This window comes from Pseudomonas sp. RA_15y_Pfl1_P11, assembly GCF_963970975.1.
GTDB classification, from domain to species: domain Bacteria; phylum Pseudomonadota; class Gammaproteobacteria; order Pseudomonadales; family Pseudomonadaceae; genus Aquipseudomonas; species Aquipseudomonas tritici.
The window spans coordinates 1-56967 of the sequence record NZ_CAXAOY010000003.1; the positions used below are offsets into that span (position 1 = coordinate 1).

Here is a 56967-nt window from a genome sequence, read left to right on the forward strand (position 1 = left end):
GGAAAAAGCTGTACCCGCCGCCAGACCTGCCCTATCCCGACATCATCGAATGGTCCAAACCACTGCCACCGGAGCAATGGGCCAAGCGCTCCCCTGAGTTGGAAGAAGCCATCGCAAAACGTGAAGCGGAACTGGCCGTGCAACCCAAGGACCGCGCATGAGTACGCCACCGGCAGGCACCACGAAAAAACGGCTGTTTTTGCGCAATGACTATTTAGCGCCGTTGCCCATTCCCACCGGTGAAAAACCCTCGGATGTGCTCAACACTATTTGGCGAAAGAACGAGGTGTATCTCGATATCGGCAACTACAGCATCGGCTCGGCAGTGATGGTGATCTGGCCAGGGGTGATGTTGTTTTTATTAATGAGTTACATCACTCCTGACCCTCTAATGTGGGGCGGCGCGTTAATCATCATGGGCATCCCTATCTTCTTTGTGATTCAGGGACTGTTTCGCGATGTGCCATTGCCGGTGCGCTTTAATCGGCAACGCCGTGAGGTGTGCGTGCCACGAGAGGATGGCGAGTACTGGATTGTCCCCTGGGAAAGCGTGACGGCGGCGGCCACGCAGCAGTCGTCGGTGAGTCAGGCGGGTAAAGCTACTATGGGCTTATTGATCATTGGCTTTGAGAATCCTGACCCGCAGGCCAAGGACGATAACAAGCATTTTTACTTTGGCTTCAATTGTGGCGGTGGTACCACGGCCATGGCGTTGTGGGAGTGCACACGTAGCTACATGGAAATAGGGCCGGACGCCGTACCTGATAGCCGAGTAGGCATTGCCCCATATGAGAAAACGCAAATCGGATCGCTCGTCATCGATCTGCGTAAGGGCGACCTGATAGGTGTTGTATGGGGGATATTCTGCATTACGATTTTGGGAACCTATTTCGCGGAAAAATTGCAGAACTTTAAATTGTCTTACCCGCCTGATCTGCTTTACCCCGACATCATCGAATGGTCCAGGCCGCTACCACCCGAGCAATGGGCCAAGCGATCACCGGAGTTGGAGGACGCCATCGCAAAACGTGAAGCGGAACTGGCCTTGTAACCTAAGGACCGCGCATGAGTACAGCACAGGCAGGGCTAAAGAACAGGGTTGATCAAGTGAACTTCTACCCTTCTTTGCCGGACAGCACTTTCCTATATTTAAGATGGCGGTGATCGAAGAAGGCGACTGAAAGGTCGCCTTTTTATTACCGGGGTATAGCGCAGTCCGGTAGCGCGCCTGCTTTGGGAGCAGGATGTCAGGAGTTCGAATCCCCTTACCCCGACCATATTAAAAATCCTCGTGTCGAAAGATGCGGGGATTTTTTTTTGCGCGCATATCCTGACTCCGCGCAAAGTAAATGTGGGAGCGGGCTCCCACGTTTACCAGATCCCATCCGGGGTCGTGTTGTTAGTGCAATTTCAGGCGTGGCTCGGTGCCTCGGCCGATTTTGCTGCCCAGCATCAGCATCGCCGTACGGAAGAAACCGTACAGCGCCATCTGGTGCATCCGGTACAGCGACACGTAAAACATCCGCGCCAACCAGCCTTCCAGCATCACGCTGCCAGTGAGGTTACCCATCAAGTTGCCCACCGCCGAGAACCGCGATAGCGAAATCAGCGATCCATAGTCGGTGTACTTGTACGACGGCAGGTCCTTGCCTTCAATGCGCAGCTTCAGCGATTTTGCCAGCAGCGACGCCTGTTGGTGAGCCGCCTGGGCCCTTGGCGGTACGTTGCGGTCGGTGCCCGCTTGTGGGCAAGCAGCGCAGTCACCAAAGGCGAAGATGTTTTCGTCGCGTGTGGTTTGCAGCGTCGGCAACACTTGCAGCTGATTGATACGGTTGGTTTCCAGGCCGTCGATATCCTTGAGGAAACCTGGTGCGCGAATGCCAGCGGCCCACACCTTGAGGCTGGCTGGAATCACTTGGCCGCTGCTGGTGATCAGGGCGTCGGCCGTCACTTCACTGACCGCCGAGTTAGTCAGCACCGTCACTCCGAGCTTTTCCAGGGTTTTATGCACAGGCCCGCCGATACGCTCCGGCAGGGCAGGCAACACCCGTGGCCCGGCTTCGATCAGGGTGATGTGCATGTTTTCCGGCTTGATGCGGTCCAGGCCATAGGCGGCCAACTCATGGGCGGCGTTATGCAGCTCTGCGGCCAGTTCGACGCCGGTCGCACCGGCGCCGACGATGGCGACGCTGATTTTTTCCACCACATCGGTCTGCCCGGCATGGGCGCGCAGGTAATGGTTGAGCAATTGCTGGTGGAAGCGCTCGGCCTGCTTGCGGGTGTCGAGGAACAGGCAGTGTCGCGCTGCGCCTTCGGTGCCGAAGTCATTGGTGGTGCTGCCGACCGCGATCACCAGGCTGTCATAGCCGAGCACGCGTGCGGGCACCAGCTCACGGCCTTCTTCATCAAGCGTGGCGGCGAGCTGGATCTTCTTTTGTTCACGGTCAAGCCCGCTCATGCGCCCTAGTTGGAACTCGAAGTGGTTCCATTTGGCCTGGGCGACATAATTGAGTTCGTCCTCCGAAGAGTTCAGCGAACCTGCGGCCACTTCGTGCAGCAAGGGCTTCCAGATATGGGTCAGGTTGGCGTCCACCAGCGTGATGCTGGCGGTTCCACGCTTGCCCAGAGTCTTACCCAGGCGGGTAGCCAACTCCAGGCCGCCGGCGCCGCCGCCGACGATAATAATACGATGGGTCATGGGGATATCTCGCAAGGCTAAAAGAAATCTGAGCGGTTACCCCCGCGAGCGCCAGGCAGCTCATAGCGTCAGGTAACTCAAAAGGCGACTCAACAGGCCGAGGCCGATCACCACTACAAGCACCACACAGAGGAGCAGCCATGGCCGGAAAGGCTTGCGCTCGACTCGGTGTTGGGAGAGTTGCAGATACTCTTCGACATGCTGTTGGTCATCGGGGTTCAGGCGGCTGGTCATAAAGGCCTCGTCAGGTAGACGTTGCAAAAGGGCGCCACGTTACAGTCCGGGGGCTCAGAGGCTGATGCCCACGTCGAACACTATGCTGCGGCCCAGGTTGTTGCGCAAGAAATCCGGCGCGTCCGGGTGTGCGAACAGCACCCGTGCAAAGGTCGGCCCCACCAGTGACAGCGAGCGCCAGCCCTGGCGTAGGTATTCCGTCGGTGGCGGGAAGTGGCTGTTAAGGTCGAGCACTTCGCGCTTGAGACTGGAGAAAGCGACGATATCCAGCTCCCCCAGGTCCATGCCGCGCTCTTTATAGTTGTGGGCCTTTTTGCGCAGCGTGGGCGCCAGGCGCATTAAAAACTCATGGGCCGGAATGCGTCGCGGCTTGGCTTCACGTCGTACCAGTTGGCTCAGGGAGAAAGCGCTGCGGCGGCGCAGCAACTCGTCACGCCATTCGTCGTTCAGGCGACGGCCTTCATCCAGTACAAAAAACACTTCGAAACTGGCGTCGCGAAACAGCACGTCCGGCGGTTCTTGCCCCGCGGCGTGAAACTCTTCAGTCCGGTAGGGCACGTTCAAGCCTTGCAGCAGGCGCTGGCACACCCAACGCTCACGCTCCCACTTGCGGGCATTGGACAGGAAAGCGTTGGCTTGTTCGGCCGCCACGGTGAGCAGACGCAAGTAATCTGAGTCATCCATAGCTAGCAGCTTAGCGCTCAAATCATGACCGCAGGAAGTCCCGCTGTAAAAGCTCGGTGTAGACTGGCCACTCGATCGTCAAATCGAACTTTAGGAGTGCGTAGTGAAGTTTTTAGTGTTGCTGATGCTCAGCCTTTTTCCCGTGTGGTCCCAGGCCATTGAAGTGGGTGAGCGCCTGGCGCCCTGGACGTTGCTGGATCAATTCGACCAGCCCTACACCCTGAATGACCAGGCGCAGATCTTGCTGGTGGCGCGCAGCATGGACGCCGCCAAATGGGTGGATGCGGCATTGCGAGGGCAGCCCAAGGGGTATCTGGAGGCAAGGCGCGGGGTGTTTGTCGCCGATATCCAGCGCATGCCCCGACTGATCGCCAAACTGTTCGCAGTGCCGGCCATGCAGTCCTATAACTACCGGGTCATGCTGGACCGTGACGCGCGCATCGCGCCGCGTTATCCGGGCCCTGTGGATAAGGTGCTGTGGCTGCAACTGGATAACGGCAAGCTGGTCGCGCAACGCGAATACAGCTCTGGCGCTGAGCTGCGCCAAGCCCTGGAGCAGGTGAAGCCGTGATCAGTGCGGCCGTGTTGGCGCCGCAAACCCTTGGCATCGGCTGGCTGTTGTACGCGCCGGTGGTGCTGTGGGCAATCTTGCGTTCGCCATGGGTCGAGTTGTTTGCCGACCGCAGACGTCAGCATTTGCTGTTTGGCACGGTGTTCGCGTTGTTCATGCTGTGGCTGGTACGGCGGGATTTCGATACCGGTGTGTCTTACCACTTTATCGGCATGACTGCCGTCACCCTGCTGCTGGATTGGCCACTGGCGATCGTCGGCGGCTTTGCTGCCCAGGTGAGCCTGATGTTGTTGGGGCGCCAGGACCTGGCCGCCCTTGGTGTCAACGGCTTGCTGCTTATCGGGCTGCCAGTGCTGGTTACCGAGGGCTGCGCATTGCTGGTCGAGCGTGCGCAGCCGCGCAATCCCTTTGTGTATATTTTCTGCTCCGGCTTTTTTGCCGCCGCACTGTCGGCGTTGCTCTGCCTGTTGTTCGGGCTTGGGCTGTTGTGGTTCGACGGTCTTTTTGCCATGCCGGAATGGCTGGAGGATTTCGTCGGTTATCTGTGGTTGATCATCTTTCCAGAGGCCTTTATCAACGGCATGGTCATCAGCGCGTTGGTGGTGTTTTGCCCGGAATGGCTGGAGACCTTCAACCGTACTCGCTACCTCTCGGCGCCCTGGAAGGACGACGACTCACAGCGTTGACCCAGATCAAATCCCGCCTAGCCGAGCAGGCCCATGCTCTGCGAAATTGTCCTAGGCAAGGCGGGAGCACGATCATGAGTGTGTACGAGTGGGCACGGCAGGAGTTGCGCAGAAGCCAGGATGCGGCACAGGAAATCGGTTTTGACCCAGGCTTGACCCTGCGTGCCATGCTCAGTGCGGTGGTGCAGCAGAGCAAGGGGGTGCGCAGCTTTGAAGACCTGGCCGACGAGCTGCAATACCTTGCAGAGAACCTCGACGACCAGCAGGAATATGCCTTTATGCGCCCTTAATGGCGCGGCGGCAGGTCTTCGGAAAACAGCTCGTCTTCTGCATCCGGAGCCACCGGGATTTTGTGTTCCTCGGCCGCCCAGGCGCCGAGGTCGATGAGCTTGCAACGGTCCGAGCAGAACGGCCGGTTGAGGTTGGTCGCTTTCCATTCCACGGGTGCGCCGCAGGTTGGGCAATCGACGGTCAAGGGTTGGCTCATGTTCGGCCTCCACGCAAAGTAAGGTAAAAGTGGTGCAGTCGCTCGACCTCGCTGTGCAGCCAGGCGAGGTCCTTGTCGTTGACCAGTATGTCATCGGCATGGTTCAGGCGGTCTTCACGGCTTGACTGCGCCTTGAGGATTGCCTGTACCTGTTGTTCGGTGATGCCGTCGCGCTGCAGGGTACGCTGAATCTGCAGCGATTGCGGCACGTCGATCACCAGGATGCGTTGGGTCATGCTGTTCTGGCCTGACTCAACCAGCAGCGGCGATACCAGGATTGCGTAAGGCGACTGCGCGCGCGCCAGGTGGTTGCGAATCTCCTCGCCAATCAACGGGTGTAGCAAGGCTTCGAGCCAGCGGCGCTCTTCGGGTACTTCAAAGATCAGCTTGCGCAATGCAGCGCGGTCCAACTGGCCGTCAGGCTGCAGCACGCCGGCACCAAAGTGCTCGGCGATGCGCGCCAGTGCCGGCCGGCCAGGCTCGACCACCCAGCGGGCGGCGTGGTCGGCGTCCACCAGGTCAATACCCAGGTTAATAAAGTGTTGGGCGGCGGCGCTTTTGCCGCTGCCGATGCCGCCGGTGAGGCCGAGAATCCAGGGTGCTGCAACAGAAGTGGTCATCTGAAACCGACAGACTGCAAATAGAAGTCGGTTATTTGACCACCCCAGAGCAATGCAATCCAGCCGGCAATTGCCAGATACGGACCAAACGGCATGGGCGCCGATGCCTGGGTCTTGCGCAGACGCATCAGGATCAAGCCTACGCACACCCCAAGCAGGGACGACATCAACAGCGTCATCGGCAGGATCTGCCAGCCACCCCAGGCGCCGAGCAGCGCCAGTAACTTGAAGTCGCCGTGCCCCATGCCGTCCTTGCCAGTGACCAACTTGAACAGCCAGAACACGCTCCATAGGCTCATATACCCGATCACCGCGCCCAACAGGGCGTCCGGCAATGTCGTCAACAGGCCCAACCCGTTGACGATCAGACCCAGCCATAACAACGGCATGACCAGTACATCGGGCAACAGTTGATGGTCTGCATCGATCAGGCTCATCGCCAACAATCCCCAACTCAGCACCATCACCGCTCCCGCCTGCCAGCCAAAGCCGAAATGCCAGGCCACCCAGGCCGAGATCAGCCCGCACGCCAGTTCTGTAAGTGGATAGCGGGCGCTGATCGCGCCCTGGCACTGGGCGCAACGGCCTCTGAGAAGCAGATAACTGAGTAGCGGGATGTTTTCCCAGGGACGTATCGGATGATTGCAGTGCGGACAGCAGGAATTGGGATGCATCAAATTGTAAGTCGGCCCGGCAGGCTCAGCGGGCAAACCGAGCACTTCATGGGCTTGGGCGCGCCATTCACGCTCGAGCATTTTCGGCAGGCGCCACACCACCACATTGAGAAAACTGCCAATCACCAGCCCCAATACCAATGCCATCACGACAAAAGCCAATGGGTGTTCACCCAGCAGCAGGCTCAAAAGGCGCTCCCCAACTGGAAGACCGGCAGGTACATGGCGATCACCAGCGCGCCAACGATACCCCCCAATACCACCATGATCAGCGGTTCCATAAGGTTGGTGAGGTTGTCGACCAAGTTGTCCACATCGGCCTCGTAATGGCTGGCGACCTTTTCCAGCATGCAGTCCAGTGTGCCCGACTCTTCGCCGATGGCCGTCATCTGGATCGCCATTGCGGGAAACAGTCCGCTGGCGACCATGGATTGATTCAGTTGCATGCCAGTGGATACATCGTGTCGCATATGTTCGATTGCCTGTTTGAACGGTCCTGAACCTGCAGCACCAGCCACCGATTCCAGTGCCTGCACCAACGGAACGCCGGCGGCAAAGGTGGTGGAAAGCGTGCGGGCATAGCGAGCCACGGCTGATTTGCTCAGCAGTTTGCCTGCCAGAGGCATTTTCAACAAACCGGTGTCCAGCCATAGACGAAAAGCAGGCAAGGCACGATAGGCGTGGCGCAATCCCAGAGCTCCCGCAAGAGCGCCCAGCGCCATGATCCACCAGGCTTTCTGGATGAACTCGGACAGAGCGATAACCTGCAAGGTAAAACCGGGCAGCTTGCCGTCGACCCCGGCAAACAGGTTCTGGAACTGCGGTACGACGTGGATCAATAGAACGCCGGTGACAACGCTGGCCACCACCAGCACGGCGATCGGGTAGGTCATGGCCTTTTTGATCCTGGCCTTTAATTGCTCGTTCTTTTCCCGATGTATTGCCACGCGCTCCAGCAGTGTTTCCAGTGCCCCGGCCTGTTCACCGGCCGCCACCAGGTTGCAATACAGCTCATCGAAATAGCGCGGTTGTTTGCGCAACGCTTCGGCCAGGCTGGAGCCGGCGGCGATCGCCTGTTTCAACCCTTGCACCTGCTCACGCACAGCTCGGTTGTCGAAGCCTTCGCCGATGATGTCGAAGGCTTGCAGAAGAGGAATGCCGGCCTTCAGCAGTGTGGCCAGCTGGCGAGTGAGTAGGGTGATGTCCGTCGATTTGACCGACGGTGCCAAGCTGGGCAACACGGCAGATTGCTTGCGCACCAAGCCTGGGCTGATGCCTTGCCGGCGCAACTGAGCCTTGACCAAGGCGGGGTTGTGCCCTGCGGTTTGCCCGGACACCTTACGTCCTTTACGGTTGATGCCTTCCCAGGCGTACAGCGTTGAAGCGTTATCCATGACAGGGTTCCGCAGAGAGGTCGTCGAAGATTTATAGCTTAGTCAGGTGACGGATTCGGGCAGGCTGGCAGCGCAGTATAAAATGTCAGAATGTGCGTCCAGTGCGCGATTGAGCGCTTGCGGATGAGTACACTGGCGCCGCTGCACAACACGGGGCGCAGGAAGCGCCTTGTCATGAGTTCTATTCTGGAGAATGAAAGTGATGCGTCAGAAAGGTTTTACTTTGATCGAGTTGTTGATCGTCGTGGCAATCATCGGCATCTTGGCCACCATCGGCCTGCCCATGTACACCACCCACCAGGCCAAGGCCAAGTTCACCGCCGGGTTGGCTGAAATCACCGCGTTGAAGCCTGGGTATGAAGACACCCTCAACCAAGGCACCGTACCCACGCTGGCGTTGATCGGTGGCGTCAGCCCAACCGCCAATTGCAAGATCGATGTGGCAGGGGATGTGGCGACGGGCGCGGGTTCCATCAGTTGCGAAATACTCGACGCTCCCGCGCCAGTACTGGGCAAAACCATCAGCCTGACGCGCAACGCCACCACTGGTTGGAAATGCACCACCACCGCTGACGCGAAATATATCGCCAAGGGCTGCGGCGCCGACGGTGCATAACTGCTAAACCCTCCACAGGGAAGTTGAGGTGGCCGATGTATTTATCCGTACAGCAGCGTGGCAGTATTTTTCTGGTAGCAGTGGTGTGTCTGCTGGTTGTCGGAATTTGTGCACCGTTCAGTGGGCATGACTTACAGCGGGCGATGCAGATTGCCATCGGGGCTTGTGCGGTGCTGTATGGGCTGTTGGTCGCCCCCGTTGAACGGTTGGTAGACCGGCCTACCGCCCTGGGCCTGGCGCTGATTATTGGGCTGGGCCTGGTGTCATCGACGCTGGCCCACCAGACGCTCTGGGCACTGGCCGAAGTGGCTTTATTTGTCAGCTGCGGTGCGATTGCCGTGGCATTTGCCTTGCTGCGTCGCCAGGGCGGTGAGCCTTTGGATCGCGCCTTGATCCTGGTGGTGGTGCTGCTGTGCCTGATCAAGTCGATTCAATACGTGTATGCGGGCGCACTCGCGTTCGCCAGCGCCGAGCGGACGCTGGACCCTGACTTGCTGCTCTCTGGCTTTTCCAACAAGCGATTCTACGGCCAGTTCCAGACGTTCACCCTGCCATTGCTGGCGCTTCCCTTGTTGATCCCGACTCTCTCGCGCTCGCTCAAAGTTGCGGTGTTTGCGTTGCTGTGCGTGTGGTGGCTGATCGCAATGGGTGGCGGCACACGCGGCACCTGGCTTGGCATGGGCGCGGCGGGTGTGGTATTGGCGGTGTTGGGGCCATGGGGTCGGCGCTGGCTGGGGTGGCAGCTGGCCGCAGTGCTTGGCGGGCTGTTGCTGTACTGGCTGGTGTTTACGGTGTTAGCGGATTACCTGGGGATCGAACTCGCCAGTAGCGCCAGCGATCGCCTCACCCTCTCGTTGTCGGGACGCGGGCCGATCTGGTGGCAGGGATGGCACATGCTCACCGAGCGGCCAGGGCTGGGTTTCGGGCCTATGCATTTTGCCGATATCACCAACAGGATTGCCGCTCACCCCCACCAGGCCATCCTGCAATGGGCCAGTGAATGGGGTGTGCCATCGGCTCTGTGCGTCGCGGTGTTGGCGTGGCGAGGCGGCTGGGCCACATTCGGTATATTGCGTGAGCGCGCGCTGAGCGCCGAGCGTGCGGACCTGCTGCGGCTATGCCTGTTTGCATCGGTGGTTGGCGCGTTGGTGCAGTCCATGGTCGATGGCGTGATTGTGATGCCCAACTCCCAGGTTTGGCTGGCGCTGGTGGTGGGCTGGTTGATGGCGCTGCATGTGTGGCGAACGCCGCCGACCGCTGAGCTGCCATTGGCCCGGAGTGCTTGGAAAACGCTCAGTGTGCTGGCCGTTGGTCTGTTGATTTTTATTGTCGCGCGCGATGTACCTCACATCAAGCAAGCGCAGCAGCAGTACCTGGACGGCCATGACACCTTCCTGCAACCGCGCTTCTGGGCCCAAGGTGTGATTGCCCGTTGACGCCGGTAAGTTGCCGGACTTCCGATGCAGTGCTAGCTTTAGCCCACCGCCCGTGTAGCTCAGCCGGTAGAGCAGCGCACTCGTAACGCGAAGGTCGCAGGTTCGATTCCTGTCTCGGGCAAAAAGGCAACAAAGGCAGCAAAGGCAGCACGTTTTCAGTTGATCCCAGAATGGTTCTGAAGGCCAGACGAGCCGGCATTCGCGCCCGCTCATTTGTATCTGCGCAAACCTTGATGACCCAGATGCATCCCCATTCCTCGATCTAAGAGAACACACATGACCACGACTGAAATGACCCAGGAAGCTCGGCACGAAGAAGCACTCAAGAAATACCTTGAGGACACGCCGCAGCTTAAAGAAGAAATCAAGGACCTGAGCGCCGATGATCAGCGCGATCAGATTCAGTGGGCATTCGAGGACGAGGCCGAGAGCCAAGGCCTTCAGCCTTGGGAGCTGACCCTCAAGTACACCTCGACACCGGAAGAATTCGAAGCGGCACGGCTGGTCTTGCACAAAGAGGCGGCCGAGGTGCTGGGTGTCGATTGGGAAGAGTACTGCGAGATGAATAACTTGGTGGTCTGAGCGTGTAGTGAGCGGGCTTGCCCCGCGCGGGGCAAGCCCGCTCACTACACAAGCATTTCTGAGTGTTTTAGATACTCAGCCGCATCGACAAATCCACCGCCTTCACATCCTTGGTCATGGCGCCGATTGAGATGTAGTCCACCCCGGTCTCTGCGATAGGCAGCAGGGTGCTTTCGTTGATCCCGCCGCTGGCCTCCAGCTTCGCCTTTCCGCCGTTCAGGCGCACGGCTTCACGCATATCGTCCAGGCTCAACTCATCGAGCATGATGATATCCGCGCCCGCTGCCAGGGCTTCGCGCAGTTCATGCAGGCTTTCCACTTCGACTTCCACCGGCTTGCCGGGTGCGATCTTGTGGGCGGCCGTGATCGCCTGGGCAATGCCCCCGCAGGCGGCGATATGATTTTCCTTGATCAGGAACGCGTCATATAAACCGATACGGTGGTTGTGGCAGCCGCCGCAGGTTACCGCGTACTTCTGCGCCAGGCGTAGGCCCGGCAGCGTTTTGCGGGTATCGAGCAGCTTGACCTGGGTACTGGCGACAAAATCTGCCAGGAATTGGGCGCGGGTCGCGACCCCGGACAGCAACTGCAGAAAATTCAACGCGCTACGTTCGCCGCTGAGCAGCGAGCGTGCCGGACCTTCCAGGTGGAACAGCGCTTGGTTGGGGCTGACGCGTTCACCGTCGGCGACCTGCCAGTGCACGGCGACCCGCGGGTCCAACTGACGGAATACCGAGTCGACCCAAGCCGTACCCGCGATAACAGCGGCGTCGCGCGTGATGATGGTGGCGGTGGCCAGTCGTTCGGCCGGGATCAACTGCGCAGTGATGTCGCCGCTGCCGATGTCTTCCAGCAGTGCGCGGCGCACGTTGGCTTCGATTTCGGCGGTGAGTTCGGCAAGACGGAGATTCGGCATAACAGGCTCCACAAACAAAGTGCCCCGATTATAGGGGCAGTGCGCGTTTGAACCCAGGCTCACCCCTCATTTACCGTGCGATGGCAGAGTTTACTGGCGCAACCCACCTCATTTGCAAGATAATCTTGCGCCTTGCAATTGGCGTCATAGCTTTGACGTTTAGACAAATACCGCCGTTTCAGGAGGCCAGGATGCACAATGACGGAAAGGTGGTGCCAATCAAAAAGGCACACGCCACGCCATCGCCGCTCGCCCGACTTCCGGTGGTGTTGCTGCAGGTCCGCGACAAGGCGGTGCAACAGTTGCAGCAAGGGCTGCAGGAACTGTTCGATAACGCCGATGACACGTTGTTCGAAATGGCCGACAGGTCGCGCAACATGCTTGACCACCATATTTTCTTTGAAGCCATGCGCGACCTGCGCCTTAAGCGCAAGAATTTTGAGCGCGTGTTCCTGGAGCAGCTATTTGAAGCCTTCGCCAGCCTGGGCCAGGCGGGGCAGGCAGAGCTGCAACGGTTGCCGGTGGTTTCCTATGACGCGCCGTCTGGTTCATCCAAGGATGCCCTGGAAAAAGTCGTGGCGCTTGAAGCCATGCTCGGCCGGGTGCGACACCGTGACGGCCTGGCCCTTGGCCAACTCACTGCGCGATTGAGCGCATTACTGGGCAATCGCCTGGATGAGCGTGAGAACCCGCTGGGGCCCGCGCTGCTGTGTGAGTTTTTCCTGCAGGCGGGACGCAGCCTCGGTGTGGAGATTCGCGTCAAACTGATCATGCTCAAGCTCTTTGAAAAATACGTGCTCAGTGACGCCGGCCAGTTGTATGGCGAAGCCAATCAATTGCTGGTCGCGACCGGCGTATTGCCGGAACTCAAGGCCGTACCGTCCCCTCGGCTTGAGGCGCGTGCGGCCCGCGAACACGCGCGCGAAGAGGCTTCGCCGGCCGCCGATCAGCCCGTCGACGAAAATGGCCAGGAAGCTTTCGCCGCGCTCCAGAAATTACTCGCAGTGGTACGTGGCAGCGTGGCGCCAACGCTTGAGGCCAGTGCCGAACCGTTGCCTATTTCCACCCGTGACCTGTTACGCCTGCTGTCCCACTTGCAGCAGTACGTGCCGGAGCCTGAGGCCGAGGACGATTTCGACCTGTGTAACCAGCTTGAACAGTTGCTCACCCGTGTCAGCGTCAAGAGTGGTAAGTCGCGGGTCGTAGAGGATGCGGACGAAGACGTAATCAACCTGGTCGCGCTGTTATTCGAATTTATCCTCAACGACCTCACCGTGCCCGGTGCCTTCAAGGCTGTGATCGGTCGCCTGCAGATCCCGATGCTGAAAGTCGCGTTGCTCGACAAGAGCTTTTTCAGCCGCGCCGGTCACCCGGCACGACGCTTGCTCAATGAAATCGCGGCCGCCGTCATGGGCAGCAGTCCGTGTGAAGACGACCAGCGCGACCACCTTTATCTGCGCATCGAGCAGGTCGTGCAGCGTTTGCTCAATGAGTTCGTCGAAGACCCGGCGATTTTTCCCCAATTGCTCGCAGAGTTCAGCGCGTTTACCGCCGATGAACGGCGACGCAGCGACCTGCTTGAACAGCACACCCGCGATGCCGAAGCTGAACACGTGCGCACCGAAGCCGTACGCCAGCGCGTGGCCGATGTGCTTAATCGACGGTTGTTGGGCAAGGTCCTGCCGCGTCCGGTGGTGCAGTTCCTGCAGCAGGCATGGAGCCAGGTGTTGTTGCTGGCCAGTCTCAAGCATGGTGAGCAGTCGGTGCAATGGCAAGCGGCGTTGCGCACCATGGATGAGCTGATCTGGAGTGTCAGCCTGCAGCAAGACACCGAAGCCGGGCGCCATTTGCTGGAGCAACTGCCTGGCTTGCTCAAGGCCTTGCGCGATGGGTTGACCAGTGCCGCGTTCGACCCGTTCAGCACCCGTGAATTCTTTCTGCGCTTGCAGGCCTTGCACGTCCAGGCGCCCGAAGGCTTGGAAGATCTGATCGAAGTGCGCGAGCCGTTTGTCCTCAGCGCGACGTCGCCCGCCCCGGTCATCGACCTGCCGGGCAACGACCCGGACTTGCTCAGGGCTCAAGAACTAAAGGTGGGTAGCTGGGTGGTGTTCCACACGGACGCGACCGCCGCACTGCGGTGCAAGCTGACGGCGATCATGGCACCGGCCAACACGTATATTTTCACCAGCCGCACGGGGCTCAAGGTGCTGGAGAAGAGTACCGGCCAGTTGGCGCTGGCGTTCAAGCGTGGCACGCTGCATTCCTTGGACGACGGCCCCCTGTTCGAGCGCGCGCTGGCCGCGGTGTTGAATAAACTGCGTCAACTCAATCGCGGCAAGTGATCGCAACCAGAGGGTCGAACGCGGCATACTGGTCATACGTTGTCTCGTTCAAGGAACCTGTATGCAGTTGGACCCCACCAGCGGTTGGTGCCAGGGCATTCGTCATTGCCCTTCGCCCAACTTCAACGAGCGCCCCGCAGGCGAAATCTCACTGTTGGTGGTGCATAACATCAGCTTGCCACCGGCGCAGTTCGCCACCGGTAAAGTGCAGGAGTTTTTCCAGAACCGCCTGGATGTCACGGAACATCCCTACTTTGAAGGGATTGCCGACCTACGGGTGTCTGCGCATTTTCTGATTGAGCGCGATGGCACGGTGACGCAGTTTGTCTCCTGCCTCGACCGCGCCTGGCATGCCGGGGTTTCGTATTTCGAGGGCCGGGAAACCTGTAATGACTTTTCCCTGGGGGTAGAGCTGGAAGGCACGGATAATCAGCCCTTCACCGACGCACAATATGGGTCGCTGATCGACCTGACCCGCCAATTGCTGGCGGCCTACCCAGGCATCACCCCCCAGCGCATTTGTGGTCACAGCGATATCGCGCCGGGACGCAAGACCGATCCCGGCCCCGCTTTTGATTGGACGCGCTTTCGCAGCGCCCTGCAGGATGGAGGACACGCACGATGAGTTTTCTGGTGTTGGTACTGGCCGTATGGATCGAGAAGTTCTCGGCCCTGCGCCAGCGGTTGCAGCGCGATGGTGGTTGGCTGCGCGAACTGGCCAAGCTGGAATCGAGCCCGAGCATGGGCAAGCGTCCCTGGCTGATTCTGATAGTGCTGGTGTTGTTGCCGGTGGCATTGCTGGCGTTGTTGCTGCTGGTGCTCGAGCCGGTGGCATACGGCCTGTTGGCGCTGCCGGTGCACTTGGTAGTGGTGATCTACAGCCTGGGCCGTGGTGATCTGCTCGCTGGGCTCGGTCCGTTTCGCGATGCCTGGCGCCGTGGCGACCTGCAAGCTGCCGAGCACGTGGCCGAACGTGACCTGAACCTCAGCGCCGACAGTGGCGAACAACTGCTCGAATGCGTTCAGGGCCATCTATTGTGGCAGGCGTACCAGAGCTTTTTTGCGGTGATTTTCTGGTACTTCCTGCTGGGCCCGGTGGCTGCCTTGGCCTATCGCCTGCTTGCCCTGGCCAGTGAGCACAGCAAGAACCCGCTGGTCGCTGAGCGCGCCGGGCAACTGCGCCACGCGTTTGACTGGCTGCCGGTGCGCCTGTTGGCGGCCAGCTTTGCCTTGGTGGGCAATTTCGTCGCGGTTGGCCGCGTGATGCTGCACGAACTGCTGAGCTGGGACATCAGCGCTGCCCAATTGGTGGAAAAAGTCGGCCTGGTCGCCGCCGAAATCCCGCCACCGGCGGTGGGCGCCGATGGCATCATCAGCCTGGATCGCATATGGGAACTGCTGCTGCGCGCCGCAGTGCTGTGGTACGCCGGGTTTGCCATCTGGGCAGTGTTGCCCTAGTCGAGTGAGTGCGGGCACATTATTTTTCGGCTGCCCCGCTGCCGTTAACCTTAAGTTACAAAACTCCCTTTCAAATTGAGCTATACAGATGCTGGCTAACTGCCGCCCTGCGCCTCAATAAAAATAAAAGAAAGGGAGTTCACCTGTGAAGAGCTTGCTCTATCCCGCCGTCGCGCTAATGAACCGCCTGAGCTTCGGCATGAAGTTCAGCTTGATCAGCGTGCTGTTCCTGCTGCCCATGCTGGCGACCAACTATTACCTGGTGCGCGATTCGTGGCGTGAATTCCAGGGCACACGTGTGGAATTGCAAAGCCTCGACTTACTCGGCAGCAGCCTGGCCTTGCGCCGCGACCTGGAAACCCTCAACAACCAAGTCCAAATCAACGCCACCCTCGGCCAGTCCGGCAAGGCCGGCGACCTTGAGGGCAAGATCAGCGCATTGGAAGACAGTGTCCTGAGCCGCCTGCAAAGCCTCAGCGCCATGGCGACCGACCCCGAGCAAGTCGCCGCTTTTGACGGCAAGCGCGACGAGTTGATCGCGGCCTTCAAGGCCCAGCAGCAGGAAACGTCGCTGCTGAGCAAAAGTGCACTGATCGGTAAGTTGCTCAACAAGGCACAGATGCTCAGCCAGATCATCGCCAGCCAATCCGGTTTGAGCCGCGACCCCCAGAGCGATCTGCGCCAGCTCAGCGAATTGATCACCAGCGTGACCCCGCAAGTCACGCAGACCCTGGGTGAAGGTCGGGCAATCGGTGCGTATTCCCTGGGCCAAGGCTTTCTTAATTCATCGTCCAGTACGCGCTTTGACGAACTGTTGCAGCAATTGGAAAAACTCCAGGCCGAATATGGCTTGAAGTTGCAGGATGCCTTGGGCGCCAGCCAGGCGGCGCACACCGCACTCGATGGCCTGGCCAAGGCCAGCAACGCCAGCTTGAAGCAAGGCAGCGAGTTGTTTGAAGAGCAGGTGGTGATGGCGCAAACCCTTGACGCGCCCTGGCAGGGTTTCTACGACGGTGTCAGCCAGTTGATGGCCCAGACCTACCAGTTGGACGACGCCACGCTGGCATTTCTCGGACAGCAGTTGGAGCAACGCCTGGCGCAGAACCGCACGCACATGGTGGTGCTGGTCCTGGCCCTGACGGTGGTGTTCCTGCTGATCTTCTATTTGTACGCAGGGTTTTACGCCTCCACGCGCACAACCCTGCGGCGCCTGGGGGCGATGATGGACAAGGTGGCGGCCGGCGACATGACGGTCGCCTTTGTCGCGGATAGCCGCGATGAGTTGGGCGACCTGGGCCAGGTGTTCAATGGCACCGTCGCGAAGATCCATGACTTGATCGAACGTGTCGGACACACCGTCAGCCAGGTCGAGCTCCAAGCCGGCCAGGTGGAAACGGTCTCAGCCCAGAGCAATCAGGCGGTGTCCGGGCAGCGCACGCAGATTGAGCAAGTCGCGACGGCCATGAACCAGATGTCGTCCACTGCCCAGGAAGTCGCACGCAGTGCGGCGGCGGCGGTCAGCAGTGCCCACAGCGTCAACGATGAAACTGTCAGTGGCCGTAGCCTGGTGCAATCCCAGCAGGGCAGCATCGCGCGGCTGGCCTCGGAGATCGATCAGTCGGTGCGGGTGATTAACCAATTGGCCACCGACAGCCAATCCATCAGCAGCGTGTTGGAAGTGATCAAGAGCATTGCCGAGCAAACCAACCTGCTGGCACTCAACGCCGCCATTGAGGCCGCGCGGGCCGGTGAGCAGGGGCGTGGTTTTGCGGTGGTGGCCGACGAGGTGCGCACCCTGGCCCGGCGTACGCAGCACTCCACAGAGGAAATCGAACAGATGATCAGCCGCTTGCACAGCGGTGTGTCGGCCGCCGTGACGGCCATGGGCAGCAGCCATGAAATGGCCAATGGCACCGTTGAGCAGTCAGAAAGGGTCCAGCAGGCCTTGGAAAATATCCTCGGTGCCGTGGGCATGATCGTCGATCAAAACCAGCAGATCGCTGCGGCCGTGGAGCAACAGACGGCTGTCGCCCACGATATCGACCAGAACATCGTCGCAATCAATCGGGCCGGCGAACATGCCGCCGAGGGCGCGCATCAGACCGAAGCGGCGAGCCGGCAGTTATCGATGCAGGTGATCGAGTTGAAGCAATTGATCGGTGCGTTTCGCGTGTAAGACCTGGGCGTAGGATTTGTCGTCGGATGGCGTGGTGCTTGTCCTGATTTTCCGGCGTCCCTTTTCTGTTCTCCTGAATGGGTGAAAATTGTTTCACTCGATTTCAAGTTCAGGGGAGGCACAGCGATGACCGCTGCAATCGGCATCAAAGGGCACTGCGCCCATTGCGACATCACCTTTGAGCTCAAGCCTTGGCAGTTGAATGCCATTGCTATCGAAGAGCCATTCGATTGCCCGTACTGCCAGTGGGTATTGCGATTGAACTGCCCCCGGCAACTGCGTCAGTTCAAGTCCCTGGACCATTGGGCCTTGGTGCGCCCGAGCATGGTGGTCTTGACCTGTATTGTGCTGATTGTGGTGCTGGTCGCGGAGTGGCTGGGGCTGATCAGTGTGATCGGCCAGTTCAACGTCTCGCTGGTGGTGCTGCTGGTGCATTTCCTGGCGTTGCGTTATGCCCGTTACCGCCAACAGCTAACGCTGGACCTGCAAGGGGTCACGCCGAACCTACCAATTGAACAGCTCGCAGGCATTGCGTGTGCTCGCCTCAGCCAGCAATAGCGGGCTGATACCCATGCGCTCGGCCAGGGCGGTGCAGATAGCTGGCAGGTGCTCGGGGCTGTTGCGTTGGCCGGGGAACATGGCCGGTGCCATATCGGGCGAGTCGGTTTCCAGCACCACCGCGTCGAGCGGCAGTTGCGCCAATACCTTGTGCATACGCAGGGCCTGTGGCCAGGTAGGGGCGCCGCCCAAGCCCAGCTTGAAGCCGAGCTTGATGTACTCGCGGGCTTCTTCTTGGCTACCGGCAAACGCATGGATGATGCCGCCACGGGGTAGGCGGATGCGCTTGAGGGTGGCGATCACAGCGGCGTGGCTGCGACGTACATGCAGTAACGCTGGCAATTGGAAGTCCACCGCCAGCTTCAGTTGAGCTTCAAACAGGCTCTGCTGGCGTTCGCGGTCCAGTTGCTCGAGAAAGTAATCCAGGCCGATCTCACCGACCGCACACAGTTGCCGGTGGCCGTGCAGGCGAGTCAGCCAGTCGCCCAATTCCGACAGGTCGGCGGGACCATGCTCATCAAGGTACACCGGGTGCAGGCCAAAGGCGGCGAACAAACCTTCGTCCGCTTGCACCAGATCCCACACGCGCTGCCAATTTTGCTGATACACCCCCAGCAGCACCATGCGTCGCACACCCAATGCCCGGCTATGACTGAGGACGTCCCGGCGATCGCTGTCGAAATCCGCAAAGTCCAGGTGGGTGTGGGTGTCGATCAACTCCACGTTCAGGCCTCGTGAATACGCTGCTTGAACGTCCGGCCAATGGCGTGCACACCAGGTTGGTACTGCTCTTCTTCGATAGCGGCCAGGGCCAGGCGCAGGGCGGTTTCGGCGATCTGCTGATGTTGTTGGGCCATGGCGTTGACCGGCAGCGGCAGGAAGTCCAGCAACTGGGTGTCACCAAACGTGCCCAGGCGCAGCGGGCGTGATTTGAGCGGAAAGTCATGCAACGCATCGAACACGCCTTGCAGCAGCACGTAGGACGTGGTCACCAGCGCGTCAGGCAAATGCCCCAGTTGACCCAGAAGTTGCTCCATCAACTGCCGGCCGCAGTCGCGGCTGAACGCATCGCCGTGTTCGACGATCACCTCGCCGGTAAAGCCTTCGAGCGCTTCACGGAAACCAGCGGCACGTTCCTGGCTGATGCTCAGCTCGGGCCGTGCGCCGATCAGCACGATCTGCTTGGGCAGTGGTTGCAGCAGGCTGCTGGTTAATTGCTGGCACGCCTGGCGGTCGTCGCTGACCACTGAGCAGAATTGATCCGCGCGCATTACCCGGTCGATGGCAATCACCGGCAAACCCTTGGCTTGCAGCGCGTGATAACTGTCATCGCTGGCCGGCAGGCAACTGGCCACAAACAACGCATCACAACGGCGGGCGCGGAACAGTTGCAGTAATTGGCGCTCGCTGTCGGCGTCATCGTCGGAACTGGCGATCAGCAACTGATAGCCACGCGCCCGTGCGCCTTGCTCCAGGAGCTTGGCGATGCGTGCGTAACTTGGGTTTTCCAGGTCGGGCAGGATAAAACCCAAGGTGCGCGTGTGCCGACTGCGCAGCCCGGCGGCCTGGGGGTTGGGGGTAAAGCCATGGGCTTCGACGACAGCGCGCACCCGTTCGACGGTGGCGTTGCTGATGCGTTGCTGTTCGGCCTTGCCATTGATGACGTAGCTGGCGGTGGTCACGGACACACCGGCGAGACGTGCGATATCACTGAGTTTCAAACCGGGATTTCCTTGTTTTTTGGAGCTTGCCCCGACATTTTGTCCAATCGTAACCGATTCCTGTGGACGGCCAATGTCCTGGCTCAAGCGCCGAGCGGTTCTTCAAGGATGAGTAATTAACGCGTAGTCTTCCATAAAGTCTAGATTAAACGTTTCAGCCAGCGTATTTTTACGAAGATCGCGTCTGAGTAGCTACTGCCAATTGACTGCTCGGTCAGTATTTATAAACACCCCTTACACTGTTTGTTTAAAACAATACCTAGTGCGCCACCGCACTAACTAGGAGAACGGCATGCTTGAGCTCACTGTAGAGCAGATTTCCATGGGCCAGGTGGCTGTGGATAAATCTGCTGCCTTGCACCTGCTCGCTGAAAAACTGGTGGCCGACGGCCTGGTCGCCGAGGGTTACCTCAGCGGTTTGCAAGCCCGTGAAGCCCAGGGCTCGACCTTCCTCGGCCAAGGTATTGCCATCCCCCATGGCACCCCCGAAACCCGTGACCACGTATTTTCTACCGGTGTGCGCCTGCTCCAGTTCCCCGAAGGGGTGGACTGGGGTGACGGCCAGATCGTGTACTTGGCGATCGGCATTGCCGCTAAATCCGACGAACACCTGCGCCTGTTGCAACTGCTCACCCGTGCCCTCGGCGAAACCGACCTGGGCCAGGCCCTGCGCCGTGCCGGCACTGCCGAAGCCTTGCTGAAGCTGCTGCAAGGTGCGCCGCAGGAGTTGGCACTGGATGCGCAGATGATCGGCCTGGGTGTGTCCGCCGATGATTTCGAAGAGTTGGTGTGGCGCGGCGCACGCCTGTTGCGCCAGGCCGACTGTGTCAGCAACGGTTTCGCCGCCGTCCTGCAGCAGGTCGACGCACTGCCCCTGGGCGATGGCCTGTGGTGGTTGCACAGCGAGCAAACGGTCAAGCGCCCGGGCCTGGCGTTTGTCACGCCGGATAAACCCATGCGTTACCTCGGCCAGCCGCTCAATGGCTTGTTCTGCCTGGCCAGCCTAGGTGAAGCCCACCAGACGTTGCTTGAGCGCTTGTGTGCCTTGCTGATTGAAGGTCGCGGCCAGGAACTCGGCCGCGCCACCAGCAGCCGCGCGGTGCTTGAAGTGCTGGGCGGCGAATTGCCGCCAGACTGGCCGAGCGCGCGCATCACCTTGGCCAACGCCCACGGCCTGCACGCGCGCCCGGCGAAGATCCTCGCGCAACTGGCGAAAAGTTTTGAAGGCGATATTCGCGTGCGCATCGTCGATGGCCCGGTGGGCGCCGTGTCGGTGAAAAGCCTGAGCAAACTGCTCAGCCTCGGCGCGCGTCGCGGCCAGGTGCTGGAGTTTGTCGCCGAGCCGACGATTGCCGGCGATGCGCTGCCCGCGCTGTTGGCGGCGGTGCAAGAAGGCCTCGGCGAAGACGTCGAGCCGCTGCCGACCCTGAGTGCCCAGCCCGAAATCCTCGACATCGAGCCGGTGCTCAGCGCGCCGCTGGCCGGCAGCCAGATCCAGGCCATCGCCGCGGCGCCAGGCATTGCCATCGGCCCTGCGCATATCCAGGTTCAGCAGACGTTCGATTACCCGCTGCGCGGCGAATCCTCGGCCATTGAGCGCCAGCGCCTGCAAAGCGCACTGGCCGAGGTGCGCGGTGATATCAACGGCCTGATCGAACGCAGCCAATCCAAGGCTATCCGCGAGATTTTCATCACTCACCAGGAAATGCTCGACGACCCGGAACTGACCGACGAAGTCGACACCCGCCTCAAGCAAGGCGAGAGCGCCGAAGCGGCGTGGATGAGCGTGATCGAAGCCGCCGCCAAGCAGCAGGAGTCTTTGCAGGACGCTTTGCTCGCCGAACGTGCGGCTGACCTGCGTGATGTCGGCCGACGCGTGCTGGCTCAACTGTGCGGGGTTGAAACGGTTCAGGCGCCAAGCGAACCTTACATTCTGGTGATGGACGAAGTCGGCCCGTCCGACGTTGCACCGCTTGATCCCTCGCGCGTCGCCGGCATCCTCACCGCCCGTGGTGGCGCGACCGCCCACAGCGCCATCGTCGCCCGTGCCCTCGGTATTCCAGCGCTGGTCGGTGCAGGGCCCGCCGTATTGCTGCTGGCCTCCGGTACGCCGTTGCTGCTGGATGGCCAGCGCGGTCGCCTGCATGTCGACGCTGACGCTGCCACCCTGCAGCGCGCTACGGTTGAGCGCGACACCCGTGAACAACGCCTGCAAGCCGCTTCCGCGCAGCGTCATGAACCAGCGCTGACCCGTGACGGCCACGCCGTGGAAGTATTCGCCAACATCGGCGAAAGCGCTGGTGTCGCCAGCGCGGTGGAGCAGGGTGCCGAAGGCATCGGTTTGCTGCGTACCGAACTGATTTTCATGGCCCACCCGCAAGCGCCGGACGAAGCCACCCAGGAAGCTGAATACCGTCGCGTGCTCGACGGCCTCGGCGGTCGCCCACTGGTAGTGCGCACCCTGGATGTAGGGGGTGACAAGCCGCTGCCGTATTGGCCAATCGCGCAGGAGGAAAACCCCTTCCTCGGCGTGCGCGGCATCCGTCTCACCTTGCAACGCCCGCAGATCATGGAAGCGCAATTGCGCGCATTGCTGCGCTCGGCGGACAACCGCCCGTTGCGCATCATGTTCCCCATGGTTGGCAGCGTTGACGAATGGCGCGCGGCCCGCGACATGACCGAGCGCCTGCGCCTGGAAATCCCGGTAGCCGACCTGCAATTGGGCATCATGATCGAAGTGCCATCGGCTGCTTTGCTTGCGCCGGTATTGGCCAAGGAAGTCGACTTCTTCAGCGTCGGCACCAACGACCTGACCCAGTACACCCTGGCCATCGACCGCGGCCATCCGACCTTGTCGGCCCAGGCTGATGGCCTGCACCCGGCGGTGTTGCAACTGATCGACATCACCGTGCGCGCCGCCCATGCCCATGGCAAATGGGTAGGGGTGTGCGGCGAATTGGCGGCGGACCCGCTGGCAGTGCCGGTGCTGATCGGCCTGGGGGTGGATGAGTTGAGTGTGTCGGCCCGCAGCATTCCTGAAGTGAAGGCGCGGGTGCGCGAATTCAGTCTGAGCGAGGCCCAGGGCCTGGCGCAAAAAGCACTCGCGGTGGGCTCGCCCGCTGAAGTGCGTGCCCTAGTGGAGGCCGTGTAAATGGCAAGGATTCTGACCCTGACGCTGAACCCGGCGTTGGACCTCACGGTACGCCTGGCGCGCCTGGAACCCGGTGAAGTGAACCGCAGTGACGCCGTGCTCACCCACGCCGCCGGCAAGGGCGTGAATGTGGCGCAGGTGCTGGCGGATTTGGGCCATCACGTGAGCGTGGGTGGTTTTCTCGGTGCGGCAAACCCCGAGGCGTTTGATGCACTGATTGCCAGTCGTGGATTTGGCGACGCGTTCATTCGCGTGCCGGGCGAAACCCGGAGCAACATCAAGATTGCCGAACAAGACGGCCGGGTTACCGACATCAATGCGCCGGGGCCTGTGGTGAGTGAGCAGGCGCAACGAGAACTGCTCAAGAGGGTGGCGATGATCGGCCCTGAATTCGATGCGGTGGTGGTGGCCGGCAGCTTACCGCGCGGCGTCAGCCCGCAGTGGTTTCAGGGCTTGCTCGAGGAACTCAAGGCACTCGGTTTGAAAGTCGCCCTGGACACCAGTGGCGAAGCGCTGCGCGCCGGCTTGAAGGCTGGCCCGTGGATGGTCAAACCCAACACCGAAGAGCTGGCCGAAGCCTTGGGAAATGCCACGGACGCTATCAGTCAGTTGCATCAGCAGGGCGTGGAGCATGTGGTGGTTTCCGACGGTGCCGCCGGCGTGAGCTGGTACAGCCCGGCCGGGGCACTGCATGCTAAGCCGCCACAGGTGACGGTCGCCAGTACCGTCGGCGCCGGCGACTCGCTGCTGGCCGGGATGCTGCACGGTGTGCTCAGTGGCGATGCGCCGGAGCACACCCTGCGCCGGGCCACGGCGATTGCCGCCATGGCCGTCACGCAGATTGGTTTCGGCATCAGCGATGACGCGCAGTTGGCGCGTCTCGAAAGCGGCGTACACGTACGCCCGCTGACAGAACAATAAGAGGGTTTGTGATGAAATTAGCCATTGTTACTGCCTGCCCGAACGGCATGGTCACCAGTGTGCTGTGCGCTCGCTTGTTGGACGCTGCCGCGCAGCGCCAGGGCTGGAGCACCAGCGTTGAGGTGGTGGACGTACAGCGCCCGGAACGCCAGTTGTCCCAGGCCACGATTGATGACGCTGAGTGGGTGTTGCTGGTCAGCAGCACCCCTGTCGACATGCAACGGTTTGTCGGCAAGCGCGTGTTCCAGAGCACCCCGGCCCAGGCGCTGGCGGATGTCGACGCTGTGTTGCGTCGCGGCGCCGAAGAGGCGCAGGTCTACGTTGCGGTTGCACCTGTAGCCAAAAATACACCGCGCATCGTCGCGATTACGGCCTGCCCAACGGGCGTCGCCCACACCTTCATGGCCGCCGAAGCCTTGCAGCAGACGGCCAAGCGTTTGGGCTATGACTTGCAAGTCGAAACCCAGGGTTCGGTCGGCGCACGCACGCCATTGAGTCCGCAAGCGATTGCGAATGCCGACGTGGTGCTGCTGGCGGCCGATATTGAAGTGGCCACCGAGCGCTTCGCCGGCAAGAAAATCTACCGCTGCGGCACCGGTATTGCCCTCAAGCAGTCCGAAGCCACCCTCAACAAGGCCCTCGCCGAAGGTGCTGTGGAAAGCGCCGCCAGCGGCGCGGTGGCCAAGAAAGAAAAAACCGGTGTGTACAAACACCTGCTGACCGGCGTGTCGTTCATGTTGCCGATGGTGGTGGCGGGCGGGTTGTTGATTGCGTTGTCGTTCGTCTTCGGTATTCACGCGTTTGAACAAGAGGGCACGCTCGCCGCTGCGCTGAAAACCGTCGGCGATCGCGCTTTCATGCTGATGGTGCCGCTGCTGGCGGGCTACATCGCCTACTCGATTGCCGACCGTCCTGGCATTGCGCCGGGGATGATCGGCGGCCTGTTGGCGGGCACCTTGGGCGCGGGTTTTATTGGCGGCATCCTCGCCGGTTTCCTCGCAGGCTACTGCGTCAAGTTCATTTCGCGTGCGGTGCAATTGCCGCAGAGTCTGGAAGCGCTCAAGCCGATCCTGATCATCCCGTTGCTGGCAAGCCTGTTCACCGGCCTGGCGATGATCTATCTGGTGGGCCCGCCGGTGGCGCGTCTGCTCACGGGCCTTACTGACTTCCTCAGCACCATGGGCACCACCAATGCGGTGCTGCTAGGCATCCTGCTGGGCGGCATGATGTGCGTCGACCTCGGCGGGCCGATCAACAAGGCGGCGTATGCGTTCTCGGTCGGCTTGCTGGCGGCGTCCAGCGGTGCACCGATGGCCGCGACCATGGCCGCCGGCATGGTGCCGCCCATCGGCATGGGCATCGCTACGTTCCTGGCGCGACGCAAGTTCGCCCAGGCCGAACGCGAAGCCGGCAAGGCGGCGATGATCCTCGGCATGTGCTTTATCTCTGAAGGCGCGATCCCGTTTGCCGCCAAGGACCCGCTGCGCGTTATCCCGGCCAGCATCGCCGGCGGCGCCTTGACCGGTGCGCTGTCGATGTACTTCGGCTGCAAACTGGCGGCGCCCCATGGTGGGTTGTTTGTGCTGATCATCCCGAATGCGATGAACCATGCGCTGTTGTATCTGCTGGCGATTGTCGCGGGTAGTTTGTTGACCGGTTTGGTCTACGCGTTGATCAAGCGGCCTGAAGCGGTCGAACTGTCGGTCACGGCCTGAGAAATGTGGGCGCGGGCTTGCTCGCGAATGCAGTGGATCAGCCAGCACATGTGGCGACTGATACACCGTATTCGCGAGCAAGCCCGCTCCCACATTTTGATCTCAACTGATCGCGGGATCAGTGTCATCTCTGATTCATACGCACATGCTTAAGTTTCCCTTTTGATCCTCAAGAGGGCACCTGCATGAGCCACTTCGATCTCGGTCGCCGCCGCGTGATGCAAGCCGTCGGCGCCGGCCTGTTACTGCCGGGCCTGGCCCCGGCAGTGATCGCCTCCGTGAAGGACCGCCCGCAACTCACTGACGGTGTGCAGTCCGGCGACCTGCTCGGCGACCGCGCGATGATCTGGAGCCGCAGCGACCGCCCCGCGCGCATGGTGGTGGAGTGGGACACCCGCAGCGTGTTCAGCAACCCGCGCACATTCATCTCGCCGCTCGCCGACAATCGCACCGACTTTACCGCCCGTGTCGAACTCACCGGGCTGCCCGCCGACCAGGCGATTTTCTACCGCGTGCATTTCGAAGACGCCCAGACCGGTGTCGCCAGCGAACCCTGGTTCGGCCACCTGCGCAGCGTGCCGCAAAAGCGCCGTGATATTCGTTTTGTGTGGAGCGGCGACACCGTCGGCCAAGGCTTCGGCATCAACCCGGACATCGGCGGCATGCGCATCTACGAAGCCATGCGCTTGCGCCTGCCGGACTTCTTTATCCACAGCGGCGACACCATCTACGCCGACGGCCCGGTGCCGGCGCAGCTTAAGGTTGAAGATGGGCGCATCTGGCGCAATATCACCACCGAAGCCAAGAGCAAAGTTGCCGAAACCCTGGATGAATATCGCGGCAATTACCGCTACAACCTGATGGACGAAAACGTGCGTCGCTTCAACGCCGAGGTGCCGCAGATCTGGCAATGGGACGACCACGAAGTGGTGAACAACTGGTCGCCGAGCAAGCAGCTCGATGAGCGTTACCAGACCAAGGACATCAACACCTTGGTCGGCCGCGCGCGCCAGGCCTGGTTGGAATATTCCCCGATGCGCCGGCAAAGCGCCGATGGCGGCGGGCGGATTTATCGCAAGCTCAGTTATGGTCCATTGTTGGATGTGTTCGTGCTGGATATGCGCAGTTATCGTGGCCCCAACGATGACAACCTGGGCGGCGAAAAACCCTTCCTCGGTCGTGAGCAATTGGACTGGCTCAAGGGCGAACTCAAGGCGTCCCAGGCGCAGTGGAAAGTGATCGCCGCTGACATGCCCATTGGTCTTGGCGTGCCTGATGGTGAGGTGAGCCCCGGTGTAGCGCGCTGGGAAGCCATCGCTAACAATGACCCGGGTGCGCCGCAAGGTCGCGAGTTGGAAATTGCCGAATTGCTGGGCTTTTTAAGGGCTCAGAAGGTGCGCAACCATGTGTGGTTGACGGCGGATGTGCACTACTGCGCGGCGCATCACTACCACCCGGATCGCGCCGCGTTCCAGGATTTTGAACCGTTCTGGGAGTTTGTCGCCGGGCCGCTGAACGCGGGGAGTTTCGGGCCTAATCCGCTGGATAAAACCTTTGGGCCCGAGGTGGTGTTCGAGAAGGCACCACCGGCACAGAACACCTCACCGTTTGCCGGATTCCAGTTTTTTGGCGAGGTGCAGATTGATGGGCAGACGGCGGAGTTGACGGTCATCCTTCGTGATCTGGATGGCGTCTGCGTATTCGAGCAAAAGCTGCAACCTGTCTGACTTGGAGTGCAATCAAAACTGTGGGAGCGAGCAAGTCCGCTCCCACAGTTAGATCTTCATTGTGATTAAGTCAGTAGACATCCCGGCGGTAGCGACCTTGCTCGATCAACCGCGCTACGGCTTCACTGCCGAGAATATCCACCAGCGCCTGATCCACCCCAGCCGCCATCCCCTGCAAACTCCCGCACACATAAATCGCCGCGCCTTCGCTCAGCCACTTACGCAGCACATCGGCTGATTCCCGCAGACGATCCTGCACGTAGACCTTATCGGTCTGATCGCGGGAAAACGCCAGGTCCAGCAACGCCAGATCACCACTGGCCAACCAGCCCTGCAGCTCGTCCTGGCACAGGAAGTCATGGGCGATATTGCGTTCGCCGAACAGCAGCCAGTTGCGTTGCTGCCCGTCGGCAATCCGCGCCTTGAGCAAGCTGCGCAGGCCTGCCAGGCCGGTGCCGTTGCCCAGCAGGATCAGCGGCACCGGTGCCTCCGGCAGGTGGAAGCCACTGTTGCGACGCAGGCGCAGGCTGATGCTTGACCCGATGCTGGCGTGTTCGGTGAGCCAGCCGCTGGCCAACCCCAGGCTGCCGTCGGGGTGGCGTTCCTGGCGCACGATCAGCTCCAGCACGCCCTCGCTGGCAATCGAGGCGATGGAGTATTCGCGCATGCCCAGGGGCACCAACGCGTTCACCAAGGCCTGGGCGTGCAGGCCGACCAAGTGGGTGCGGTTGTCCGGCAGTTGGCGCGTGGCGAGCGCCTGGTTGAGGGACTGCGCCATGCCGTCGATCAATACGCCATCGCTGCCGACCAGGCCGAGGCCGCCGAGGAAGTGTTCGATGGCCCAGGGGCAATTGCGTGGCAGCACTTCCACCAGATCACCGGCTTGCCAGCTTTGAGGCGACGGCGAGGTGAGGCCCAGCAAATATACGTTCGAGCCGCTGCTGTCGTGGTTGAGCAGGGTGCGTTGGCTGAGCGTCCAGTTTTCGTACTGGGCGGTCGGCCAGGCTGCCACGGCGGTGTGGCCTGTGAGTTGTCCAAGCTGTTGTTGCCAGTGCAGCAGCGCGCTGGTGTCACCGCTGTCTACTTCCACTGGCGCGAACAGGGGGTTGCCGCCCTGGTGGGTCAGCCAGAAATTCAGGCGCCGTGCAAAACCGCAGAAGTGTTCGTATTGGCGGTCGCCCAATGCCAGTACCGAGTAGTTCAGACCTTTGAGAGACAGGTCCTGACCGAGCACGCTGCGCTCGAAACCACGGGCGCTGTCGGGGGCTTCGCCGTCACCGAAGGTGCTGACCACGAACAACGCATTTTCCGACTGGCGCAAGTCATCCTGGCTGACGCTGCCCAGGGGCTGCACCTTCACCGGCAAGCCTGCCGCTTGTAGTTGCCCAGCCGTTTGCCATGCAAGCTGTTCGGCAAAACCGCTCTGGCTGGCAAAGCCGATCAGCCAGGCCGGGGCATCGCTGGTATTGGCAGTGAGGCCTTGACGTGCATCGCGCACCTGGCGTTTTTTGCGACGACGGTCCAGGTACAGCAGCCAGCCGGTGATGAAGAACAACGGCATCAGCAATGAGCTGACCGTGAGGATAATCCGCCCTGTCAGGCCAAAATAGCTGCCGGTGTGCAGCGCATAAACGCTGGTCAGCAATTGGGCGCCGAGCGTCTTGCTGGCGTATTGGTCGTGGGATTTAACCTCGCCGGTGGCCGGGTCCAGGTTGATCTGGTTCAGCGCGCGGTCATGGGGCGAGTTGCTCAGCAGGTAATAGACCGTGGCCGGTTGCCCCGCGACCGCTGGCATGCGGATGTTATAGGCGCTCAAACCTGGGCCGGCGTTGCTGTAGATGCTGCTCCAGATGGCGTCGTAGTTGGCCACTGGTGCCGCGCCGTCGGGCGCCGGGCCGCGCTTGCGAACCCTTTCATTGTGAGGTGCGTCGGACAACAGTTTGGTCAGGCCCTGGCTGTACCAATCGTAGGACCAGGTCAGCCCGGTCAGTGCCGACAGAAGATAGGCCAGCAGGCACCAGGTGCCGAATACCGAGTGCAGGTCCCAGCTGAAGCTGCGGCCCTTTTTGCGCCAGTCCAACGTCAGCCAGGCCCGCCAGCTCGCCACTTGGCGCGGCCAGCGCAGGTACAAGCCGGAGAGGCAGAAGAACACCAGAATCAGCGTGCAGGCGCCGGTGATCTGCCGGCCGGTTTCGCCCATGACCAGGAAACGGTGCAGTTGCAGGATAAAACCGAACGCGTCCTGGCCGACGGCGTCGCCCATGTAGTCGCCGGTGTAGGGGTCGAAGTAGCGCATCTGGCCACGGCGCTCGCCGGGCGGCGGGGTGAAGAACACGCGCGCAGCGTTACCGCTTTCGCTTTCCACCCAGAGCATGGACACGGTCTTGCCTTCAGTGGCCTCCAGTTTGCGCACCAGCTCGGCGGGCGGCAGCACACCCGCTTCGCGTTTCTCGACGTTCAGTACCGTGGGGTTGAGCGCGCGCAGAATCTCATCCTGAAACGAAACCGCAGCTCCGGTGATCCCCATCAAGGCCAGCACCAGCCCGGCAGTAATGCCAAAGAACCAGTGCAACTGGAACAGGGTTTTCTTCAACACGTCTGACCGCCTCGTCTATCTGAATATGTAGGGCACGGCGCGCATTATGCCGTGGCTTGTCGAGAAACATTCTGTGTAACACGCAAAAGCCCCACGCATCCGATGCGTGGGGCTTTTTGATGCGTGGCGCTGCTGTTTAAAAGTGGAAGCTGGTGGTCAACAGTGCCGTGCGACCGGCTGCCTGGTTGGCGAAGTGGGTCGAGAATGCCTTGTCGTAGTAAACCTTGTCGGTCAGGTTTTGCACGTTCAATTGAAGGTCGACGTTCTTGGTCAGCTTGTAGCTGGCCATGGCGTCGTAGCGGGTGTAGGACGGTACGTAAACGGTGTTGCCGGCGTCGCCGTAAACGTCGTCAACGTAGAACGCGCCACCACCGATGGTGAGTTTGGAGGTGACGTCGTAGGTGGTCCATAGGCTGAAGGTGTTCTTCGGCGTGTTTGGCATTTGGTTGCCTTCATTGGAGCCGGCACTGATCACACCGTTACGACCATTACGTCCGGATTTGACCAGCTCGCTGTCGAGGTAGCTGTACCCGGCGAACACCTGCCATTGGTCGGTCAGCTTGCCGCTGGCCGACAGCTCCAGGCCGTCGACCTGGGATTCGCCAGCGTTCTCGTAGGTCAAGGCATCCACGAGGATGCGCGTGTTTTTCTTCTCGGTACGGAATACGGCGGCAGTCAGCGAGAGGCGATCGTGGAACAGGTCCCACTTGGTGCCCAGCTCGTAGTTGACGGTTTCTTCCGGTTGCAGATCGCTGGTGGCGGCACCGGCTGACAGAGGGTTGCCGTCGGAACCTTCACCTACCAGGCCGCCAGCCGGCGTTGCCGAAGTTGCGTAGGACGCATAGATGCTGGCGTTTTCCACAGGCTTCCAGACCAGGCCGGCCTGCCAGTTGAAGAACTGGCTGTCTTCCTTGGTTTTGGTACGGCCGGTGGTCGCGTTGGTGTGGGCTACCGTGTCAAAGGTGTCGTAGCGCAGGCCGACGTTCAGCAGCCATTTCGGATCGAGTTCGATGGTGTCGAACACATAGGCGCCACGGCTGGTGGCCTTGGTGTGGGTGCCGTTGTAGTTGCGCGCGACGCTACCGGTCCAGGCGTCATCCGGGTTCGGATTGCTCAGCGAGGTGCACTGGCCACCCCGTCCTCCGCCGGCCACGGTGCAGGTCGGGTTGGTGTTCGGGCTTACGGTATAGCCGCTGACACGCGTTTCTTCACCGGTGAATTCCAGGCCTGTGGAGTAACTGTGCTTGAAGCCCAAGGCCTGGAAGCTGCCGAACAGGTCGGTCTGGTTGGTGGTCGTGGTGGTGGTCGATACGCGGGTGTTGGCACGACGCCACACGGTGCCGTATTTGTTGACGTTGAGCTTGCTGTCGTCCGGCTGTGTCAGCACGTAATCCTGGCCGGTGCTGCCATGACGCAGGGTGTTTTTCAGGGTCATGTTGTCGTTCAAATCGTGCTCGATGGAGAACGTACTGATATCGGCGCGGGTCTTGCGGAAGTCGCGGCTCTTGAGGCCGTAGAAGTTGTTGCTGTCGCCGCCGTCGGTGGGTTTGTCATGCACGTGAGCGGTCGCGGTCGCCGAGCTGTAGCCGTAGGGAATCCCCGAGTCCGGCAGATCGTTGCTTTCCATGTGGTAGTAGCTGAGGTTGACGCGGGTTGGGGTGCCCAGACCAAACGTCAGCGACGGCGCTACGCCCCAACGGTCGTAATTCACCGCGTCGCGGCCCGCCACGTTCTGCTCGTGGCTCATCAGGTTCAGGCGGAACGCGGCGCTGTCGTCGAGGAACTGGCGGTTCACGTCGAGTACGTAGCGGCGGGTCTGGTCGGAACCGTAGGTAAAGCCACCGTTGGTGAAGTCCCGCGCTTGCGGGGTCTTGCTCACCAGGTTGAGGCTGCCACCGGCCGAGCCACGGCCGCCGAAGGAAGAGTTCGGGCCTTTGCTGACTTCAATCGACTCGATGTCGAAGATCTCCCGGCTCTGGCCACCGGTGTCGCGCACGCCGTCCAGGTAGGTGTCGCCCTGGGCGTCAAAACCACGGATGAACGGACGGTCGCCCTGGGGGTTCCCGCCTTCTCCGGCGCCGAAGGTAATGCCCGGTACGGTGCGCAAGGCGTCCTGCAACGAGGTGGCCGCGGTGTCCTTGAGCACTTGTTGTGGCACCACGGTGACCGAGCGCGGGGTGTCGACCAGCGGCGCGGTGTATTTCTGCGACGAGGCTTTTTCGACCTGGTAGGAGGTGTTGTCCTGTTCTTCCCCGGTGATGCTGGTGGCGCCCAGGGAGATGCTGTTGCGCTGGCCTTTTTGTTCAGTGTCTTCAGCCGCCTGCGCCAGGTGGGCAACAGAGCTGGCGCTGAGCGCAACGCCGATGGCCGAAGCCAGCATGCGTGGTGAACTGGCAGGTATTTTTGTAGTAGTGCGCGACATGACGTGTCCTTTCCCCAAGGATGTGAGGCCGCGGAATATAGTGGTAACAAGTATTTCTATCAATTGAGATATATTGCTAATTGCACTGAATTTACATTCTTTACACTTTTTGCTTACGGTATTTACGAACTCATTCGTCGACCTGTTTTACAGGGCGGATAAGAATCAATACCATTGGCGCTTCTCTGATCCCAGGTATTGCCCATGCTGCTGCACATCCCCGGCCTGTTCTCTCGCGAGGAAGTACAGCGCATCCGCCATGCCCTGGAAAATGCCGATTGGGCCGACGGTAAAATCACCGCCGGGCATCAATCCGCCAAGGCCAAGCACAACCTGCAGTTACCTGAGGGCCACCCGCTTGCCAAGGAAATCGGCGCGGCGATGCTTGAGCGTTTGTGGCAAACCCCGTTGTTTATGTCAGCGGCGTTACCGCACAAGGTCTTTCCGCCGTTGCTCAACTGCTATACCGCGGGGGGCAGTTTCGACTTTCATATCGACAACGCCGTGCGCCAGCCCAAAGGCAGCCACGAGCGCGTGCGCACCGATCTGTCGTCCACGCTGTTTTTCAGCGACCCGGACGAATACGACGGTGGCGAACTGGTGATCCAGGACACTTTCGGCCTGCAGCGCGTGAAGTTACCGGCCGGTGACCTGGTGCTGTACCCCGGCTCCAGCCTGCACAAAGTCAACGCCGTGACCCGTGGCGCGCGTTACGCCTCGTTCTTCTGGACCCAAAGCCTGGTGCGCGAAGACAGCCAGCGCACCTTGCTGTTCGAAATGGACGGCGCGATCCAGCAACTGACCGCCGATGTCCCCGACCATCCGGCGCTGATCCAGCTTACGGGCACTTACCACAACCTGCTGCGCCGCTGGGTCGAGGTCTGACATGGGCTTTTTATTGCGACGCGAAGAAGTGCTCAACATTGAGCAGCTGCAAAGCATGCTCGACGACTCGCCGGTACGCGCTGCCCAGGCGATCTTGATCGCGGCGAAGGAGGGTGTGGTCGATGCCCAGGCGCTGCTCGGGCAAATCTTGCTGCAAGGGCGCGGCATTGCGCGCGATGAGGCGCTGGCGTTGCGCTGGTTTCAGATCGCGGCACAGGGCGGGCATTTGATGGCGCGCAATATGGCCGGGCGTTGCCTGGAACATGGCTGGGGATGCGCTGCGGACGAGGCGGCCGCTGCACGCGAATACCGTATGGCCGCCGAGGCCGGGTTGGATTGGGGCCAGTACAACTACGCCAATCTGCTGGCCACAGGGCGCGGGGTTGCCGAGGACCCACTACACGCACTGGCCTTGTATCTGCAGGCAGCCGAACAAGGACACGCCAAGTCGATGAATCTGCTGGGCCGTTATCTGGAAGAGGGCCAATTCTGCCCACGGGACCTGGATGCTGCAGTGCACTGGTACCGACGCTCGGCCGAAGGCGGTGATTTTCGCGGGCAGTTCAGTTACGCGGCGGTGCTGGCGGACAGAGGCCAGATTGAGACGGCGCTGGCGTGGTTGCGCAAGGCGTTGAGTGGCGGGAATTTGAAGTTTCTGCGAACGGCACACAAGGCTCTGGCGGCGGCAAGTGATCCGCAGGTCAGGGCAATGGCAGACGCCTACCTGCAACGTGCCGACAGCCTTTGCTGACGCATAAAAAAACCCATGACATGTCATGGGTTTTTTATTGGCAGCCGTCTTACACGTAGAACGACTTCAACGGCGGAAACCCATTGAACTCAACCGCGCTGTAGCTGGTGGTGTACGCGCCGGTCGACAGCCAGTACAAACGATCACCAATCGCCAGGTTCAGCGGCAGGCCGTACTTGTAGTTTTCGTACATGATGTCGGCGCTGTCGCAGGTCGGGCCGGCGATGACCACTTCTTCCATCTCGCCTTTCTTCTCGGTCCAGATCGGGAACTTGATGGCTTCGTCCATGGTTTCGATCAGGCCGGAGAATTTGCCCACGTCCGTGTAAACCCAGCGCTCGACGGCGGTGCGCGATTTACGCGCGACCAGCACGACTTCGCTGACCAGGATACCGGCGTTGGCAATCAACGAACGGCCCGGCTCAAGGATGATTTCCGGCAGTTCATCGCCAAAGTCTTCCTTGAGGAAACGGATGATTTCCTCGGCGTAGGTTTCCAGGCTGTTGGTGCGGGTGATGTAGTTGGCCGGGAAGCCACCGCCCATGTTGATCAGCTTGAGGTGAATGCCGTCTTCTTCTTTCAGGCGTTCGAAGATCACTTTGACCTTTGCGATCGCCGCGTCCCACACGCTGATGTCGCGCTGTTGCGAGCCTACGTGGAACGAAATGCCGTAAGGCACCAGGCCCAGGTCGCGGGCGAGGATCAGCAGGTCCATGGCCATGTCGGTCTGGCAGCCGAATTTGCGCGACAAAGGCCAGTCAGCCGTGGTCGAGCCTTCGGTGAGGATACGCACATACACTTTCGAACCCGGCGCGGCCTTGGCGATGTTGCGCAGGTCGGCTTCGGAGTCGGTAGAGAACAGGCGCACGCCCTTCTCGTAGAAGTAGCGGATGTCCTTGGATTTCTTGATGGTGTTGCCGTAGCTGATACGGTCGGCGCTGACGCCGCGGTCCATCACTTTGTCCAGCTCGTAGATCGAGGCGATGTCGAAGCTCGAACCTTTGTCCTTGAGCAGGTCGATGATCTCGACGGCTGGGTTGGCCTTGACTGCGTAGTAGACCTTGGCGAATTCGAAACCGGCGCGCAGGTCATCGTAGGCCTGGCTGATCATCGCGGTGTCGATCACCACGAACGGGGTTTCTTGCTTGTCGGCGAACGCCTTCATTTTGTCAAAAGTGGCGCGCGCGAAATAATCTTCGACGTTGATCGACATGCTGGGAGACTCCTAAGGGCAAACTGTATTAATCAATGGGTGCAAATGAACGTCCTCCGTATCCCCACTTTGGTTCGCCTACTTCCCAAGGCATGTCGCCGAAAGCAAAAAGGCCATGGGCGTAACCGCTTCCCTTGGCCTTGCTGTCTCGTCGTCAGTACTTGAGCCGGATGGATCGTTTCCAGCATGGACGTTCGGCGCGAACTTTAGGGCTTGATGGGCGTGGGATCAACTAAAAATGTCGCGTTTTTGCACGCGTTCGTCGCGAGGACCGGTACAGCTACTTATGTAACCGACCGGTGTGACGGAATGATGTTCCCCGAAGGGGGCGAATTCGCGGGAATTGCTGACACCCGGCAGATCCAAATGTGGGAGCGGGCTTGCTCCCACAGTTTTAACCGAGTTGTGTCAGGTCAGGCTAAAGCAGTCTCAGCAGGCGAAACGATACTGGTCTTGCCCCCACGCGATTTACCCGAGCTCAGGTACTCAGCAATCGACTCCTGTGTCACCTCGCCCAGGAACACCCGCTCCGCATCCATCACCGGCAACCACGAGCGGTTGAACTCGTACATGCGCGACAACAGGATGCGCAAATGCTCGTCATACGCCGCCGTGGCGTTGAATTCGCGCAGGTACTGCCCGCAAGTACCGGTCTGACGGTGCAGGTCGCGACGTCGTACGTACCCCAGCGCCTTGTTCTCGGCACAAGTGACCACCACATAGCGGCGGTCAGTTTCATCCATCAATTCCAATGCTTCGGCCACCGCTGTTTCCGGGCTCACAGACGGCGCGTTGTCCGCTGCGTCTTCGGCTTTCACCAGCAATAGGCGCTTGAGGGTGCTGTCCTGGCCCACGAAGTTGCTGACGAACTCGTCGGCCGGGTGCGCCAGCAAGGTGTCCGGGTGATCGATCTGCAGCAGCTTGCCGGCGCGGAAGATCGCGATCTTGTCGCCCAGCTTGATGGCTTCGTCGATGTCGTGGCTGACCATGATCACGGTCTTGTTCAGCGCGCGTTGCATCTCGAAGAATTCGTTCTGGATCATCTCGCGGTTGATCGGGTCGACCGCGCCGAACGGCTCATCCATCAGCAGCAGCGGCGCATCGGCCGCCAGTGCGCGGATCACGCCGATACGCTGTTGCTGGCCGCCCGACAATTCGCGCGGGTAGCGATGCAGGTATTGCTTGGGTTCCAGCTTGATCATGCTCATCAACTCGCGGGCGCGGTCGTGGCATTTCTGCTTGTCCCAGCCCAGTAGTTTGGGCACGACCACGATGTTTTCCTCGATGGTCATGTTCGGGAACAGGCCGATCTGCTGGATCACATAACCGATGTTGCGGCGCAGTGTCACTTCGTCGAGGTCGGTGGTGTCTTCGCCGTTGATCAGAATCTTGCCCGAGGTGGGCTTGATCAGGCGGTTGATCATTTTCAGCGTGGTGCTCTTGCCGCAGCCCGAAGGGCCGAGGAATACGCAAATCTCGCCTTCGTTGACGGTCAGGCTTACGTCGTTGACGGCAGAAACAGTCTTGCCGTTGCTTTGAAAAGTCTTGGTCAGGTGTTGAAGTTCGATCATTTGAGCAGTCCTTTTGGAGTCAGCGAGCGTTGCAGCCATTGCAAAAGCAGGTCGGCGAAGATGGCCAGGAGACTGACCAGCACGGCGCCAACGATCAGCATCGACATGTCGCTGCGGCTGATGGAAGCCAGAATAAGTACACCCAGGCCACCGGCGCCGATGGTGGCGGCGATGGTCATTACGCCAATATTCATCACCACGGCGGTGCGTACACCGGCGAGGATCACCGGCACGGCGATAGGCAGCTCGACCATGCGCAGGCGCTGGCCGAAGGTCATGCCGATGCCTTTGGCGGCTTCACGGATGCCCGGTTCCACACCAGTGAGGGCGAGGTAGGTGTTACGCATGATCGGCAACAGGGAGTAGAGGAACACGGCGGTGATCGCCGGCATGGGCCCCAGGCCCTGGCCGAATTTGGAGTAAAACGGCAGCAACAGGCCGAACAGGGCAATGGAGGGCACGGTCAGTAGCACTGTGGCGCTTGCCTGCAGTGGGCCGGCCAGGGTTGGGAAACGCGTCATGAGTACGCCCAGGGGCACGCCGACGACAATCGCCAGGATCACGGCGAGGCCGACCAAGGTGATGTGCTGCCAGGTCAGATGCAGGACGAGTACCCAATCAAGATGGGAAAAGGCGTTCAGAAATTCCATGTCTTCTCCTCTTAATTAGTTGATCGGATGTTGGCGCAGGAAATCTGCGGCCACGCTGGACGGGCTTTCATGGTCGACGTCGACGCGTGCGTTCAACTGGCGCATGGTTTCATCGTCGAACAGCGCGGCCAACGGCTTGAGGTCAGCCGCCAGTTGCGGGTGAGCATCGAGGTACGCCTGGCGCACCACCGGCGCGGCGGTGTAGTCGGGGAAGTAATGTTTGTCGTCTTCCAGCAGCTTCAATTTGAAGGCACTTAGGCGACCGTCGGTGGTGTAGACCAAACCGGCAAACACTTGGCCATTACGTAGCGCGGTATAGACCAGGCCGGCGTCCATCTGGCGTGTGTTTTCGCGGGTCAGGTTCATGTCGTACAGCTTGACCATGCCGTCCATACCGTCGGAGCGGTTAGCGAACTCTGTGTCAAGGGCCACCAGGCGTGTACCTTTGGTGGTTTGCGCCAGGGCTTGGGTCAAGTCGCTGATGGTGTTGATCTGCGGAAATTCCTTGGCCACGTTTTCTGGCAGCGCCAACGCGTAGGTGTTACTGAATTTCGACGGCGACAGCCAGGCGAGGCCTTTTTTCGCGTCGAGTTCCTTCACTCGTGCGTAGGACTGTTCGCTGTTGAGTTTCTCGTCCACATGGTTGTAATTCACCAGTGACACCCCGGTGTATTCCCAGAGCATATCCAGTTGCCCGCTTTCCTGGGCACTGCGTGCCAGATTGCTACCCAGGCCGCCGGTTACGCGCGTGTCGTAGCCCTTGGTGCGCAGGTACTGGGCAGTGATTTCGGCGAGCAAGGTCTGCTCGGTGAAGACGCGGGCGCCGATGCGGATCACCGGCTTTTCAGCGGCTTGCGCAAAACCTGCGAACAGCAGGACGCAGCTCAATATCAAGGTCAGTTTTTTCATGTTGGTTCCTGTTTCAGGCCTAAGACGGACGCAACCCGCGTTCCAGCCAGAGGCGGCTGGTCATAGTCACCAAAGCGTCGAGCAGCAATGCCAACAACGCGGTGCATGCGGCACCGAGCAGCAACTGCGAGTGGTTGTTCAGGGCTATGCCAGGGAAGATCAGGCTGCCGAGGCTGTTGGCGCCAATCAGGAACGCCAGCGGTGCCGTCCCCACATTGATCGCCAGGGCCACGCGTACACCGCCGATGATGATTGGGACAGCGTTGGGCAGTTCCACGCGAAACAGCACCTGGCGCGGCGTCATGCCAATGCCGGTGGCGGCTTCTTTCAGGGAGCCCTGGACGTTTTTCAGGCCTTCGTAGGTGTTGCGCACGATGGGCAGTAGGGAAGCGAGGAACAGCGCGAAGATCGCCGGCCCGCTGCCGATGCCGAGGACGCCCAGGGCGATGGCCAGTACGGCCAGGGGCGGGACGGTGTTGCCGATGTTGAAGATCTGCATGAAGCGTTCTGCGCGCCCAACCATGTTCGGTCGGCTTAGCAGGATACCGGCGGGGATGCCCACAATCAGGGCGGCCAGCATGGAGACAAGCACCAGGATCAAATGAGCTTGCAGGTAAAACAACAAATCGTCGCGGTACTGTTCGATCGTGTCTATGCCGATCCAGTGGACCAGCAGGGCCAGGAGAGCGACGACAACCGCTCCTCCCATAAGCCCTTTGCCATAGCGATTAGCCACAGGCGGACTCCTTTTTTTCTTCTGTCGGCGTCCACATTTCCGAGCGGCAATGCCATTGCTGGCTGCCTCTGAATGTGGTCGCGAAATGCAGCTCGCCGATACCGGCAACGCGGTATGCGATCGAGCCATGAGCGCAGCCTCGTCAGGCTAACTTGCTGATTTATCAGCCCCTGTTCCGAGTACGGCATGAGGGGAGTGGACGTCTCTACCTTTTAAAAGGTTCCACACTTGGCAGCATTTAGCCACCCCCAATGGGCTGAACGGTGGTCTGGCCGCCTGGGTTTGCGCTATACTCGCCGCCCTTTTTTGACTCACCTGCCAGGCGATTTCCCATGACCCACCAGGCCGCCGAAGTCGCGAAACGCCGCACTTTCGCCATTATTTCCCACCCCGATGCCGGTAAAACCACCATCACCGAGAAGCTGTTGCTGATGGGCAAGGCAATCGCGGTGGCAGGCACGGTGAAATCCCGCAAATCCGACCGCCATGCCACCTCTGACTGGATGGAAATGGAAAAACAACGGGGTATCTCCATTACCACGTCGGTCATGCAGTTCCCGTATCGCGACCACATGGTCAACCTGCTCGACACCCCGGGCCACGAAGACTTCTCCGAAGACACCTATCGCACCCTGACCGCGGTCGACTCCGCGTTGATGGTTCTCGACGGCGGTAAAGGTGTCGAGCCACGGACCATCGCGCTGATGGACGTGTGCCGTCTGCGTGATACGCCGATCGTCAGCTTCATCAACAAACTCGACCGCGACATCCGCGACCCGATCGAGCTGTTGGATGAAATCGAAGCCGTCTTGAAGATCAAGGCCGCGCCGATCACCTGGCCGATTGGTTGCTACCGCGACTTCAAGGGCGTGTACCACCTGGCCGATGATTACATCATTGTCTACACCGCCGGCCACGGTCACGAGCGCACCGACGTCAAGATCATCGAGAAACTCGATTCGGACGAAGCCCGCGCCCACCTGGGTGACGAGTACGACCGCTTCGTCGACCAGTTGGAACTGGTGCAGGGCGCCTGCCATGAATTCAACCAGCAAGAATTCCTCGACGGTCAGCTGACCCCGGTGTTTTTTGGGACGGCCTTGGGTAACTTCGGTGTCGACCACGTGCTCGACGCCGTGGTGGACTGGGCACCCAAACCCCTGGCCCGCGTTGCCAACGAGCGCACCGTTGAGCCTGTTGAAGAGAAATTCACCGGCTTCGTGTTCAAGATCCAGGCGAACATGGACCCGAAACACCGCGACCGTATTGCCTTCATGCGCATCTGCTCCGGTAGATACGAAAAAGGCATGAAGATGCGCCACGTGCGCACCGGCAAGGACTTGCGTATCGGCGACGCCCTGACGTTCTTCTCCTCCGAGCGTGAACAGCTCGAAGAAGCCTACGCCGGCGACATTATCGGTCTGCACAACCACGGCACCATCCAGATCGGCGACACCTTCACCGAAGGCGAAGCGCTGGGCTTCACCGGTATCCCGCACTTCGCCCCGGAACTGTTCCGCCGCGTGCGCCTGCGCGACCCGCTGAAATCCAAGCAACTGCGCCAAGGCTTGCAGCAACTCGCGGAAGAGGGCGCCACCCAGGTGTTCTTCCCCGAGCGCAGCAACGACATCATCCTCGGCGCCGTCGGTGTGCTGCAGTTCGATGTGGTCGCCAGCCGCCTGAAAGAGGAATACAAGGTCGAGTGCTCCTACGAGCCGATCACCGTGTACTCCGCGCGCTGGATCGATTGCAGCGATAAGAAGAAGTTGGAAGAGTTCTCCAACAAGGCCGTGGAAAACCTGGCGATCGACGGCGGTGGTCACCTGACCTACCTGGCGCCGACGCGGGTCAACCTGGCGCTGATGGAAGAGCGCTGGCCGGATGTGAAATTCCGTGCGACGCGTGAGCATCACTAAGGTCTGAGCGATATATAAGAGGGCGAAGCTGTGATGGCTTCGCCCTTTTTTATCGGCTTTTGATCGTTCCCTCGCAGAGCGTGGGAACGATCAATTGGCGAGAACCCTGCATCGGGTCTAGCTTTCACACATTGACTGCGAAGGAGACCACCGTGCGAAATGCTCGATACGCTATTTGTCTGATGTTATTGGCAGGCCCGGGGCTGACAACGCTCCCGGCACTGGCCGGCGATGGCACGCCCCAATGGAAGGACACCGGCCCTGTCACCAAGAGAAAGGCCAACGAGGTCAATTCCGGCAGTTGGAAACCGCAGCCCCAGCCCACAGACGTTAAAGATCCGGAAAACCCGATCAACGAAGGCGAAGACAGTGCGACCTTTGATGACGGCGAAACCTGAGACGCGGCGCCAACCCAAAAAGAAGCCCTACCCGCCAGGCTGATGCGCAACCTGATGGGAAGGGCTGTAGAACACGTGCAATGCCCTGAGCTCAAGACTCAGGGCATTTTTGTTGCAGGGTCAGGCGACAAACTGCTCCGCATAGTGGCAAGCCACCTGGCGGTTATCCAAGGCGCGCAGTTGCGGCTCCTCGGTGCTGCACCGCGCAGTTGCGTACGGGCAGCGCTTGTGGAAGGCGCAGCCGGGCGGCGGGTTCAGCGGGTTGGGCAGTTCGCCAACGATTTTGATTTTCGGCTTGTTCGGGTCCGGGTGAATGGTCGGGGTCGCCGACAGCAACGCCTGGGTGTACGGGTGCAGCGGGCGGGCGTAGATGTCTTCCTTGGGGCCGACTTCCACCGGGCGACCGAGGTACATCACCATCACATCATCGGCAACGTGTTGCACCACGGCCAGGTTGTGGGAAATGAACACGTAGGCCGTGTTGAATTCCTGCTGCAGGTCCATGAACAGGTTCAGCACCTGGGCCTGGATCGACACGTCGAGTGCAGACGTTGGCTCATCCGCCACCAGCACTTTCGGTTGCAACATCATCGCGCGCGCGAGGGCGATACGCTGGCGCTGACCACCGGAGAACATGTGCGGGTAACGCTGATAATGCTCAGGGCGCAGGCCCACTTGCTTCATCATCGCCTGCACTTTTTCGCGGCGTTCGGCGGCGGACAGGTTGGTGTTGATCAGCAGCGGCTCGCCGAGTTGATCGCCGACTTTCTGCCGTGGGTTCAATGAGGCGTAGGGGCTTTGGAACACCATCTGCACGTCTTTGCGCAATTGCTTGCGCTGGGCCTTGTCGGCGCCGGCGACTTCCTGGCCGGCGATTTTCAAGGACCCGGAAGATGGCTCCTCAATCAGCGTGAGCGCACGGGCCAGGGTGGATTTGCCGCAACCCGACTCGCCAACAACGGCGAGGGTCTTGCCGGCTTCCAGCTCAAAGGACACGCCATTGAGCGCACGTACCAGAGCATGGCCCTTGAACAGGCCACGGGACACTTCGTAGTGACGGGTAAGGTCGCGGGCGGTAAGAACGACGGCCATTACGCCACCTCCTGGTTCAAGGGGTAGAAGCAGCGCGCGAGGCTGTTGGTTTTCGGGTCAAGGTCAGGACGCTGGGCACGGCAGGATTCCTGCACGTACGGGCAACGTGGTGACAGTAGGCAACCCTGCGGGCGGTCGTAACGACCAGGAACGATACCCGGCAGCGTGGCCAGGCGCGTGGCGCCGAGGCTGTGCTCCGGGATCGCCTTGAGCAGCGCTTCGCTGTAGGGGTGCGCCGGAATGTCGAACAACTGCGGCACCTGGCCGACTTCCACGGCTTGGCCGGCGTACATCACGCACACGCGCTGGGCGGTTTCCGCCACGACCGCGAGGTCGTGGGTGATCAGCACCAGGCCCATGTTCTGTTCTTTCTGCAGGGCCAGCAGCAGTTCCATGATCTGCGCCTGGATGGTCACGTCCAGCGCGGTGGTCGGTTCGTCGGCGATCAGCAGCTTCGGCTCGCCGGCAATCGCCATCGCGATAGCCACACGCTGGCTCATGCCGCCGGACAGTTGGTGCGGGTAGGCGTCCATACGGCTGGCGGCGCCTGGGATTTCAACCTTTTCCAACAGTTCGATGGCACGCTTGCGCGCTTGCTTGCCGGACATCTTCAAATGCAGGCGCAAGACTTCTTCAATCTGGAAACCCACGGTGTAGCTGGGGTTCAGCGCGGTCATCGGGTCCTGGAACACCATCGACAGGTCTTTGCCGACGATCTGGCGACGCTGGCGGTTGCTCAGCTTGAGCATGTCCTTGCCGTCAAAGTTCAGCGCGTCGGCGGTGACGATGCCGGGATGCTCGATCAGGCCCATCAGCGCCATCATGGTCACGGATTTACCCGAACCCGACTCGCCAACGATCGCCAGTACTTCGCCTTTGTCGACCGAAACGTCGAGGCCATCGACCACCGGCACGGCGGTCTTGTCGCCGAAGCGGACGTTGAGATTCTTGATTTCTAACAGTGACATGGGAATCTCCTCAGGCGGCGTTCTTGAGTTTCGGGTCCAGCGCATCGCGCAGGCCGTCACCCATCAAGTTGATTGCCAGCACGCTGAGCAAAATGGTCAGACCCGGCAGGCTCACCACCCACCAGGCGCGTTCGATGTAGTCACGGGCCGAAGCCAGCATGGTGCCCCACTCCGGGGTTGGCGGTTGAACGCCAAGGCCGAGGAAGCCCAGGGCCGCGGCATCGAGGATCGCCGAGGAGAAACTCAAGGTGGCCTGTACGATCAGCGGCGCCATGCAGTTGGGCAGCACGGTGATGAACATCAAGCGTGGCAGGCCGGCGCCGGCGAGGCGGGCGGCGGTCACGTAGTCGCGGTTCAGTTCGCCCATTACCGCAGCGCGGGTCAGACGCACGTAGGACGGCAACGAGACGATAGCGATGGCGATCACAGTGTTGATCAGGCCAGGGCCGAGGATCGCGACAATGGCAACGGCCAGCAGCAGCGAGGGCAAGGCCAGCATGATGTCCATCAAACGCATGATGGTCGGGCCGAGCAAGCGCGGGAAGAACCCGGCGAACAGACCCAGCAGGATCCCCGGGATCAGCGACATCACCACCGACGACAAACCGATCAGCAACGACAGACGCGAGCCCTGAATCAGGCGCGAGAGCAAATCACGGCCCAATTCGTCGGTGCCCAACAGAAATTGCATCTGCCCGCCTTCCAGCCAGATCGGCGGGGTCAGCAGGAAGTCGCGGTATTGCTCGCTTGGGTTATGCGGCGCAACCCAGGGCGCGAAGATCGCGCAGAACACGATCAGCAACATGAACAACAGGCCGGCAACCGCGCCCTTGTTCTTGGAGAAGGCTTGCCAGAATTCTTTGTACGGAGACGGGTACAGCAGGCTTTGATCGACTGCTGACACTGGAGTAGGTGTGGTCATGGTCATGATCTCAGCGCTGGTGACGGATGCGTGGGTTGGCGAAGCCGTAGAGGATATCCACCACGAAGTTCACCAGGATCACCAGGCAGGCGATCAGCAGAATGCCGTTTTGCACCACCGGGTAGTCTCGTGCGCCAATGGCTTCGATCAGCCATTTGCCGATGCCGGGCCACGAGAAGATGGTTTCGGTCAAGACCGCACCGGCCAGCAGCGTGCCGACTTGCAGGCCGACCACGGTCAATACCGGGATCAGCGCGTTACGCAGGCCGTGCACGAACACCACGCGCGCCGGCGACAGGCCCTTGGCCTTGGCGGTGCGGATGTAGTCTTCGCGCAGTACTTCGAGCATCGACGACCGGGTCATCCGCGCGATCACTGCCAGCGGGATGGTGCCAAGCACGATGGCCGGCAGGATCAGGTGGTGCAGTGCATCCCAGAATGCGTCCGGCTCGTCAGCCAGCAGGGTGTCGATCAGCATGAAGCCGGTGCGCGGCTCGATGTCGTAGAGCAGGTCGATACGCCCGGAAACCGGAGTCCAGCCCAGGCTCACCGAGAAGAACATGATCAGGATCAGGCCCCACCAGAAGATCGGCATCGAATATCCCGCCAGGGAGATGCCCATCACCCCGTGGTCGAACAGGGATCCTCGTTTAAGTGCCGCGATCACCCCGGCCAGCAGGCCCAGGATACCGGCGAACAACAGGGCGGCCATGGACAGTTCCAGGGTCGCCGGGAAGAGGGCGGTGAATTCGGTCCACACGCTGGTACGGGTGCGCAGCGATTCGCCAAGGTCGCCTTGGGCGAGCTTGCCGACATAGTCCAGATATTGGGCATACAGCGGCTTGTTAAGGCCAAGGCGTTCCATTGCCTGTGCGTGCATCTCGGGGTCGACTCGTCGTTCGCCCATCATGACTTCGACGGGGTCGCCAGGGATCATGCGAATCAACGCAAACGTCAGCAACGTGATGCCGAAGAACGTGGGGATCAGTAACCCCAGTCGGCGGGCAATAAAACTAAACATCTTGTTGTGTACCTCAATCAGCCGGTTAGGCAGGTCCGGCGCCGTCAATAGCGACGGCGCCGAGCGTTTTTCTTATTTACTTCACCTGGGTGGTGGCGAAGTTATTGTTCGTCAGAGGGCTTTGGGTATAACCCTCGACGTTCTTGCGCATGGCGGTGAACATTTTCGGGTAAGCCATGGGAATCCATGGTTGGTCCTTGTCGAAAACGTCCATTGCTTGTTCATAGAGTGCAGCGCGTTGTGCGGGTTCAGCGACAGCGCGCGCCTTGTCGATCAAGCCTTGAAACTCTTTGTTACACCAGCGCGCGTAGTTTTCGCCGTTTTTCGCTGCATCGCAACTCAGGTTCGGCGTGAGGAAGTTATCCGGGTCCCCGTTATCCCCCGCCCAACCGGCAGAAACCATGTCGTGCTCGCCGCCTTTGGCGCGCTTGAGCATCTCGCCCCATTCCATGACTTTGATATTCACCTTCAGACCAATCTGCGCCAGATCTGCCTGCATGCGCTGTGCGCCGAGCATCGGGTTAGGGTTGGTCGGGCCGCCACCATTCCGAGTGAACAGGGTGAACTCGGTGCCTTCCGGCACCCCGGCTTCCTTGAGCAGGGCGCGGGCCTTGTCCAGGTCGCGCGGTGGGTTTTTCAGCTTGTCGTTGAAACCCAGCAGCGTAGGTGGAAACGGGCCAGTGGCATCGACAGCGTTACCTTTGCCGTACAGCGATTCGTTGTAGCCCTTTTTGTCGAACGCGATGTTGATCGCGTGACGCACCCGCGCGTCGCTCATGTATTTGTGGGTGGTGTTCAGGGCGGTGTAGGCGGTGGTCATCGCCGCCAGTTCATCGACCTTCAGGTTCGGGTCTTTCTTGATGCTGGGCAGGTCATCGGGCTTGGGATACAGCGCGACCTGGCACTCGTTGGCCTTGAGCTTCTGCAGGCGCACGTTGTTGTCGACCGCAATGGCCAGGATCAACGGATCGGCCGGCGGCTTGCCACGGAAGTACTCCGGGTTGGCCTTGAAGCGTACCTGGGCATCTTTCTGGTAGCGGATGAAGATGAACGGGCCTGTGCCGATCGGCTTGCTGTTGAGCTCATCGGTCTTGCCTGCGGCGAGCAGCTTGTCAGCGTATTCAGCGGAGTGGATGGCGGTAAACGGCATCGCGACATCGGCCAGGAACGGTGCTTCAGGGCGAGTCAGGGTGAAGACCACTGTGTGGTCATCAGTCTTCTCGACACTTTTGAGCAGTTCCTTAAAGCCCATGCTTTCGAAATAGGGGAAACCCGTAGCGGATTTGTTATGCCAAGGGTGTTTCGGGTCCAACTGGCGCTGGAAGCTCCAGAGCACGTCATCGGCATTCAAGTTGCGCGTGGGTTTGAAGTAGTCGGTAGTGTGGAACTTGACGTCATCGCGCAAGTGGAACGTATAGGTCAGGCCGTCGTCGCTGATTTCCCAGGACGTGGCGAGCGCGGGAACGATTTCAGTGGTACCAGGCTTGAAGTCCACCAAACGGTTGAACATGGTTTCAGCGGCAGCGTCAGCGGTCACAGCTGTGGTGTACAGGACCGGGTCGAAACCTTCCGGGCTGGCTTCGGTGCAGACCACCAGTGGTTTGGCCGAAACGCCGATCGCCACGCTCAACAGCGCGGCAGCCATGGCGGCTTGTAGTGGGAGCAATTTCATTCGGAGCCCTCTGCAATCGATGGGACCAGACAAACGTAGACGGCGGGCTCGTCCTGAGCCCGCCGTCTACCTGGCGCTAATTAAAGGATGTTGAATGGAACGGTGGTGACCAGACGGAACTCTTTGATGTTGCCATCAGCTTGTTGCGCGCTGGCGCGGTGAGTCACGTAGGTTGCGCGCAACGTCGTGGCCTTGAGTGGGCCGCTCTGGATCGCGTAGGACGAGCCAACACCGTATTCCTGGTGTTTCTCGCCGTCCATCAGGCGTAAGTCGCTGCGCGAATCACCGGCGGTGCCGTAGGCGGTGCCGTTGTAGTGAGTGCCGTCGATGCCCCAACCGCGAGCCGAGTAGACGTTGAACTTCAGGCCTGGCACGCCGTATTCGGCCATGTTGATGGCGTAGGCGACCTGGAAGGACTTCTCGTTCGGGCTGTTGAAGTCCGAGGTCAAGGAGTTGGCCAGGTAGATGCCGTTGGTTTCGTGCAGGTAGTCGAAGTACTCGTCACCGTTAACTTCCTGGTACGAGAAGGTCAGGCTGTGAGCCTGGTGGGTCAGCCCCAGGGACAACGAGTAAGTGTCGTTGTCGATGTTGCCCATCTTCTTGCTGCCGGTATCGGTGGTTTTGTAGTAGTTCAGGCCGGTGGTGAGTGCCAGGGTTTGTGCATCACCCAATTCATGGGTTGCACCGAAGTAGTACTGGTTCCAGAAGTCTTCGACGTTAGCCGCGAAAACGCTGGTTTTCAGGCTCTTGAACGGCTGGTAGTTGAAGCCCAAGGTTTTGACTTTGTCGGTTTCCTGGCCATTGCCGTATTCGGAACGGAATTTCGACAGGCTCTGTTCGGTACGCGGCGAAACGCGATCGAAGATACCGCCCTGGAAGGACAGGTTGCTCAGCTCTTCGCTGTTGAAGCTCACACCTTCGAAGCTCGAAGGCAGGGCACGGTTGCCGATGGTGTCGACGATGCCGCTGCTGAAGTTCTGACGACCGGCGGTCAAGGTGGTGTTGGACACACGGAACTTGACGTTGGCCAGGCCCAGTTTGCTCCACTGATCTACTGCGTCACCGTAGGCGTGAGCCAGGGTACGGTTGGAGCCACCGGCGATGTCTTTTTGGTCGCGGTCCAACGCGATGTAGTTGTAGGCAGCCACTTCGGTGCTGACGCCAACGGTGCCTTGGGTGAAGCCCGAGGTGTAGTTGAGGATAGTACCTTGGGCCCAGTTGTAGCGGCGGGAGACACGGGTCGATCTCTCTGCGGCTTCATCTGCAGCATTTTTGTAGTAGCTGAACTTCTGGCCACGAAATTTCATTTCGTTGGAGTACCAGTTACGGGTAGTACCGCCCAGGCTTTGACCGTCGATAAAGCCTTTGGCCTCGCTTTGCGCGCTGGTGCCGGCCAGGGTAGTCGGAACGAAGTCCTGGCTCACGGGTTCAGCGTAGGCGGTGGCCGTGATGCTGCTGATGGCCAGGGCCAGAAGCGCTTTGCTGCTCAGTTTCATGAATGAAGCTCCTTTGGTTCTCTTTTTAATGCCGGTCTTTTTTGGTGATCCGGCTATTGGGTGTGTAACTCGTTCAAGCCTATGCAAACGTTTGCCGTAGGAAAAATCCTAATAGAAGGCCGCACGTTTGCAGCAAGGCGATGTTCGCCCTGCGCAATCCGGTTATTTTCTTATGGGGTGATACTGACGCCCGAGAACACGTTGCGGCCGAAGGGGCTCACTTTGAAACCTTCGACTTTGGTGCTTAACGGCTGGTTGACCGTCGAGTGGGCGACTGGCGTGATGGGCACCTGCTGCTTGAGCAGTTGCTGCGCCTGTTTGTACAGAACAGTTCTTTGTTCGCGGTCGGTCACGACCTTGGCTTGCTTGATCAACTTGTCGTACGCCGGGTCACACCACATGGAGTAGTTGTTCCCGCCGATGGCGTCGCAGCTATAAAGAGTGCCCAGCCAGTTGTCCGGGTCACCATTGTCGCCGGTCCAGCCGATCAGGCTGATGTCGTGCTCACCGTTCTTGGTGCGCTTGATGTATTCGCCCCACTCGTAGCTGACGATCTTGACCTTGAGGCCGATTTTGGCCCAGTCGCTTTGCAGCATCTCGGCCATCAGCTTGGCGTTGGGGTTGTACGGCCGTTGTACCGGCATTGCCCACAAGGTGATCTCGGTACCTTCCTTCACGCCGGCGGCCTTGAGCAGTTCCTTGGCTTTTTCCGGGTTGTAGGCGGCGTCCTTGATGCTGTCGTCGTAGGACCATTGCGTCGGCGGCATGGCGTTGACCGCCAGTTGCCCCGCGCCCTGGTACACGGCATTCAGAATGCTCTGCTTGTTTACCGCCATGTCCAGCGCCTGGCGCACTTCGAGCTGGTCGAATGGCTTGTGGCGCACGTTGTAGGCGATGTAGCCGAGGTTGAAGCCTGGCTTGGTCAGCAGTTGCAGGTTCGGGTCCGCCTTGAGGGCGTCCACGTCAGCCGGGCGCGGATGCAGGGTTACCTGGCATTCGCCGGCCTTGAGTTTTTGCACCCGCACCGAAGCGTCGGTGTTGATGGCGAAGATCAACTGGTCGAGCTTGACCCGGCTCGGGTCCCAGTACTGTTTGTTGGCCAAATAACGGATCTGCGAATCTTTCTGATAGCGCTGGAAAACGAAGGGGCCAGTGCCGATCGGCTTCTGGTTGATATCGCTCGGCTTACCGCTCTTGAGCAACTGCTCGGCGTATTCGGCCGACAGGATCGCAGCGAAACTCATGGCAATGTTCTGCACGAACGCAGCGTCGACCGTGTTCAAGGTCATCACCACGGTGTGCGGGTCGGTTTTCTCGACCTTGGCAATGTTCTTGTTCAGGCTCATCCCGTTGAAGTACGGAAACTCGGTGGGGTAGGCCTTGCGAAACGGATGCTCAGGGTCAAGCATGCGGTTGAACGTGAACAGCACGTCGTCAGCATTGAAGTCCCGCGTTGGCTTGAACTCCTTGTTGCTGTGGAACTTCACCCCTTCGCGCAGGTGGAAGGTGTACGTCAGGCCGTCTTCGGAAATATCCCACTTGGTAGCCAGCCCGGGCACCACATTGGTCGCGCCTTTTTCAAACTCAACCAAGCGGTTGTACAGCGGCTCGGCCGCATCGTTATCGGTGGCGGTGGTGTATTGCGCGGTGTCAAAACCTGCTGGGCTGCCTTCCGAGCAGAACACCAGGCTCTTCTTGTCGGCGGCTTGGCCCATCGTGGCCACAGCCAGCAGGCTGGTGCCAAAAATTGCGGATAGAGCGGTGGTATGGCGCATGACGATCCCGATCCTTGTTTGTAGTTGTCATCAGCGAGCAATCACCTTGGCGTTCGGCCAGGGGGACATCACTGATCCCACACGCAGCAAGTACCCTTCCGAGGTTGGTGCCTCTGCTGTCCTACGACGTTATGGGTCGCGGACCTGGCAGTAAATGCACCAAATCGGATTGACCTTGTAGGTAACGGAGTCGCGCATCGCAGTTCGCTGCTGTAGGACGCAACGATTGCAAGCGTGGTCCGTTTCCTACGGGTCAGGCGGATGCAATAACGGCGACGTTATGCAACGTCGCCGTTATTGGTCCTTACTTGCCGCTGACGCTCACGCCGTAGAAGGAGTTCAAGCCAAACGGGCTGATCTTGAAGTCCTGCACGGTGTTGCGCATGGGTTGATACACCGTCGAGTGCGCGATAGGTGTCATCGGGACAGCATCTTTGAGGATATGTTGCGCCTGCTTGTACAGCTCGGTGCGTTTGGCGACATCCGACGTAGCCTTGGCTTCTTTCACGATGCCGTCGAATTTCTTGTCGCACCATTTGGAAAAGTTGTTACCCGACAGCGAGTCGCAGCCGAACAGCACGTTCAGCCAGTTGTCCGGATCACCATTGTCACCGCTCCAGCCAATGATCATGGCCTGGTTCTCGCCACCTTTGGAGCGCTTGATGTACTCGCCCCACTCGTAGCTGGTAATTTTTACGTTGAGACCGATCTTCTTCCAGTCGTTTTGCAGCATTTCAGCCATCAGCTTGGCGTTCGGGTTGTACGGACGCTGAACTGGCATGGCCCACAGAACGATTTCGGTACCTTCCTTGACGCCGGCTTCCTTGAGCAGCGCCTTGGCTTTCTCAGGGTCGAACTTGGCGTCCTTGATGGTGGTGTCATACGACCATTGGGTCGGTGGCATGGCGTTCACGGCCAGTTGGCCAGCGCCCTGATACACGGAGTCGATGATCTGCTGCTTGTTCACCGACATGTCCAGCGCCTGGCGCACGCGCAGGTCGGCCAGCGGGTTTGGCTGGTCGCTGCCCTTGACCTTGTCCATAACGTTGTAGGCGATGTAACCCAGGTTGAAACCGGCCTGGTGCGGCAGTTTCAAGTCCTTGTCTTCACCCAGCGCCTTGAGGTCGGCCGGGCGTGGGAACAAGGTGATCTGGCATTCGTTTTTCTTGAGTTTCTGGATACGCACCGACGGGTCGGTGGTGATGGCGAAGATCAGGTTGTCGATCTTCACGTCTTCAGGTTTCCAGTAGTCCTTGTTGCCGGTGTAACGAATGTTCGAGTCTTTCTGGTAGCTCTTGAACACGAACGGGCCAGTGCCGATTGGCTTCTGGTTGATGTCCGCAGGCTTGCCTTCCTTGAGCAGTTGAGCGGCGTATTCAGCCGACTGGATCGAGGCGAAGCTCATTGCCAGGTTCTGGATGAACGCGGCGTCCACAGTGCCAAGGGTGAACTTGACGGTGTGCTCATCGACTTTCTCGATGTTCTTGATGTTGGTGTCCATCCCCATGTCCGTGAAGTACGGGAACTCAGTGGGGTAGGCTTTGCGGAACGGATCGTCCTTGTTGATCATGCGGTTGAACGTGAACAGCACGTCATCGGCGTTGAAGGTACGGGTCGGCTTGAAGTACGAGGTGGTGTGGAACTTGACGCCATCACGCAGGTGAAAGGTGTAGGTCAAGCCATCCGAGGACACGTCCCAGCTGGTGGCCAGCCCAGGAATCACAGCGGTGCCGCCGCGTTCGAACTGGGTCAGGCGGTTGAACATGGTTTCGGCCGAGGCATCGAAGTCTGTTCCGGTGGTGTACTGGCCTGGATCAAAACCGGCCGGGCTCCCTTCGGAGCAGAACACCAGGTTAGTCGCCGCTTGGGCGAAAGGTGCCGCGGCCATTAGGCCTGCGCTAACAATTAACGGAATGACTGCGTTTCTAAGCATGTTGGCCTCATGATTTGTTGTCATTTTTGATGGTGAGGGCGACCTCGTGAGTCGGCCTGCGGATACTTATGCAGGCGCCATACCCATTGCAAGATGCTGAACCGTTCCGAGGGTGAAAGAGTGGTACGAACGTACAGGAATGTCGCAATTATGAAAGTTTGTACATATTTGCGCATATTTCGAGGGTTTTTTCGGTGCAAGCAGCGCACTAAAAAAGACCAACCGAGGCGTCTGGCGCACTCGGTTGGGGCGTTGCTGTTACTTATCTAGACTCACGCCATAGAACGGCGTCAACCCGAAGGGGCTGATCTTGAAGTCTTTGACTTCCTTGCGCATGGGTTGGAAAACCGTCGAATTCGCGATAGGTGTTATAGGTACTTGTTCCTTAAGGATTTTCTGTGCCTGTTGATACCACTTGATGCGCTGCTCGCGGTCATTGCTGATCTTGGCTTGTTGAACGAGTTTGTCGTACGCCGGGTTACACCATTTAGCGTAGTTGCTGCCCTTGACCGCGGCACAACTGTAGAGCACGCCAAGCCAGTTATCCGGGTCGCCATTGTCGCCCGTCCAGCCATAAATCATCGCGTCGTGCTCGCCGTTTTTGGCGCGCTTGATGTATTCGCCCCATTCATAGCTGACGATGTTGGCCTTGATGCCAATTTTTGCCCAATCCTGTTGAATCATTTGGGCCGACATGCGCGCATTCGGATTGGACGCGCGCTGGACGGTCATTGCCCACAGGTTGATGGTGGTACCTGGTGCAACCCCTGCTTCTTTTAGTAGCGCTTTGGCCTGGGTCGGGTCGTAGGGCGCGTCCTTGATCGCGGGGTCATAAGACCACTGCGCAGGTGGGAGTGCATTCTGCGCCAATTGCCCGGCGCTCTGGTACACGGCTTTGATAATCGCGGGCTTGTCGATCGCCATGTCCAGGGCCTGGCGCACCTTGAGCTGGTCAAGCGGCGGATGGGTCACGTTGTAGGCCAAAAAGCCCAAGTTGAAACCGGCTTGCTGCAGCACGCGCAAGTTCGGGTCCTGCTTCATCACTTCGATGTCGGCGGGGCGTGGATAGCCGCTGACCTGACATTCGCCGGCCTTGAGCTTTTGCAGGCGTGACGCGGCATCCGGGGTAATGGCGAACACGAGGTTGTCGAGTTTCACATCTTCGGGCTTCCAGTACTGTTTGTTGGCCACGTAGCGGATCTGCGAATCCTTCTGGTAGCGCTTGAACACAAACGGCCCAGTGCCCACCGGCCTCTGGTTGATGTCGGAGGCTGTGCCTTGTTTGAGCAGTTGCGCGGCGTACTCGGCGGATTGCACTGAAGCGAAGCTCATGGCCAGGTTCTGCACGAACGACGCATCGACGTTGTTCAGGTTGAAGCGCACGGTGTGTTCGTCGAGTTTGTCGACGCTCTTGATCGTGGTGTTCAAGCCCATGTCGGTGAAGTAAGGCGACTCGGAAGGGTAGGCCTTGCGGAACGGGCTTTCGGCATCCAGCAGGCGATTGAAGGTGAACAGCACGTCATCCGCGTTGAAGTCGCGGGTAGGCGTGAAGAAATCCGTGGTGTGGAACTTGACGCCATCGCGCAGGTGGAAGGTATACGTCAGGCCGTCCTTGGAAACATCCCAACTTGTCGCCAGGCCAGGTTCGACTTCGGTGCCACCGCGCTTGAACTGGGTCAGGCGGTTGAACACGGTTTCGGCAGATGCATCAAAATCGGTGCCGCTGGTGTACTGGCTGGGATCAAAACCGGCGGGGCTGGCTTCGGAGCAGTAGACCAGGGTGCTGGCCGCCTCGGCCAACGGCATAAAGGCCAGCAGGCCTGCGGCGAGGAGGAGCGGTGTTAAGGCGATTCTTTCCATGGAGACCCCTGAAGTGACAGGCATACATAAGCTGCCCAAACGAAAACGGCGTCACCGAGGGTAACGCCGTTCAGGTTTGTCAGGTAGGGGTCACTGCATCTGCACTTCGATCACGCCATCGGCACTCATGGTCACTTGGCTGGTGCCGGCTTCGACCTCCGGTGTCGGTGCCGAATCGGCCATCGCTGCCTTCATCATCATGCCGCCACGGGCATAAGGCGTTGGGTAGCCGTTGGTGTTGAAGTTCAAGTTGACGATCTTGTAGCCCTTGCCGCCCAATGCATCGGTGGCCAGTTGCGCGCGAGCCTTGAAGGCGGCAACCGCATCCTTGAGCAGTGCATCTTCACTGGACTTGCGCGTGGCGTCGGCGATGGCGAAGTCCATGCTGTCCATTTTCAGGGTGGTCAGCAGTTCGCCGGTGAGCTTGGACAGCGCCGGGAAGTCCGCGCTTTCCAGGCGCAGTTCGGCACGCTCACGCCAGCCGGTGATCTTCTGGTTCTTGTTGTCGTAGATCGGGTAGCTGTTACGGCTGCCTTGGCGCAGGGTCACGGCTTTGACTTCGCGGGCCTGGCCGAGGGCCTTGTTCATCGTTTCAGTGATTTCGGCGGCGAGTTTGGCCGGGTCGCTGTTCTGGGATTCTGTGTACAGCGTGACGATCATCTTGTCGCGGGCCACTTCCTGGCTGGCCTCGGCGCGCAGGGAGATCTGGTTGTAATGCAGCTCATCGGCGGCCAGGGCCGGAAGGCTGGCCAGGGCGCTGACGCTGAGCGTGATAACGGCTGCACTGCGAGTGAAACGAGACATGAAAGCTCCTTGGGATGTTCGTGTTCGGTAAGACTGTAGACGATGGCGTTGGGTTCTTCGGGTTTAGGAATTAGAAAAAAAACAGCTGCAAGCTTCAAGCGGCGGCGCCCACTGCGTCAAAGAGCCACACACCCAATGCCCAAGGCGCTGCTTCGTTTATACTCCTGCCGATCCGCCTGCAGCGCTCACCGGGAGAGCTCATGCTCGCCGCCGTAAAACTGACTTCCGCCACCCGCCAGAACCTCTGGCGCCTGACGTTCATACGTACCCTGGTACTGGCCGCACAAGCCGGCTCCGTGGGGCTTGCCTATTGGTTTGACCTGCTGCCACTGCCCTGGCTGCAACTGGGCGTAACCCTCGGGTTTTCCATCGTCCTTTGTGTGTTTACCGCGATCCGCTTGCGTACCACCTGGCCGGTCACCGAGCTGGAATACGCGCTGCAACTGGCCTGCGATCTGTTTATCCACAGTGTGTTGCTGTATTTCTCCGGTGGTTCCACCAACCCGTTTGTGTCTTATTACCTGGTGCCGCTGACCATTGCCGCCGTGACCTTGCCGTGGCGCTACTCGGTGGTGCTGTCGGGCATCGCGCTGACCCTGTATACGTTGCTGCTGGCGCAGTTCTACCCGCTGCAAACTTTTCCTATCGCCCGCGAAAACCTGCAGATCTACGGGATGTGGCTGAGTTTTGCCCTGTCTGCTGCGGTCATCACCTTCTTCGCCGCACGCATGGCCGAAGAACTGCGGCGCCAGGAAGAACTGCGCGCCATTCGCCGTGAAGAGGGCCTGCGCGACCAACAACTGCTGGCCGTCGCCACCCAAGCCGCCGGCGCCGCCCATGAATTGGGTACGCCGTTGGCCACCATGAGCGTGCTGCTCAAGGAAATGACCCAAGACCATCACGACCCGGCCCTGCAAGATGACTTGAGCGTGTTGCAGGAGCAGGTCAAGCAGTGCAAGCAGACCTTGCAGCAACTGGTGCGGGCCGCCGAAGCCAATCGCCGCCTGGCGGTGGAGATGCAGGATGTGACCCAGTGGCTCGACGAAGCGCTGAACCGCTGGCACCTGATGCGCCCCGAAGCCAGTTACCGTTTTCATCTGCTGGGGCAGGGCAGCGTGCCGCGCATGGCGCCGCCGCCAGATTTGACCCAGGCCTTGCTCAACCTGCTGAACAACGCCGCCGACGCCTGCCCCGAAGGCCTGGGCGTACAGTTGGATTGGGATGCCGAAAACGTGACCATCAGTATTCGTGACCACGGTGCAGGTGTGCCGCTGGCGATTGCCGAGCAGATCGGTAAACCGTTCTTTACCACCAAGGGCAAAGGCTTCGGCCTCGGCCTGTTTTTGAGCAAGGCCAGCGTGACCCGCGCGGGCGGCTCAGTGAAACTCTATAGTCATGAGGAAGGCGGTACGCTCACCGAGCTGCGCCTGCCCCGTGTCGCACGAGGAGATATCGATGAGTGACGAGATCCAAGTCGAAGGCGAAGAACTGCCGCACCTGTTGCTGGTAGATGACGACGCCACCTTTACCCGCGTGATGGCGCGCGCCATGAGCCGTCGTGGTTTCCGCGTCAGCACCGCAGGTTCCGCCGAAGAGGGCCTGATCATCGCCCAGGCCGACTTGCCGGATTACGCTGCGCTTGACCTGAAAATGGACGGTGACTCCGGCCTGGTGCTGTTGCCCAAGCTGCTGGAGCTCGACCCGGAAATGCGTGTGGTGATCCTCACCGGCTACTCCAGCATTGCCACTGCCGTCGAAGCCATCAAGCGCGGCGCGTGCAACTACCTGTGCAAGCCGGCAGACGCTGACGACGTACTGGCCGCCTTGCTGTCCGAGCACGCTGACCTCGACACCCTGGTGCCGGAAAATCCGATGTCGGTGGACCGCTTGCAGTGGGAGCACATCCAGCGCGTGCTGACCGAGCACGAAGGCAATATATCCGCCACTGCCCGTGCCCTGGGCATGCATCGCCGCACCTTGCAGCGTAAGTTGCAGAAGCGCCCGGTACGT

Annotated in this window: 49 protein-coding genes and 2 tRNA genes (1 of these 51 only partly in view); 24 read left to right on the top strand and 27 right to left on the bottom strand. The window is 60.1% G+C overall.

All coding sequences use genetic code 11. The features are described 5' to 3' along the window. The first annotated feature begins 157 nt into the window (after nucleotides 1-157). Entirely contained in the window at nucleotides 158-1051 is an 894-nt protein-coding gene (locus AACY44_RS04050) for a hypothetical protein (protein WP_339437863.1), read from the top strand. 149 nt (nucleotides 1052-1200) lie between these two features. Next, a tRNA-Pro gene (locus AACY44_RS04055) sits at nucleotides 1201-1277 on the top strand. Nucleotides 1278-1399: 122 nt separating this feature from the next. Here the strand turns inward: AACY44_RS04055 and AACY44_RS04060 are convergent. The 3 genes from AACY44_RS04060 to AACY44_RS04070 are packed head-to-tail and all read right to left on the bottom strand — an operon-like array spanning nucleotide 1400 to nucleotide 3616. Continuing rightward, nucleotides 1400-2698: an NAD(P)/FAD-dependent oxidoreductase gene (locus AACY44_RS04060; protein ID WP_339417394.1), complete on the bottom strand. Its 1299-nt coding sequence runs from the start codon at nucleotides 2696-2698 to the stop codon at nucleotides 1400-1402. A 60-nt stretch (nucleotides 2699-2758) separates the two neighbouring features. Continuing rightward, nucleotides 2759-2932 carry a DUF3094 family protein gene (locus AACY44_RS04065; RefSeq protein WP_339417395.1) on the bottom strand — a complete coding sequence of 58 codons (174 nt, stop codon included), beginning with the start codon at nucleotides 2930-2932 and terminating at the stop codon, nucleotides 2759-2761. Nucleotides 2933-2986: 54 nt separating this feature from the next. Continuing rightward, a complete protein-coding gene (locus tag AACY44_RS04070) occupies nucleotides 2987-3616 on the bottom strand; it encodes a DUF1780 domain-containing protein (protein ID WP_339417397.1) in 630 nt (209 codons plus the stop codon). Nucleotides 3617-3719: 103 nt separating this feature from the next. Between AACY44_RS04070 and AACY44_RS04075 the strand changes: the two genes are divergently transcribed. The 3 genes from AACY44_RS04075 to AACY44_RS04085 all read left to right on the top strand — a co-directional run bounded on the left by AACY44_RS04075 (nucleotide 3720) and on the right by AACY44_RS04085 (nucleotide 5163). Next, on the top strand, nucleotides 3720-4187 hold the full coding sequence (locus AACY44_RS04075; RefSeq protein ID WP_339529844.1) for an FAD/FMN-containing dehydrogenase: 468 nt from the start codon (nucleotides 3720-3722) through the stop codon (nucleotides 4185-4187). Beyond that, complete coding sequence (locus AACY44_RS04080) at nucleotides 4184-4873, top strand: energy-coupling factor ABC transporter permease (protein ID WP_339417399.1); 690 nt, start codon at nucleotides 4184-4186, stop codon at nucleotides 4871-4873. Before AACY44_RS04075 ends, AACY44_RS04080 begins: the two co-directional genes overlap by 4 nt. A 74-nt stretch (nucleotides 4874-4947) precedes the next feature. Beyond that, complete coding sequence (locus AACY44_RS04085; protein ID WP_003171680.1) at nucleotides 4948-5163, top strand: hypothetical protein; 216 nt, start codon at nucleotides 4948-4950, stop codon at nucleotides 5161-5163. Here AACY44_RS04085 and yacG read toward each other — a convergent pair. From yacG to AACY44_RS04105, 4 genes are read right to left on the bottom strand one after another with little or no spacing between them, the layout of a single operon-like run. After that, on the bottom strand, nucleotides 5160-5360 hold the full coding sequence (gene yacG / locus AACY44_RS04090; RefSeq protein WP_003188437.1) for a DNA gyrase inhibitor YacG: 201 nt from the start codon (nucleotides 5358-5360) through the stop codon (nucleotides 5160-5162). The two genes, AACY44_RS04085 and yacG, sit on opposite strands and share 4 nt — an antisense overlap. After that, nucleotides 5357-5980, bottom strand: coding sequence for a dephospho-CoA kinase (coaE, locus tag AACY44_RS04095; RefSeq protein WP_339417400.1), 624 nt, complete (start codon nucleotides 5978-5980; stop codon nucleotides 5357-5359). Before coaE ends, yacG begins: the two co-directional genes overlap by 4 nt. Continuing rightward, nucleotides 5977-6843 (bottom strand): prepilin peptidase, encoded by an 867-nt coding sequence (locus AACY44_RS04100; protein ID WP_339427178.1) that lies wholly within the window; start codon nucleotides 6841-6843, stop codon nucleotides 5977-5979. The genes coaE and AACY44_RS04100 overlap by 4 nt, the downstream gene beginning before the upstream one ends. Further along, the gene (locus AACY44_RS04105; protein WP_339417403.1) at nucleotides 6840-8048 is read right to left on the bottom strand and encodes a type II secretion system F family protein; all 1209 of its coding nucleotides are present in this window, start codon (nucleotides 8046-8048) and stop codon (nucleotides 6840-6842) included. The genes AACY44_RS04100 and AACY44_RS04105 overlap by 4 nt, the downstream gene beginning before the upstream one ends. A gap of 202 nt (nucleotides 8049-8250) precedes the next feature. Between AACY44_RS04105 and AACY44_RS04110 the strand changes: the two genes are divergently transcribed. The 4 genes from AACY44_RS04110 to AACY44_RS04125 all read left to right on the top strand — a co-directional run bounded on the left by AACY44_RS04110 (nucleotide 8251) and on the right by AACY44_RS04125 (nucleotide 10682). After that, nucleotides 8251-8664 carry a pilin gene (locus tag AACY44_RS04110; protein ID WP_339417595.1) on the top strand — a complete coding sequence of 138 codons (414 nt, stop codon included), beginning with the start codon at nucleotides 8251-8253 and terminating at the stop codon, nucleotides 8662-8664. Between the two features lie 35 nt (nucleotides 8665-8699). Continuing rightward, complete coding sequence (locus tag AACY44_RS04115; RefSeq protein ID WP_339417405.1) at nucleotides 8700-10100, top strand: O-antigen ligase family protein; 1401 nt, start codon at nucleotides 8700-8702, stop codon at nucleotides 10098-10100. Nucleotides 10101-10148: 48 nt separating this feature from the next. Beyond that, nucleotides 10149-10221 (top strand) — tRNA-Thr (locus AACY44_RS04120). Nucleotides 10222-10376: 155 nt separating this feature from the next. Then, nucleotides 10377-10682 carry a DUF6388 family protein gene (locus AACY44_RS04125; RefSeq protein ID WP_339417407.1) on the top strand — a complete coding sequence of 102 codons (306 nt, stop codon included), beginning with the start codon at nucleotides 10377-10379 and terminating at the stop codon, nucleotides 10680-10682. 67 nt (nucleotides 10683-10749) lie between these two features. Here AACY44_RS04125 and nadC read toward each other — a convergent pair whose 3' ends face one another. After that, nucleotides 10750-11598, bottom strand: coding sequence for a carboxylating nicotinate-nucleotide diphosphorylase (gene nadC / locus AACY44_RS04130; protein WP_339417409.1), 849 nt, complete (start codon nucleotides 11596-11598; stop codon nucleotides 10750-10752). Between the two features lie 191 nt (nucleotides 11599-11789). Here nadC and AACY44_RS04135 point away from each other — a divergent pair, with 191 nt between their 5' ends. The 5 genes from AACY44_RS04135 (at nucleotide 11790) to AACY44_RS04155 (ending at nucleotide 18132) form a co-directional block, all read left to right on the top strand. Next, entirely contained in the window at nucleotides 11790-13940 is a 2151-nt protein-coding gene (locus AACY44_RS04135) for a DUF1631 domain-containing protein (protein ID WP_339417410.1), read from the top strand. 61 nt (nucleotides 13941-14001) lie between these two features. Next, nucleotides 14002-14565 carry a 1,6-anhydro-N-acetylmuramyl-L-alanine amidase AmpD gene (gene ampD / locus AACY44_RS04140; RefSeq protein WP_339417412.1) on the top strand — a complete coding sequence of 188 codons (564 nt, stop codon included), beginning with the start codon at nucleotides 14002-14004 and terminating at the stop codon, nucleotides 14563-14565. After that, nucleotides 14562-15398 carry a regulatory signaling modulator protein AmpE gene (gene ampE / locus AACY44_RS04145; RefSeq protein ID WP_339417413.1) on the top strand — a complete coding sequence of 279 codons (837 nt, stop codon included), beginning with the start codon at nucleotides 14562-14564 and terminating at the stop codon, nucleotides 15396-15398. The genes ampD and ampE overlap by 4 nt, the downstream gene beginning before the upstream one ends. A 1471-nt stretch (nucleotides 15399-16869) precedes the next feature. Further along, nucleotides 16870-17574, top strand: coding sequence for a methyl-accepting chemotaxis protein (locus AACY44_RS27640; protein ID WP_445261927.1), 705 nt, complete (start codon nucleotides 16870-16872; stop codon nucleotides 17572-17574). Nucleotides 17575-17700: 126 nt separating this feature from the next. After that, nucleotides 17701-18132, top strand: coding sequence for a hypothetical protein (locus tag AACY44_RS04155; RefSeq protein WP_339417415.1), 432 nt, complete (start codon nucleotides 17701-17703; stop codon nucleotides 18130-18132). Here AACY44_RS04155 and AACY44_RS04160 read toward each other — a convergent pair. Both AACY44_RS04160 and cra read right to left on the bottom strand, forming a co-directional pair. Next, a complete protein-coding gene (locus AACY44_RS04160; RefSeq protein WP_339417417.1) occupies nucleotides 18079-18855 on the bottom strand; it encodes a TatD family hydrolase in 777 nt (258 codons plus the stop codon). The genes AACY44_RS04155 and AACY44_RS04160 overlap by 54 nt on opposite strands. 2 nt (nucleotides 18856-18857) lie before the next feature. Next, a complete protein-coding gene (cra, locus tag AACY44_RS04165; RefSeq protein ID WP_339417419.1) occupies nucleotides 18858-19853 on the bottom strand; it encodes a catabolite repressor/activator in 996 nt (331 codons plus the stop codon). Between the two features lie 292 nt (nucleotides 19854-20145). On the opposite strand from cra, the gene ptsP reads away from it, so the two are divergent. The 4 genes from ptsP to AACY44_RS04185 all read left to right on the top strand — a co-directional run bounded on the left by ptsP (nucleotide 20146) and on the right by AACY44_RS04185 (nucleotide 27367). Beyond that, complete coding sequence (ptsP, locus tag AACY44_RS04170) at nucleotides 20146-23004, top strand: phosphoenolpyruvate--protein phosphotransferase (RefSeq protein ID WP_339529847.1); 2859 nt, start codon at nucleotides 20146-20148, stop codon at nucleotides 23002-23004. Continuing rightward, nucleotides 23005-23925, top strand: a complete 921-nt coding sequence (gene pfkB / locus AACY44_RS04175) for a 1-phosphofructokinase (RefSeq protein ID WP_339417424.1) — start codon at nucleotides 23005-23007, stop codon at nucleotides 23923-23925. A gap of 11 nt (nucleotides 23926-23936) precedes the next feature. Then, the gene (locus AACY44_RS04180) at nucleotides 23937-25640 is read left to right on the top strand and encodes a PTS fructose-like transporter subunit IIB (RefSeq protein WP_339417426.1); all 1704 of its coding nucleotides are present in this window, start codon (nucleotides 23937-23939) and stop codon (nucleotides 25638-25640) included. A 185-nt stretch (nucleotides 25641-25825) separates the two neighbouring features. Further along, nucleotides 25826-27367: an alkaline phosphatase D family protein gene (locus AACY44_RS04185; RefSeq protein ID WP_339529849.1), complete on the top strand. Its 1542-nt coding sequence runs from the start codon at nucleotides 25826-25828 to the stop codon at nucleotides 27365-27367. Nucleotides 27368-27437: 70 nt separating this feature from the next. Here the strand turns inward: AACY44_RS04185 and AACY44_RS04190 are convergent, their stop codons facing one another. Together AACY44_RS04190 and AACY44_RS04195 are read right to left on the bottom strand one after the other, a co-directional pair. Then, the gene (locus tag AACY44_RS04190; RefSeq protein WP_339529851.1) at nucleotides 27438-29963 is read right to left on the bottom strand and encodes a sulfite reductase flavoprotein subunit alpha; all 2526 of its coding nucleotides are present in this window, start codon (nucleotides 29961-29963) and stop codon (nucleotides 27438-27440) included. Between the two features lie 136 nt (nucleotides 29964-30099). Next, a complete protein-coding gene (locus AACY44_RS04195) occupies nucleotides 30100-32385 on the bottom strand; it encodes a TonB-dependent receptor (protein WP_339417429.1) in 2286 nt (761 codons plus the stop codon). A gap of 204 nt (nucleotides 32386-32589) precedes the next feature. Here AACY44_RS04195 and AACY44_RS04200 point away from each other — a divergent pair, with 204 nt between their 5' ends. Beyond that, a complete protein-coding gene (locus AACY44_RS04200) occupies nucleotides 32590-33270 on the top strand; it encodes a Fe2+-dependent dioxygenase (RefSeq protein WP_339417430.1) in 681 nt (226 codons plus the stop codon). A gap of 1 nt (nucleotide 33271) precedes the next feature. Further along, nucleotides 33272-34021, top strand: a complete 750-nt coding sequence (locus tag AACY44_RS04205; RefSeq protein ID WP_339417431.1) for a tetratricopeptide repeat protein — start codon at nucleotides 33272-33274, stop codon at nucleotides 34019-34021. A 49-nt stretch (nucleotides 34022-34070) separates the two neighbouring features. Here the strand turns inward: AACY44_RS04205 and AACY44_RS04210 are convergent, their stop codons facing one another. From AACY44_RS04210 to AACY44_RS04230, 5 genes are all read right to left on the bottom strand, one after another. Continuing rightward, nucleotides 34071-35234, bottom strand: a complete 1164-nt coding sequence (locus AACY44_RS04210; protein ID WP_032861941.1) for a type III PLP-dependent enzyme — start codon at nucleotides 35232-35234, stop codon at nucleotides 34071-34073. Between the two features lie 413 nt (nucleotides 35235-35647). Next, nucleotides 35648-36805, bottom strand: a complete 1158-nt coding sequence (locus tag AACY44_RS04215) for an osmoprotectant ABC transporter ATP-binding protein OsmV (RefSeq protein ID WP_339417432.1) — start codon at nucleotides 36803-36805, stop codon at nucleotides 35648-35650. Beyond that, on the bottom strand, nucleotides 36802-37455 hold the full coding sequence (locus tag AACY44_RS04220) for an ABC transporter permease (protein ID WP_339417433.1): 654 nt from the start codon (nucleotides 37453-37455) through the stop codon (nucleotides 36802-36804). The genes AACY44_RS04215 and AACY44_RS04220 overlap by 4 nt, the downstream gene beginning before the upstream one ends. A gap of 15 nt (nucleotides 37456-37470) precedes the next feature. Next, nucleotides 37471-38364: a glycine betaine ABC transporter substrate-binding protein gene (locus AACY44_RS04225; protein WP_339417434.1), complete on the bottom strand. Its 894-nt coding sequence runs from the start codon at nucleotides 38362-38364 to the stop codon at nucleotides 37471-37473. A 19-nt stretch (nucleotides 38365-38383) separates the two neighbouring features. Further along, nucleotides 38384-39073 carry an ABC transporter permease gene (locus AACY44_RS04230; RefSeq protein WP_339417597.1) on the bottom strand — a complete coding sequence of 230 codons (690 nt, stop codon included), beginning with the start codon at nucleotides 39071-39073 and terminating at the stop codon, nucleotides 38384-38386. A 359-nt stretch (nucleotides 39074-39432) separates the two neighbouring features. Here AACY44_RS04230 and AACY44_RS04235 point away from each other — a divergent pair, with 359 nt between their 5' ends. Both AACY44_RS04235 and AACY44_RS04240 read left to right on the top strand, forming a co-directional pair. After that, a complete protein-coding gene (locus AACY44_RS04235) occupies nucleotides 39433-41016 on the top strand; it encodes a peptide chain release factor 3 (protein WP_339417435.1) in 1584 nt (527 codons plus the stop codon). Nucleotides 41017-41168: 152 nt separating this feature from the next. Further along, nucleotides 41169-41414, top strand: a complete 246-nt coding sequence (locus AACY44_RS04240) for a hypothetical protein (RefSeq protein ID WP_339417437.1) — start codon at nucleotides 41169-41171, stop codon at nucleotides 41412-41414. Between the two features lie 120 nt (nucleotides 41415-41534). On the opposite strand, the gene AACY44_RS04245 is transcribed toward AACY44_RS04240, so the two are convergent. From AACY44_RS04245 to AACY44_RS04290, 10 genes are all read right to left on the bottom strand, one after another. Then, the gene (locus AACY44_RS04245; protein WP_016976250.1) at nucleotides 41535-42506 is read right to left on the bottom strand and encodes a peptide ABC transporter ATP-binding protein; all 972 of its coding nucleotides are present in this window, start codon (nucleotides 42504-42506) and stop codon (nucleotides 41535-41537) included. Continuing rightward, nucleotides 42506-43474 carry an ABC transporter ATP-binding protein gene (locus AACY44_RS04250; RefSeq protein ID WP_339417438.1) on the bottom strand — a complete coding sequence of 323 codons (969 nt, stop codon included), beginning with the start codon at nucleotides 43472-43474 and terminating at the stop codon, nucleotides 42506-42508. The genes AACY44_RS04245 and AACY44_RS04250 overlap by 1 nt, the downstream gene beginning before the upstream one ends. Nucleotides 43475-43484: 10 nt before the next feature. After that, nucleotides 43485-44396, bottom strand: a complete 912-nt coding sequence (locus AACY44_RS04255) for an ABC transporter permease subunit (protein ID WP_339417440.1) — start codon at nucleotides 44394-44396, stop codon at nucleotides 43485-43487. Nucleotides 44397-44406: 10 nt separating this feature from the next. After that, on the bottom strand, nucleotides 44407-45417 hold the full coding sequence (locus tag AACY44_RS04260; RefSeq protein WP_003171721.1) for an ABC transporter permease subunit: 1011 nt from the start codon (nucleotides 45415-45417) through the stop codon (nucleotides 44407-44409). Nucleotides 45418-45493: 76 nt separating this feature from the next. After that, on the bottom strand, nucleotides 45494-47089 hold the full coding sequence (locus AACY44_RS04265) for an ABC transporter substrate-binding protein (RefSeq protein WP_339427165.1): 1596 nt from the start codon (nucleotides 47087-47089) through the stop codon (nucleotides 45494-45496). A gap of 80 nt (nucleotides 47090-47169) precedes the next feature. Beyond that, nucleotides 47170-48585: an OprD family outer membrane porin gene (locus AACY44_RS04270; RefSeq protein ID WP_339436118.1), complete on the bottom strand. Its 1416-nt coding sequence runs from the start codon at nucleotides 48583-48585 to the stop codon at nucleotides 47170-47172. Between the two features lie 170 nt (nucleotides 48586-48755). Further along, a complete protein-coding gene (locus AACY44_RS04275) occupies nucleotides 48756-50300 on the bottom strand; it encodes an ABC transporter substrate-binding protein (protein WP_370467846.1) in 1545 nt (514 codons plus the stop codon). A 364-nt stretch (nucleotides 50301-50664) separates the two neighbouring features. Beyond that, nucleotides 50665-52293, bottom strand: a complete 1629-nt coding sequence (locus AACY44_RS04280) for an ABC transporter substrate-binding protein (RefSeq protein ID WP_339427163.1) — start codon at nucleotides 52291-52293, stop codon at nucleotides 50665-50667. Between the two features lie 258 nt (nucleotides 52294-52551). Next, a complete protein-coding gene (locus AACY44_RS04285) occupies nucleotides 52552-54153 on the bottom strand; it encodes an ABC transporter substrate-binding protein (protein ID WP_339417446.1) in 1602 nt (533 codons plus the stop codon). Between the two features lie 90 nt (nucleotides 54154-54243). After that, a complete protein-coding gene (locus tag AACY44_RS04290) occupies nucleotides 54244-54957 on the bottom strand; it encodes an SIMPL domain-containing protein (RefSeq protein WP_339417447.1) in 714 nt (237 codons plus the stop codon). A gap of 200 nt (nucleotides 54958-55157) precedes the next feature. Between AACY44_RS04290 and AACY44_RS04295 the strand changes: the two genes are divergently transcribed. Beyond that, nucleotides 55158-56420 (top strand): ATP-binding protein, encoded by a 1263-nt coding sequence (locus AACY44_RS04295; RefSeq protein ID WP_314569373.1) that lies wholly within the window; start codon nucleotides 55158-55160, stop codon nucleotides 56418-56420. Further along, nucleotides 56413-56967 carry the 5' portion of a response regulator transcription factor gene (locus tag AACY44_RS04300; protein WP_339417449.1) on the top strand. The gene runs 6 nt beyond the window's last position, so the window shows 555 of its 561 coding nt (coding positions 1-555); its start codon is at nucleotides 56413-56415; its stop codon lies off the right edge, out of view. The genes AACY44_RS04295 and AACY44_RS04300 overlap by 8 nt, the downstream gene beginning before the upstream one ends.

What these genes read in the sequence shown, in the direction of transcription:
- yacG (WP_003188437.1), bottom strand. Translation starts at nt 5,360, where the DNA reads ATGAGCCAACCCTTGACCGTCGATTGCCCAACCTGCGGCGCACCCGTG.
- AACY44_RS04210 (WP_032861941.1), bottom strand. Translation starts at nt 35,234, where the DNA reads ATGTCGATCAACGTCGAAGATTATTTCGCGCGCGCCACTTTTGACAAA.
- AACY44_RS04060 (WP_339417394.1), bottom strand. Translation starts at nt 2,698, where the DNA reads ATGACCCATCGTATTATTATCGTCGGCGGCGGCGCCGGCGGCCTGGAG.
- AACY44_RS04065 (WP_339417395.1), bottom strand. Translation starts at nt 2,932, where the DNA reads ATGACCAGCCGCCTGAACCCCGATGACCAACAGCATGTCGAAGAGTAT.
- coaE (WP_339417400.1), bottom strand. Translation starts at nt 5,980, where the DNA reads ATGACCACTTCTGTTGCAGCACCCTGGATTCTCGGCCTCACCGGCGGC.
- AACY44_RS04115 (WP_339417405.1), top strand. Translation starts at nt 8,700, where the DNA reads ATGTATTTATCCGTACAGCAGCGTGGCAGTATTTTTCTGGTAGCAGTG.
- AACY44_RS04185 (WP_339529849.1), top strand. Translation starts at nt 25,826, where the DNA reads ATGAGCCACTTCGATCTCGGTCGCCGCCGCGTGATGCAAGCCGTCGGC.
- AACY44_RS04110 (WP_339417595.1), top strand. Translation starts at nt 8,251, where the DNA reads ATGCGTCAGAAAGGTTTTACTTTGATCGAGTTGTTGATCGTCGTGGCA.
- AACY44_RS04125 (WP_339417407.1), top strand. Translation starts at nt 10,377, where the DNA reads ATGACCACGACTGAAATGACCCAGGAAGCTCGGCACGAAGAAGCACTC.
- AACY44_RS04235 (WP_339417435.1), top strand. Translation starts at nt 39,433, where the DNA reads ATGACCCACCAGGCCGCCGAAGTCGCGAAACGCCGCACTTTCGCCATT.
- AACY44_RS27640 (WP_445261927.1), top strand. Translation starts at nt 16,870, where the DNA reads ATGTCGTCCACTGCCCAGGAAGTCGCACGCAGTGCGGCGGCGGCGGTC.
- AACY44_RS04280 (WP_339427163.1), bottom strand. Translation starts at nt 52,293, where the DNA reads ATGCTTAGAAACGCAGTCATTCCGTTAATTGTTAGCGCAGGCCTAATG.
- AACY44_RS04290 (WP_339417447.1), bottom strand. Translation starts at nt 54,957, where the DNA reads ATGTCTCGTTTCACTCGCAGTGCAGCCGTTATCACGCTCAGCGTCAGC.
- AACY44_RS04230 (WP_339417597.1), bottom strand. Translation starts at nt 39,073, where the DNA reads ATGGGAGGAGCGGTTGTCGTCGCTCTCCTGGCCCTGCTGGTCCACTGG.
- AACY44_RS04155 (WP_339417415.1), top strand. Translation starts at nt 17,701, where the DNA reads ATGACCGCTGCAATCGGCATCAAAGGGCACTGCGCCCATTGCGACATC.
- AACY44_RS04260 (WP_003171721.1), bottom strand. Translation starts at nt 45,417, where the DNA reads ATGTTTAGTTTTATTGCCCGCCGACTGGGGTTACTGATCCCCACGTTC.
- AACY44_RS04180 (WP_339417426.1), top strand. Translation starts at nt 23,937, where the DNA reads ATGAAATTAGCCATTGTTACTGCCTGCCCGAACGGCATGGTCACCAGT.
- AACY44_RS04295 (WP_314569373.1), top strand. Translation starts at nt 55,158, where the DNA reads ATGCTCGCCGCCGTAAAACTGACTTCCGCCACCCGCCAGAACCTCTGG.
- AACY44_RS04270 (WP_339436118.1), bottom strand. Translation starts at nt 48,585, where the DNA reads ATGAAACTGAGCAGCAAAGCGCTTCTGGCCCTGGCCATCAGCAGCATC.
- nadC (WP_339417409.1), bottom strand. Translation starts at nt 11,598, where the DNA reads ATGCCGAATCTCCGTCTTGCCGAACTCACCGCCGAAATCGAAGCCAAC.
- AACY44_RS04135 (WP_339417410.1), top strand. Translation starts at nt 11,790, where the DNA reads ATGCACAATGACGGAAAGGTGGTGCCAATCAAAAAGGCACACGCCACG.
- AACY44_RS04205 (WP_339417431.1), top strand. Translation starts at nt 33,272, where the DNA reads ATGGGCTTTTTATTGCGACGCGAAGAAGTGCTCAACATTGAGCAGCTG.
- ampD (WP_339417412.1), top strand. Translation starts at nt 14,002, where the DNA reads ATGCAGTTGGACCCCACCAGCGGTTGGTGCCAGGGCATTCGTCATTGC.
- AACY44_RS04195 (WP_339417429.1), bottom strand. Translation starts at nt 32,385, where the DNA reads ATGTCGCGCACTACTACAAAAATACCTGCCAGTTCACCACGCATGCTG.
- ptsP (WP_339529847.1), top strand. Translation starts at nt 20,146, where the DNA reads ATGCTTGAGCTCACTGTAGAGCAGATTTCCATGGGCCAGGTGGCTGTG.
- AACY44_RS04050 (WP_339437863.1), top strand. Translation starts at nt 158, where the DNA reads ATGAGTACGCCACCGGCAGGCACCACGAAAAAACGGCTGTTTTTGCGC.
- AACY44_RS04105 (WP_339417403.1), bottom strand. Translation starts at nt 8,048, where the DNA reads ATGGATAACGCTTCAACGCTGTACGCCTGGGAAGGCATCAACCGTAAA.
- AACY44_RS04245 (WP_016976250.1), bottom strand. Translation starts at nt 42,506, where the DNA reads ATGGCCGTCGTTCTTACCGCCCGCGACCTTACCCGTCACTACGAAGTG.
- AACY44_RS04250 (WP_339417438.1), bottom strand. Translation starts at nt 43,474, where the DNA reads ATGTCACTGTTAGAAATCAAGAATCTCAACGTCCGCTTCGGCGACAAG.
- AACY44_RS04285 (WP_339417446.1), bottom strand. Translation starts at nt 54,153, where the DNA reads ATGGAAAGAATCGCCTTAACACCGCTCCTCCTCGCCGCAGGCCTGCTG.
- pfkB (WP_339417424.1), top strand. Translation starts at nt 23,005, where the DNA reads ATGGCAAGGATTCTGACCCTGACGCTGAACCCGGCGTTGGACCTCACG.
- AACY44_RS04200 (WP_339417430.1), top strand. Translation starts at nt 32,590, where the DNA reads ATGCTGCTGCACATCCCCGGCCTGTTCTCTCGCGAGGAAGTACAGCGC.
- AACY44_RS04085 (WP_003171680.1), top strand. Translation starts at nt 4,948, where the DNA reads ATGAGTGTGTACGAGTGGGCACGGCAGGAGTTGCGCAGAAGCCAGGAT.
- AACY44_RS04070 (WP_339417397.1), bottom strand. Translation starts at nt 3,616, where the DNA reads ATGGATGACTCAGATTACTTGCGTCTGCTCACCGTGGCGGCCGAACAA.
- AACY44_RS04220 (WP_339417433.1), bottom strand. Translation starts at nt 37,455, where the DNA reads ATGGAATTTCTGAACGCCTTTTCCCATCTTGATTGGGTACTCGTCCTG.
- AACY44_RS04225 (WP_339417434.1), bottom strand. Translation starts at nt 38,364, where the DNA reads ATGAAAAAACTGACCTTGATATTGAGCTGCGTCCTGCTGTTCGCAGGT.
- AACY44_RS04255 (WP_339417440.1), bottom strand. Translation starts at nt 44,396, where the DNA reads ATGACCACACCTACTCCAGTGTCAGCAGTCGATCAAAGCCTGCTGTAC.
- ampE (WP_339417413.1), top strand. Translation starts at nt 14,562, where the DNA reads ATGAGTTTTCTGGTGTTGGTACTGGCCGTATGGATCGAGAAGTTCTCG.
- AACY44_RS04265 (WP_339427165.1), bottom strand. Translation starts at nt 47,089, where the DNA reads ATGAAATTGCTCCCACTACAAGCCGCCATGGCTGCCGCGCTGTTGAGC.
- AACY44_RS04275 (WP_370467846.1), bottom strand. Translation starts at nt 50,300, where the DNA reads ATGGGCCAAGCCGCCGACAAGAAGAGCCTGGTGTTCTGCTCGGAAGGC.
- AACY44_RS04215 (WP_339417432.1), bottom strand. Translation starts at nt 36,805, where the DNA reads ATGATCGAACTTCAACACCTGACCAAGACTTTTCAAAGCAACGGCAAG.